Source organism: Fulvimarina uroteuthidis (assembly GCF_034321785.1).
Classification (GTDB): domain Bacteria; phylum Pseudomonadota; class Alphaproteobacteria; order Rhizobiales; family Rhizobiaceae; genus Fulvimarina; species Fulvimarina uroteuthidis.
The window spans coordinates 1-55,461 of sequence record NZ_JAXLPB010000008.1 but is presented as its reverse complement, the minus strand read 5'-3'; the positions used below and the strand labels follow the sequence as shown (position 1 = coordinate 55,461).

55 protein-coding genes, 1 tRNA gene and 2 pseudogenes (1 of these 58 only partly in view) are annotated in these 55,461 nt (G+C 66.0%); 30 read left to right on the top strand and 28 right to left on the bottom strand.

Annotated elements, in window-relative coordinates:
- From thiP to U0C82_RS17905, 3 genes are all read left to right on the top strand, one after another.
- Positions 1-1,236: the 3' portion of a thiamine/thiamine pyrophosphate ABC transporter permease gene (gene thiP / locus U0C82_RS17915; RefSeq protein ID WP_322189085.1), read on the top strand. It extends 384 nt beyond the left edge of the window; only the last 1,236 of its 1,620 coding nucleotides appear in the window; the start codon falls outside the window, past its left edge; its stop codon occupies positions 1,234-1,236.
- A complete protein-coding gene (locus U0C82_RS17910) occupies positions 1,233-2,000 on the top strand; it encodes a thiamine ABC transporter ATP-binding protein (RefSeq protein WP_322189083.1) in 768 nt (255 codons plus the stop codon). Before thiP ends, U0C82_RS17910 begins: the two co-directional genes overlap by 4 nt.
- A 263-nt stretch (positions 2,001-2,263) precedes the next feature.
- The gene (locus U0C82_RS17905) at positions 2,264-3,781 is read left to right on the top strand and encodes a M48 family metalloprotease (RefSeq protein ID WP_322189081.1); all 1,518 of its coding nucleotides are present in this window, start codon (positions 2,264-2,266) and stop codon (positions 3,779-3,781) included.
- A 28-nt stretch (positions 3,782-3,809) separates the two neighbouring features.
- Here the strand turns inward: U0C82_RS17905 and ruvB are convergent, their stop codons facing one another.
- Positions 3,810-4,856 (bottom strand): Holliday junction branch migration DNA helicase RuvB, encoded by a 1,047-nt coding sequence (ruvB, locus tag U0C82_RS17900; protein WP_322189079.1) that lies wholly within the window; start codon positions 4,854-4,856, stop codon positions 3,810-3,812.
- Between the two features lie 258 nt (positions 4,857-5,114).
- Between ruvB and U0C82_RS17895 the strand changes: the two genes are divergently transcribed.
- Positions 5,115-5,324: a hypothetical protein gene (locus tag U0C82_RS17895; protein WP_322189077.1), complete on the top strand. Its 210-nt coding sequence runs from the start codon at positions 5,115-5,117 to the stop codon at positions 5,322-5,324.
- A 40-nt stretch (positions 5,325-5,364) separates the two neighbouring features.
- Here U0C82_RS17895 and U0C82_RS17890 read toward each other — a convergent pair whose 3' ends face one another.
- Positions 5,365-5,961 (bottom strand): LysE family translocator, encoded by a 597-nt coding sequence (locus U0C82_RS17890; RefSeq protein WP_416186718.1) that lies wholly within the window; start codon positions 5,959-5,961, stop codon positions 5,365-5,367.
- A 107-nt stretch (positions 5,962-6,068) separates the two neighbouring features.
- Between U0C82_RS17890 and U0C82_RS17885 the strand changes: the two genes are divergently transcribed.
- Positions 6,069-6,524, top strand: a complete 456-nt coding sequence (locus tag U0C82_RS17885) for an Lrp/AsnC family transcriptional regulator (RefSeq protein ID WP_322189076.1) — start codon at positions 6,069-6,071, stop codon at positions 6,522-6,524.
- A gap of 207 nt (positions 6,525-6,731) precedes the next feature.
- Positions 6,732-8,168: an alpha/beta hydrolase gene (locus U0C82_RS17880; protein ID WP_322189074.1), complete on the top strand. Its 1,437-nt coding sequence runs from the start codon at positions 6,732-6,734 to the stop codon at positions 8,166-8,168.
- Between the two features lie 34 nt (positions 8,169-8,202).
- Here the strand turns inward: U0C82_RS17880 and U0C82_RS17875 are convergent, their stop codons facing one another.
- Genes U0C82_RS17875 through U0C82_RS17865 form a run of 3 tightly spaced genes read right to left on the bottom strand, consistent with a single transcriptional unit; the run spans position 8,203 to position 10,568 of the window.
- Positions 8,203-9,735: a UdgX family uracil-DNA binding protein gene (locus U0C82_RS17875; RefSeq protein ID WP_322189073.1), complete on the bottom strand. Its 1,533-nt coding sequence runs from the start codon at positions 9,733-9,735 to the stop codon at positions 8,203-8,205.
- Positions 9,736-9,738: 3 nt separating this feature from the next.
- Positions 9,739-10,236, bottom strand: a complete 498-nt coding sequence (locus U0C82_RS17870; RefSeq protein WP_322189072.1) for a nucleoside deaminase — start codon at positions 10,234-10,236, stop codon at positions 9,739-9,741.
- 11 nt (positions 10,237-10,247) lie between these two features.
- Complete coding sequence (locus U0C82_RS17865; protein WP_322189071.1) at positions 10,248-10,568, bottom strand: hypothetical protein; 321 nt, start codon at positions 10,566-10,568, stop codon at positions 10,248-10,250.
- Positions 10,569-10,793: 225 nt separating this feature from the next.
- On the opposite strand from U0C82_RS17865, the gene pabB reads away from it, so the two are divergent.
- The 3 genes from pabB to U0C82_RS17850 are packed head-to-tail and all read left to right on the top strand — an operon-like array spanning position 10,794 to position 13,668.
- Positions 10,794-12,188 carry an aminodeoxychorismate synthase component I gene (gene pabB / locus U0C82_RS17860; RefSeq protein WP_322189069.1) on the top strand — a complete coding sequence of 465 codons (1,395 nt, stop codon included), beginning with the start codon at positions 10,794-10,796 and terminating at the stop codon, positions 12,186-12,188.
- Entirely contained in the window at positions 12,185-12,781 is a 597-nt protein-coding gene (locus tag U0C82_RS17855; protein ID WP_322189067.1) for an anthranilate synthase component II, read from the top strand. The genes pabB and U0C82_RS17855 overlap by 4 nt, the downstream gene beginning before the upstream one ends.
- Positions 12,778-13,668 (top strand): aminotransferase class IV, encoded by an 891-nt coding sequence (locus tag U0C82_RS17850; protein WP_322189065.1) that lies wholly within the window; start codon positions 12,778-12,780, stop codon positions 13,666-13,668. Before U0C82_RS17855 ends, U0C82_RS17850 begins: the two co-directional genes overlap by 4 nt.
- Here U0C82_RS17850 and U0C82_RS17845 read toward each other — a convergent pair.
- Positions 13,665-14,078, bottom strand: a complete 414-nt coding sequence (locus U0C82_RS17845; protein WP_322189063.1) for a dihydrofolate reductase — start codon at positions 14,076-14,078, stop codon at positions 13,665-13,667. The genes U0C82_RS17850 and U0C82_RS17845 overlap by 4 nt on opposite strands.
- A 131-nt stretch (positions 14,079-14,209) precedes the next feature.
- Between U0C82_RS17845 and U0C82_RS17840 the strand changes: the two genes are divergently transcribed.
- From U0C82_RS17840 to U0C82_RS17815, 6 genes are all read left to right on the top strand, one after another.
- Entirely contained in the window at positions 14,210-14,692 is a 483-nt protein-coding gene (locus U0C82_RS17840) for a MarR family winged helix-turn-helix transcriptional regulator (protein ID WP_322189062.1), read from the top strand.
- Between the two features lie 368 nt (positions 14,693-15,060).
- Positions 15,061-16,596, top strand: coding sequence for an OpgD/OpgG family glucan biosynthesis protein (locus tag U0C82_RS17835; RefSeq protein WP_322189061.1), 1,536 nt, complete (start codon positions 15,061-15,063; stop codon positions 16,594-16,596).
- Entirely contained in the window at positions 16,593-16,919 is a 327-nt protein-coding gene (locus U0C82_RS17830) for a hypothetical protein (RefSeq protein ID WP_322189060.1), read from the top strand. Before U0C82_RS17835 ends, U0C82_RS17830 begins: the two co-directional genes overlap by 4 nt.
- A 180-nt stretch (positions 16,920-17,099) precedes the next feature.
- Positions 17,100-18,932: a glucans biosynthesis glucosyltransferase MdoH gene (gene mdoH / locus U0C82_RS17825; protein WP_322189058.1), complete on the top strand. Its 1,833-nt coding sequence runs from the start codon at positions 17,100-17,102 to the stop codon at positions 18,930-18,932.
- Positions 18,929-20,176 carry an OpgC family protein gene (locus U0C82_RS17820; protein WP_322189057.1) on the top strand — a complete coding sequence of 416 codons (1,248 nt, stop codon included), beginning with the start codon at positions 18,929-18,931 and terminating at the stop codon, positions 20,174-20,176. The genes mdoH and U0C82_RS17820 overlap by 4 nt, the downstream gene beginning before the upstream one ends.
- Before the next feature lie 91 nt (positions 20,177-20,267).
- A tRNA-Ile gene (locus U0C82_RS17815) sits at positions 20,268-20,344 on the top strand.
- A gap of 4 nt (positions 20,345-20,348) precedes the next feature.
- Here the strand turns inward: U0C82_RS17815 and U0C82_RS17810 are convergent.
- Positions 20,349-20,858, bottom strand: coding sequence for a DUF2244 domain-containing protein (locus tag U0C82_RS17810; RefSeq protein ID WP_322189056.1), 510 nt, complete (start codon positions 20,856-20,858; stop codon positions 20,349-20,351).
- A 23-nt stretch (positions 20,859-20,881) separates the two neighbouring features.
- Here U0C82_RS17810 and nth point away from each other — a divergent pair, with 23 nt between their 5' ends.
- Positions 20,882-21,748, top strand: a complete 867-nt coding sequence (nth, locus tag U0C82_RS17805) for an endonuclease III (RefSeq protein ID WP_322189055.1) — start codon at positions 20,882-20,884, stop codon at positions 21,746-21,748.
- Positions 21,749-21,796: 48 nt separating this feature from the next.
- Here nth and U0C82_RS17800 read toward each other — a convergent pair.
- Positions 21,797-22,501 (bottom strand): annotated as a pseudogene (locus U0C82_RS17800) (sulfate transporter family protein); the annotation flags it as partial.
- Between the two features lie 129 nt (positions 22,502-22,630).
- Between U0C82_RS17800 and U0C82_RS17795 the strand changes: the two are divergent.
- The gene (locus U0C82_RS17795; RefSeq protein WP_416186720.1) at positions 22,631-22,810 is read left to right on the top strand and encodes a DUF2256 domain-containing protein; all 180 of its coding nucleotides are present in this window, start codon (positions 22,631-22,633) and stop codon (positions 22,808-22,810) included.
- Positions 22,811-22,973: 163 nt separating this feature from the next.
- The gene (locus tag U0C82_RS17790; RefSeq protein WP_322189054.1) at positions 22,974-23,543 is read left to right on the top strand and encodes a carboxymuconolactone decarboxylase family protein; all 570 of its coding nucleotides are present in this window, start codon (positions 22,974-22,976) and stop codon (positions 23,541-23,543) included.
- A 73-nt stretch (positions 23,544-23,616) separates the two neighbouring features.
- Here the strand turns inward: U0C82_RS17790 and U0C82_RS17785 are convergent, their stop codons facing one another.
- Together U0C82_RS17785 and U0C82_RS17780 are read right to left on the bottom strand one after the other, a co-directional pair.
- On the bottom strand, positions 23,617-24,102 hold the full coding sequence (locus U0C82_RS17785) for a thermonuclease family protein (protein WP_322189052.1): 486 nt from the start codon (positions 24,100-24,102) through the stop codon (positions 23,617-23,619).
- A 348-nt stretch (positions 24,103-24,450) separates the two neighbouring features.
- The gene (locus U0C82_RS17780; protein ID WP_416186717.1) at positions 24,451-24,693 is read right to left on the bottom strand and encodes a DUF1674 domain-containing protein; all 243 of its coding nucleotides are present in this window, start codon (positions 24,691-24,693) and stop codon (positions 24,451-24,453) included.
- Between the two features lie 219 nt (positions 24,694-24,912).
- On the opposite strand from U0C82_RS17780, the gene htpX reads away from it, so the two are divergent.
- The 5 genes from htpX to purH all read left to right on the top strand — a co-directional run bounded on the left by htpX (position 24,913) and on the right by purH (position 30,103).
- Positions 24,913-25,869, top strand: coding sequence for a zinc metalloprotease HtpX (gene htpX, locus U0C82_RS17775; protein WP_322189050.1), 957 nt, complete (start codon positions 24,913-24,915; stop codon positions 25,867-25,869).
- Positions 25,870-25,988: 119 nt separating this feature from the next.
- Positions 25,989-27,311 carry an RsmB/NOP family class I SAM-dependent RNA methyltransferase gene (locus tag U0C82_RS17770; RefSeq protein ID WP_416186719.1) on the top strand — a complete coding sequence of 441 codons (1,323 nt, stop codon included), beginning with the start codon at positions 25,989-25,991 and terminating at the stop codon, positions 27,309-27,311.
- 152 nt (positions 27,312-27,463) lie between these two features.
- Positions 27,464-28,054 carry a tyrosine-protein phosphatase gene (locus U0C82_RS17765; RefSeq protein WP_322189046.1) on the top strand — a complete coding sequence of 197 codons (591 nt, stop codon included), beginning with the start codon at positions 27,464-27,466 and terminating at the stop codon, positions 28,052-28,054.
- 111 nt (positions 28,055-28,165) lie between these two features.
- A complete protein-coding gene (locus tag U0C82_RS17760; RefSeq protein ID WP_322189045.1) occupies positions 28,166-28,363 on the top strand; it encodes a hypothetical protein in 198 nt (65 codons plus the stop codon).
- Positions 28,364-28,486: 123 nt separating this feature from the next.
- Entirely contained in the window at positions 28,487-30,103 is a 1,617-nt protein-coding gene (purH, locus tag U0C82_RS17755; RefSeq protein ID WP_322189044.1) for a bifunctional phosphoribosylaminoimidazolecarboxamide formyltransferase/IMP cyclohydrolase, read from the top strand.
- Between the two features lie 310 nt (positions 30,104-30,413).
- Here the strand turns inward: purH and thrS are convergent, their stop codons facing one another.
- Both thrS and U0C82_RS17745 read right to left on the bottom strand, forming a co-directional pair.
- On the bottom strand, positions 30,414-32,426 hold the full coding sequence (thrS, locus tag U0C82_RS17750; protein ID WP_322189042.1) for a threonine--tRNA ligase: 2,013 nt from the start codon (positions 32,424-32,426) through the stop codon (positions 30,414-30,416).
- A 205-nt stretch (positions 32,427-32,631) separates the two neighbouring features.
- Entirely contained in the window at positions 32,632-32,808 is a 177-nt protein-coding gene (locus tag U0C82_RS17745) for a YegP family protein (protein WP_322189041.1), read from the bottom strand.
- Positions 32,809-33,003: 195 nt separating this feature from the next.
- Here U0C82_RS17745 and U0C82_RS17740 point away from each other — a divergent pair, with 195 nt between their 5' ends.
- Positions 33,004-33,495, top strand: coding sequence for a LysM peptidoglycan-binding domain-containing protein (locus U0C82_RS17740; protein ID WP_322189039.1), 492 nt, complete (start codon positions 33,004-33,006; stop codon positions 33,493-33,495).
- A gap of 18 nt (positions 33,496-33,513) precedes the next feature.
- Here the strand turns inward: U0C82_RS17740 and yidD are convergent.
- The 4 genes and pseudogenes from yidD to U0C82_RS17720 all read right to left on the bottom strand — a co-directional run.
- A pseudogene (gene yidD / locus U0C82_RS17735) lies at positions 33,514-33,786 on the bottom strand (membrane protein insertion efficiency factor YidD); the annotation flags it as partial.
- The gene (locus U0C82_RS17730; protein ID WP_322189038.1) at positions 33,749-34,120 is read right to left on the bottom strand and encodes a HepT-like ribonuclease domain-containing protein; all 372 of its coding nucleotides are present in this window, start codon (positions 34,118-34,120) and stop codon (positions 33,749-33,751) included. The pseudogene yidD and the gene U0C82_RS17730, both read right to left, overlap by 38 nt.
- Positions 34,117-34,425: a nucleotidyltransferase family protein gene (locus tag U0C82_RS17725; RefSeq protein ID WP_322189037.1), complete on the bottom strand. Its 309-nt coding sequence runs from the start codon at positions 34,423-34,425 to the stop codon at positions 34,117-34,119. Before U0C82_RS17725 ends, U0C82_RS17730 begins: the two co-directional genes overlap by 4 nt.
- Before the next feature lie 68 nt (positions 34,426-34,493).
- The gene (locus U0C82_RS17720; RefSeq protein ID WP_322189035.1) at positions 34,494-34,946 is read right to left on the bottom strand and encodes an iron-sulfur cluster assembly scaffold protein; all 453 of its coding nucleotides are present in this window, start codon (positions 34,944-34,946) and stop codon (positions 34,494-34,496) included.
- Positions 34,947-35,273: 327 nt separating this feature from the next.
- Here U0C82_RS17720 and folE point away from each other — a divergent pair, with 327 nt between their 5' ends.
- The 3 genes from folE to U0C82_RS17705 all read left to right on the top strand — a co-directional run bounded on the left by folE (position 35,274) and on the right by U0C82_RS17705 (position 37,396).
- Positions 35,274-35,897, top strand: a complete 624-nt coding sequence (folE, locus tag U0C82_RS17715; RefSeq protein WP_322189096.1) for a GTP cyclohydrolase I FolE — start codon at positions 35,274-35,276, stop codon at positions 35,895-35,897.
- 10 nt (positions 35,898-35,907) lie between these two features.
- Positions 35,908-36,312, top strand: coding sequence for a phosphoribosyl-AMP cyclohydrolase (gene hisI / locus U0C82_RS17710; RefSeq protein WP_322189034.1), 405 nt, complete (start codon positions 35,908-35,910; stop codon positions 36,310-36,312).
- Between the two features lie 70 nt (positions 36,313-36,382).
- The gene (locus U0C82_RS17705) at positions 36,383-37,396 is read left to right on the top strand and encodes a patatin-like phospholipase family protein (RefSeq protein WP_322189033.1); all 1,014 of its coding nucleotides are present in this window, start codon (positions 36,383-36,385) and stop codon (positions 37,394-37,396) included.
- Positions 37,397-37,547: 151 nt separating this feature from the next.
- Here the strand turns inward: U0C82_RS17705 and U0C82_RS17700 are convergent, their stop codons facing one another.
- The 3 genes from U0C82_RS17700 to U0C82_RS17690 form a co-directional block, all read right to left on the bottom strand.
- Positions 37,548-37,982: a CBS domain-containing protein gene (locus U0C82_RS17700; RefSeq protein WP_322189032.1), complete on the bottom strand. Its 435-nt coding sequence runs from the start codon at positions 37,980-37,982 to the stop codon at positions 37,548-37,550.
- A gap of 85 nt (positions 37,983-38,067) precedes the next feature.
- The gene (locus tag U0C82_RS17695) at positions 38,068-38,811 is read right to left on the bottom strand and encodes a rhomboid family intramembrane serine protease (protein ID WP_322189094.1); all 744 of its coding nucleotides are present in this window, start codon (positions 38,809-38,811) and stop codon (positions 38,068-38,070) included.
- A 427-nt stretch (positions 38,812-39,238) separates the two neighbouring features.
- Positions 39,239-40,900, bottom strand: coding sequence for a BCCT family transporter (locus U0C82_RS17690; RefSeq protein WP_322189030.1), 1,662 nt, complete (start codon positions 40,898-40,900; stop codon positions 39,239-39,241).
- A gap of 428 nt (positions 40,901-41,328) precedes the next feature.
- Between U0C82_RS17690 and U0C82_RS17685 the strand changes: the two genes are divergently transcribed.
- From U0C82_RS17685 to U0C82_RS17675, 3 genes are all read left to right on the top strand, one after another.
- On the top strand, positions 41,329-41,766 hold the full coding sequence (locus U0C82_RS17685) for a DUF4174 domain-containing protein (RefSeq protein ID WP_322189029.1): 438 nt from the start codon (positions 41,329-41,331) through the stop codon (positions 41,764-41,766).
- 218 nt (positions 41,767-41,984) lie between these two features.
- Positions 41,985-43,016 (top strand): aspartate-semialdehyde dehydrogenase, encoded by a 1,032-nt coding sequence (locus tag U0C82_RS17680; protein ID WP_322189027.1) that lies wholly within the window; start codon positions 41,985-41,987, stop codon positions 43,014-43,016.
- Between the two features lie 319 nt (positions 43,017-43,335).
- Complete coding sequence (locus U0C82_RS17675; protein WP_322189026.1) at positions 43,336-44,001, top strand: SDR family NAD(P)-dependent oxidoreductase; 666 nt, start codon at positions 43,336-43,338, stop codon at positions 43,999-44,001.
- Positions 44,002-44,050: 49 nt separating this feature from the next.
- Here U0C82_RS17675 and glmM read toward each other — a convergent pair whose 3' ends face one another.
- The 9 genes from glmM to tolQ all read right to left on the bottom strand — a co-directional run bounded on the left by glmM (position 44,051) and on the right by tolQ (position 55,024).
- Positions 44,051-45,397, bottom strand: coding sequence for a phosphoglucosamine mutase (gene glmM / locus U0C82_RS17670; RefSeq protein ID WP_322189092.1), 1,347 nt, complete (start codon positions 45,395-45,397; stop codon positions 44,051-44,053).
- 303 nt (positions 45,398-45,700) lie between these two features.
- Positions 45,701-47,632, bottom strand: a complete 1,932-nt coding sequence (gene ftsH / locus U0C82_RS17665; protein ID WP_322189025.1) for an ATP-dependent zinc metalloprotease FtsH — start codon at positions 47,630-47,632, stop codon at positions 45,701-45,703.
- Positions 47,633-47,725: 93 nt separating this feature from the next.
- Positions 47,726-49,198 carry a tRNA lysidine(34) synthetase TilS gene (gene tilS, locus U0C82_RS17660; protein WP_322189023.1) on the bottom strand — a complete coding sequence of 491 codons (1,473 nt, stop codon included), beginning with the start codon at positions 49,196-49,198 and terminating at the stop codon, positions 47,726-47,728.
- Positions 49,199-49,214: 16 nt separating this feature from the next.
- Complete coding sequence (ybgF, locus tag U0C82_RS17655) at positions 49,215-50,120, bottom strand: tol-pal system protein YbgF (RefSeq protein WP_322189022.1); 906 nt, start codon at positions 50,118-50,120, stop codon at positions 49,215-49,217.
- A gap of 223 nt (positions 50,121-50,343) precedes the next feature.
- Entirely contained in the window at positions 50,344-50,886 is a 543-nt protein-coding gene (gene pal, locus U0C82_RS17650; protein ID WP_322189021.1) for a peptidoglycan-associated lipoprotein Pal, read from the bottom strand.
- A 270-nt stretch (positions 50,887-51,156) separates the two neighbouring features.
- The gene (gene tolB, locus U0C82_RS17645; RefSeq protein WP_322189090.1) at positions 51,157-52,458 is read right to left on the bottom strand and encodes a Tol-Pal system beta propeller repeat protein TolB; all 1,302 of its coding nucleotides are present in this window, start codon (positions 52,456-52,458) and stop codon (positions 51,157-51,159) included.
- 190 nt (positions 52,459-52,648) lie between these two features.
- Positions 52,649-53,740: a hypothetical protein gene (locus U0C82_RS17640; RefSeq protein WP_322189020.1), complete on the bottom strand. Its 1,092-nt coding sequence runs from the start codon at positions 53,738-53,740 to the stop codon at positions 52,649-52,651.
- Between the two features lie 9 nt (positions 53,741-53,749).
- Complete coding sequence (gene tolR / locus U0C82_RS17635; protein ID WP_322189018.1) at positions 53,750-54,205, bottom strand: protein TolR; 456 nt, start codon at positions 54,203-54,205, stop codon at positions 53,750-53,752.
- A gap of 93 nt (positions 54,206-54,298) precedes the next feature.
- Positions 54,299-55,024, bottom strand: a complete 726-nt coding sequence (gene tolQ, locus U0C82_RS17630) for a protein TolQ (protein ID WP_322189016.1) — start codon at positions 55,022-55,024, stop codon at positions 54,299-54,301.
- Positions 55,025-55,461: the final 437 nt, after the last annotated feature.

Below are 55,461 nucleotides of genomic sequence, written 5' to 3'. Positions count from 1 at the left end.
CGCTTCTCGATCTACGGCCTGCCCGGCATCCTGATCGCCCATGTCTTCTTCAACCTGCCGCTCGCCGCACGCCTGATGATCGCCGCGCTCGACGAGGTGCCGAAGGAGAGCTGGAAGCTGGCGGGACAACTGGCGTTCTCGCCGTGGACGAATTTCCGGCTCGTCGAATGGCCCGCCATCCGCCGGGTGGTTCCGGCCGCCGCGAGCCTCGTCTTCATGCTGTGCGCGACGAGCTTCACCATCGTTCTGATCCTCGGCGGCGGCCCCGGCGCGACGACGCTGGAGGTCGCGATCTACCAGACCCTGCGCTACGACTTCGAACCCGGACGGGCCGTCGCCCTGTCGTTCGTGCAGATCGCTCTCACGGCCCTCATCCTCATGCTGGCCAACCGGCTCGGCGGATCGGACCAGGGCGCGTTCGGGCTCGGCGGCAAGGCGGTTCGCTTCGACCGGTCGAACGGCCTGCGAAGGACGGCGGACGGGCTCGTGATCGGGCTCGGGCTGGCCTTCGTTCTGTCGCCCTTCGTCGCCATCGTGCTGGCCGGCATCACGGCCGACCTGGGCACGCTTCTGACCGAGCCCGCCGTCGTGGACGCCCTGGTCACCAGCCTCTGGGTTGCGGTGACATCGGGCGCGCTCGCGCTCCTCGTCTCCGCCCTCGTCCTGCTCGGCGTCGAGGCGCTGGCGAGCGCCGAGCGGCGCGCCGTCATCGGGACGGCCGTGCCGCGGCGAACGCTGGAGATCGCCGCAAGTCTCGTCCTCGTCGTTCCCCCCGTCGTCGTCGGCGCCGGCTGGTTCCTCGGCCTGCGGCAGGTGACGAACGTCTTTGCGGCGGCCCCCGCCATCGTGGTGCTGACCAATATGGCGATGGCGGTGCCGTTTGCGGTGCGCATTCTGGGGCCCAGCCTTGCCAGCGCGCACCTGCGCGGCGAAAAACTGGCCGACAGTCTCGGCATGAAGGGGCTCCGGCGTTTCCGTCTGATCGACTGGCCGGCGCTGTGGCGACCGGCGGGACTGGCCTTCGCGCTCGCCGCCGCGATCTCGCTCGGCGATCTCGGCGCGATCGCTCTGTTCGGCAATCGGGAGTTCACCACCCTGCCCTATCTCCTCTACCAGCGCATGGGCAGCTACCGGACGGACGATGCGGCAGGGCTCGCCCTCATTCTCGGCGCCGTCTGCCTTGCGCTCATCTGGATCGCAGAGCGCTCCGGCGCGCGAAAGGCAGACCTGACATGACCCGCGACCATGCCGCGCTCGTCCTCGAACGGGCGGTCTTCGCGCGCGCGACCTGGTCGATGACCATCGACCTCACGGTCCGGACCGGCGACTGGATGGCGCTGATCGGCCCGAGCGGGGCCGGAAAATCGACATTGATGGACATGGTGGCCGGCTTCCTGCCGATCGAATCGGGCAGTGTCCGCATGGCCGGCCGGGACGTGACGAACGCCGCCCCGTGGGAGCGGCCGCTCTCGATCATGTTCCAGGACAACAATCTCTTTCCCCATCTCAGCGTCTTCCAGAACGTCGCGCTCGGCATCGCGCCGAACCGGTCCGTCAGGAAGGACGAGCGCGCGCTGATCGAGGGCGGGCTGGAAGCGGTCGGCCTTGCCGCGATGGGGGCCCGCAAGCCCCACGAACTGTCGGGCGGAGAGCGCCAGCGCGCGGCGCTTGCCCGTGCATTCCTCAGGCGCAAGCCTCTGCTTCTTCTCGACGAGCCCTTCGCCTCCCTCGGCCCGGCGCTGCGCCGGGAGATGCTGGAGACGTTGAACGCCTTGCGCGAAAAATTCATCGCCGTGCCGCTGACCATCCTCATGGTCACGCACCATCCGGGGGACGCGGCGGACTTTGCGGGCGCGGTCGCGTTTCTCGACGAAGGGCTGGTCGCCCATGTGGGCACGGCCCGCGAGATGCTCGGACCCGACGCACCGGCACGGGTTCGCCGCTATCTCGGATCGGCGGCGAACGCGAAGCGCCAAGCTCCGCCGGCCGGTTCATCTTGATGTGACGACGGTCGAGCAAGGCGGAATCCGGGATGTCCGGCGCGGACCATCCCGCAGCCGGCGCCCCATTGATACCTCAATCCGGCCCTAACGGAATCAGATGGCCGCCTCGTGGGGACGATCGCGGTTTGGGAACCGTTCTGTTGCGCGTTCACTCTATGGGGGACTGCCGCAAGCGCGTAAGGATGGGTGTCGCCCCGTCGTCTGGCGACCGATCCTTCGATGCGTGTTGTGGCGAGACATTGGGGCGAATTTCGAAAAGCATGACTGTAAACGCGTTCAGCGCTGGCAACACGATTCTGCGTCGGCTCGGCCTTTTGGGCTCGGCCGCGCTCCTGCTCGCCACGGCATCCTGCACCACGCTCGAAGAGGGTTTCGGCCTGTCCGACGCCGACCTGACCACGGGCTATTCCGCGACCCGTCCGCCGGTGACCTTCGAAACCGCCCAGGCCCAGGACCCGCAGTCGCGGATCGGCCGTTCGCAGCATCCCAAGATCCTCGCGGCCTATGGTGGCGCCTATTCCGACCCCAAGGTCGAGCGCATGCTCGCCGGCGTCGTCGGCAAGCTGCAGGCGGCAAGCCAGGACCCGAACCGCGCCTACAACATCACCGTTCTCAATTCGCCGAACGTCAACGCGTTCGCCCTGCCCGGCGGCTATGTCTACATCACCCGCGGCCTTCTGGCGCTCGCCAACGATTCGGCGGAAGTCGCCGCCGTCATCGGCCACGAGATGGCGCACGTGTCGGCCAATCACGGCATCGAGCGCCAGCAGCGCGAGCGCGAGGCGGAGATCGCCAGCCGCGTCGTGTCCGAGGTTCTGGCCAGCGACAAGGCCGGGCGTATCGCGGTGGCCCGCAACAAGCTGAGCGTTGCGCAGTTCTCGCGCCAGCAGGAGCTCGAAGCCGACGTGCTCGGCATCAAGCATATCGGCCGTGCCGGCTTCGACCCCTACGCCGCCAGTCGGTTCCTGGCCGCGATGGACGCCTATACGAGTTTCCGCAACGCCTTCCAGGTGGAAAATCCGAGCCTCGACTTTCTCGCCTCCCACCCGTCCGCACCCCAGCGGATCGAGCTTGCGCGCCGCCATGCCCGCGAACAGGGCCCGCCGGGCGTCGGTTCGGCCGACCGGGACCGCTATCTGGCGGGCATCGACGGCATCCTGTTCGGGGATTCGGCATCGGAAGGCTATGTGCGGGGCCGCAAGTTCTATCATCCCGGCCTCGGGATCGCCTTCGACGTGCCGGAGAACTTCGTCATCGACAACACCTCCGAAGCGGTGCTGGCGACCGGTCCCGGCGACGTGGCGATCCGCTTCGACGGGGTCGCCCTCGCGCCGTCCGCGAGGCTCGAAGACTATATCGCGAGCGGCTGGGTCGGCGGTCTCGACAGGTCGACCATCCGCCGCCGGCAGCTCGGCGGCCTCGAAGCGGTATCGGCGCGGGCCACGGGCGGCGACTACGCCTTCGACGTCACCGTCGTGCGCGTCGGCAAGCAGGTCTACCGCTTCCTGACGGCGGTGCCGGCGGACAATGCGGGCCGGGTCGCCGGCATTGCCGAATCCGTCTCCTCCTCCTTCCGGATGCTGAGTGCGGCCGAGCGCAATTCGCTGAAGCCCTTGCGCATCCGCGTCGTCACCGCGGCGAGCGGCGACAGCGTCGACAGCATTGCGAGCCGCATGGTCGGCGTCGATCGGCCGGCCGGCCTCTTCCGCCTTCTCAACGGCCTCGACGCCGCCGGCACGGTGCAGCCGGGCGCGCGCTACAAGATCGTCGCCGAATAGCAACGCCGGCCGCCGCGTCCCGCCGGCGTCAGTCCTCGCCGGGCGCCTCGAACAGGGCGCCCTGGACGCCCTGATAGCTCGAGGGAACGGCGAGCCCCAGATGGCGAAACGCGTTCTGGGTCATCAGCCGGCCGCGCGGCGTTCTCTGAATGAAACCCTGCTGCAGGAGATAGGGCTCGACGATGTCCTCGATCGCATCACGCGGCTCGGACAGGGCGGCGGCGATGGTCTCGATCCCGACGGGCCCGCCCCCGAAACTCACCGCGATGAGATCGAGATAGCGACGATCGAGCTGGTCGAGGCCGAGACTGTCGACCTCGAGGCGCGAAAGCGCCTCGTCCGCGATCCGGCGCGTCACCGTTCCGGCATCGGCGAACTCGGCGAAATCGCGCACGCGCCGCAGCAATCGTCCCGCGATGCGCGGGGTGCCGCGCGAGCGCCTGGCGATTTCCTGCGCGCCCGCCTCGTCCATGGACAGGCCCATCAGGCGCGCGCCGCGCTTTACGATATGTTCGAGTTCGGCGACGGTATAGAAATTGAGGCGCACCGGAATGCCGAAGCGGTCGCGCAGCGGCGTCGTCAAAAGCCCGATGCGGGTTGTCGCCGCAACCAGGGTGAACTTCGACAGGTCGATCTTGACCGAGCGCGCGGCCGGCCCCTCGCCGATGATGAGGTCGAGCTGGAAATCCTCCATCGCCGGATAGAGGATCTCCTCCACCGCAGGGCTCAGGCGGTGGATCTCGTCGATGAAGAGCACGTCGCGCTCTTCGAGATTTGTCAGAAGCGCGGCGAGATCCCCCGCCTTGGCGATCACCGGGCCGGAGGTCGCGCGGAAATTGACGCCGAGTTCCTTCGCCATGATCTGGGCGAGCGTCGTCTTGCCGAGACCGGGGGGGCCGACGAACAGCACATGGTCGAGCGCCTCGCCGCGCGCCTTGGCGGCGCCGATGAAGACCTTGAGATTGGCCCGTGCCTGCGCCTGGCCGACGAAATCGTCGAGCGCCTGGGGCCGAAGCGTCGTATCGAGGTCTTCGCCGCGTTTGTCCGGCGCGATCAGGCGGGAGGCATCGCTCATGGGGTCCTCGTCCGGGTGGAGGTGATGCAGGTGACGGGCGACACCATTCGGTTCGCCCGCCCCGATATGCATCGCATAGCGCTCGAAACCGATCGCGACAACCGAACGTTCGCTTTTCGTTCGGAACGGGTCGTTTCCGCGGGCCCGCCGCCCGCGCGATCGCATGGGCTCGCAAGGCCTTTCGTGCGGCCCTGTCACCGCGCCCGCCTGCGCCTTATCTAAGAGGCAAGAACAATTCCAACACGAGGCGGCCACATCATGGGCATCGACAACACGCACAACAACACCGGCGGATTCGGCAGCGCCATCAAGCGCACCGACAAGCGCTACAATGGGGAAGAGGTCGGCGAGGAACTGATCGGCAAGGACATTCCCCAAGAGGTCCAGGACTGGGAAGCCATGAGCGAGGACGAGCGCGCCGCCGCCATCAAGGATGGCAAGACGCCGCCGAAGGGCGCGCAGGTCTAGAGGAGCAACGGCCAAAGCCGGCAGGCGGCTACACCGCCTGTCAGCGCGGCATCAGCACCGGATAGAGCGATGCCACGAGCAGCAACGCCATCGAGACGTTGAACGCCGTCAACCGACGGCGGTTCGACAAGGATCTGCGCAGCACCGTGCCGATCCAGGCCCATAGCGAGATGGCCGGCAGGCAGGTGACGGCGAAGGCGAGGACGACCAGCACGACGGAGGGCAGCGTGCGCTCCGGCGCATAGAGCGTGATGGCGGACAGCGCCATCGCCCACGCCTTCGGATTGACCCACTGAAAGAGCGCGGCCGCGATGAACGACATCGGCCGCGCATCGGCCTCGGCGTGTTCGGGCGGAGCGGCGCTCGCCACCTTCCAGGCCAGCCACAGGAGATAGAGGACGGAGGCGATCCGGAGCCCGGTTTCCAGCAGGGGCACGGCGTCGAACACTGCCATCAGCCCCATCCCGACGAGAAGGATCATCGCCGAAAAGCCGATGAGAATGCCGAACATGTGCGGCACCGTCCGGCGGAAACCGAAATTCGCGCCCGATGCCAACAGCATCAGATTGTTCGGACCCGGCGTCACGGTAGCGACAAATGCGAAGCCCATAAGGGCGGCGGCGATGGCGAGATCCAAGACGAGGTTCCTTTCCGCATCGGATATGGCGGGTCGATGCCTGCAAGATTATGCGGAGCCGAACGCAATGAATTGACTTTTTACGTCAAAATTTCGCAATCTGGGCAATGACCAAGCAAATCGACGAGATGGACCGCAGAATATTGCGCGCCCTCAAGGCGGACGGCCGGATCACCAATCTCAAGCTTGCCGAGAGCGTCAACCTTTCCGCGTCGGCCTGCCTGCGGCGGGTTCAGGATCTCGAGGCTGCCGGCGTCATCAAGGGCTATCGCGCCCGCGTCGATCCATGTCGCGACGGCCGATCCTTCGTCGCCTATGTCACGGTCGGCCTTTCCTCCCACACCAAGGCGGCGCAGGAGGGGTTCGAGCGGGCGATGGCGATCGCGCACGACGTGGTGGAATGCCACAACGTCGCCGGGGCCTTCGAATATCTCCTGCGTGTCGAGACGGAGGACCTTGCAAGCTACAAGCGGTTTCACACCGATACCCTCGGCACGCTGACGCATGTCGCCTCGATCACGTCCTACATCGTCATGGGATCGTCGAAGGACGAACGGGGTTGAGGGCGCGCGCCACTTGCCGGGTGGCGCCCCTTCGAAGAAAGAAGATCCGGTCGGTTTTTCCGCGCGGGTGCGCCCCCGTCGCCTTTACGCAGCCGATCGCGCCATGTGAACTGTCTTCGGGCGATCGGGCGGCGATCGCGGCAAGAGGCGCGAACGGACGATGAGACTGCAATCCCGGCAAACGACGAGGACAGGGCGGCGCGCGGCATGAGGACGGTGATCGCGCTCGTCCTCGTCATCGTCTCAGTCCTCGTTCTCGAACTGTCGCGCAGCGGCGTCGCCTATCGCGAGATCCTGGTGGGCGAAACGCCGGTGACCGCCTATGCGACGGACGATGCCGACGGCCCGCGTGTCGTCATCGCCCACGGCTTTGCCGGCTCGAGCCAGATGATGCAGGGCTATGCGCTGCCGCTCGCCAAGGCCGGCTATCGCGTCTTCTCGTTCGATTTTCTCGGCCATGGCCGAAACCCGGTGCCGATGTCCGGCGATGTCACCGCGATCACCGGTACGACTCGGCTTCTCGTCGACCAGACGAGCGCCGTCATCGACGCGGTGAAGACCGGCGAAGAGCCGGTCGCCCTGATCGGCCATTCCATGGCGACGGACATTCTCGCCCGCGTCGCGGCCGAGCGGCCGGACATCGGCCCGGTCGTCCTGATCTCCGCCTTCTCGCAGGCGATCGATGCGACCCATCCTCAGACGCTGCTGCTCGTGCCCGGCGCTTGGGAGCCGGGGCTGCGCGCGTTCGCGCTGGATGCTGCCCGGATGGTCGATCCCGCTGCCGCCGAGGACGAGACCGTCGCAGCCGGTGCTGTCATCCGCCGCGCCCAGATCGCGCCGCTTTCCGAACATGTCTCCGTGCTGCACAGCCGGGTCGGCCGCGCCGCCGCGGTCGAATGGCTCGACGATGCCTATGGCCGGACGTCCGATGTGAGGGTGCTGCCGACGGGCCTTGCGATTCTCGGGCTTTTCGGTGGGCTCGTCCTGTTGTTCTCGAGCCTTGCGCGGTGGCTGCCGGACAATGCCATGCCGTCCCCGGCGCTCAGCCGCATGCGGATCGCCGTCGCCGCGCTCCTGCCCGCCATTGCGGCACCGCTGATCGCGGTGCCGCTCGACCCGCAGCTTCTGCCGGTTCTGGTCGCGGACTATCTCGCTTTGCATCTGGCGATCTTCGGGGTGATCCAGCTCGGTCTCATCAAGGCGTGGAAGCTGCCGTTCGGCCGTTTCTCGCCTGCCTCGATGGGGTTGCTCATCGTCTGGTGCGCGCTTTTCGGCTTCGCGTTCAACCGCTATGCGGCGAATTTCTGGCCGACGGCCGGCCGCCTGTGGATCATCCTGGCGATCGCGCTGGGCGCTGTCCCCTACATGCTGGCCGATGCCGTTCTCACCCACAGAGCGGGCTTCCTCAGGCGGCTCGCCCTGCGCGGCGGCTTCGTCGCCTCGCTGGGACTGGCCGTGGCGCTCGATTTCGAGGGCCTGTTCTTCCTCATCATGATCGCGCCGGTGGTGATCCTGTTCTACCTGATCTTCGGCACGATGGGCCGGGCTGCCGGAACGCGGGCCGGCGCCCCGGCGTCGGGGCTCGCCCTCGGCCTCGTGCTCGCCTGGGCGCTCGGCGTCAGCTTTCCATTGTTTCAATCGTGAGGACGCCTCCGGCGCGCGGATGTCGCCGAGCCGCCTAACCTGCCAGCGCGAGTTCGGGCACCGTCCGCAGGACCAGCGCCATGTCCGCCTGGAAGGCGCCGCGTTCGCGCTCCTGCGCCGCCTTGTCGGGCAGGCGCAGGATGTAGGAGGGATGGACGGTCACGAGCAGGCGCGTCTCGGCGGTGAGATCGATCAGCCTCGACCGCGTGTCGCGGATCGTCACGGACTTGCCGAGCACGGCCTGCGCCGCGCTGGCTCCCAGCGCGACGATCAGCTTGGGCTTGATCAGATCGCGCTCCAGATCGAGCCACCAGCGGCAGGCGCGGATTTCGCCGACATTGGGCTTGGCGTGGATGCGCCGCTTGCCGCGCGGAGTGAACTTGAAGTGCTTCACCGCATTCGTGACATAGGCCTGCGATCGGTCGACCCCGGCGGCCAGAAGCGCCTCGTCGAACACCTTGCCGGCCGGGCCGATGAACGGTTCGCCGGCAATGTCCTCCTGGTCGCCCGGCTGCTCGCCGACGAAGATCACCGGCGCATCGTCCGGCCCCTTGCCGAAGACCGTCTGGGTCGCAGGCTCCCAGAGCGGGCAGGCCCGGCAATCGGTGGCCGCCCGGCGGGCCGCCTCGATCGTATCGGGCGCGTTCGAGCCGGTCTCCCGAATGCCCGCCCGCCCGGTGCCGTCTGCGTCCGGACCATCCAGGCCCAGCATCGGCTCCTCAGCCGTTTCGCGCGCCATCTCCGCCTCCCGTCGCTCGCTCATCTTCTCGTGGCGTAAACCGGGAAGGGTCGGCACGGTTTCGATCATGCGTCGGTGTGCCGCTTCCGCGCCCGCGATCATCGATTTGACGAGGACGGTCTCCGGCATGTTCGCCCAGTATTTCTTCGGCATCTCGGCCGTCATCGCCTTCACCTTGAGGCGTGCCGGGTTGAAGATCGAGGCGTAATAGGTGAGCCACAGATCCTCCATGTCGTCGCCGGCCGGCCGCATGTCGCGGCTCGCACCGGGAAGGAAGCTGAGTTCGGCGCCGTCCCAGTGCGCCGTGCGCTCGGGCGTCAGGATCGTCCACACCATGCCCGTGAACCGGCGCGCGAAGAACGGCGCGGTGCGCTCGACGATATGATGGAACGGCTCGAACCAGGCAATGTAGTGCTTGCCGCTGTCCGGCGTCTCGACCTCGCGGAAACGGACGAACGCCTTCATCTTGTGGGCGTCGCGGCGCACCGCCTTTTCCATTTCCATGGCCCTGATCACATCCTTGTCGGACGCGATGGCGAGAAGCTGCTTCTCGCTCTGGAGCCGGCAGAGAAGTCGGTAGGCGAAGACGAAACGGTCCGCATCGAGATGACAGATGAGGCGGTGCGCAAGATCGACGAAGGCTTTCGGCACACTCGGCTGCGGCCCGTTCGGATCGTGCGGGGGCAGCGGTTCGGCAAAAAGCGACCCGCCCTCTCCCGCGACCGTGAAGGCGATGTCCTCGGGACTCACGCGATTGGAATAGGCCGCTCGCGCCGCCTGCCGCCAGCCGTCGAAATCGGCGGGAAAGGCGAGATCGGCGTTCAGCACCGGTCAGGCTCCAGCGCCATGCGCCCGCGCGTGCAGCGCGCGGATCTCGTCGGCATAGTCAGGATCGGGGCCGGCCACCGAAGCGGCCGGCAGCATCTCCCGCAGGGTGAAGGGATGATAGGGAAGCGGGGATGCGCCGAACTCCTTGAGCCACGCGACGAGCTGCCGGGTCGACGTCGCGAACACGATTCGCCCGAGGCCGCACCAGCCATGGGCGGCGGCACACATGGGGCAATGCTCGCCGGAGGTGTAGAGCGTCGCGCGCGCCCGCTCGTCCTGCGTCAGGTTCAGCGCGGCCCATCGTGCGAGCGCGAGTTCGGGATGGGCGGTGGGATCGCCGTCGCCGGTCCGGTTGTGATCCTCCTTCAAGATGACGCCCTCGCCCGACACGAGAACGGAGCCGAACGGCTTGTGCCCCGCCTCCACGGCCTCCCGGGCAAGCGCGACGCAGCGGTCGAGATAGCGGCGATCGTCGGGCCCGACCTGAGTGGGTTCGCTCATGAAAAACGCTCCTAGCGACGGTCGAGGCAGCGCTGATAGGCGCGTGCCCCGTCCCGGCGTGCCTGCTGCTCGGTGAGTTGCCGGATGCCGAACCCGTCCTCCGACCGGTCGATCCGGGCCTCGTATTCGTTGGCGGCCGTCTGGCGCGCATATTGGGCGCAGAATTCGGGCGTTCCGCGCGGGAACGGATTGGCCGAGATCCGCGCGCCCTCGATGGGGGTGCCCGACGGATAAGGCGTCGAGGTGTTGCAGCCGGCCAGAAGCATTATGCCGATGGGGGCTGCAAGAGCCAGGCGCCGCGCCGCGCCCGATGTCGAGGAGATGATGGTCATGGGTGTGCCTTCCCTGAAGACTTGCGTCACGGCAATCGTCGCGAACGCCCGGACGATGGTGCACGCGCTTCGCTGTAATACGGTTTTAGGCGGGATTTCGATCCGCAGGACGACGTTTTGCCGCTCGATGGTCTGTCGCCGCCATCGGCGGAACGTGCTTTTTCCTGCGATGCGCCGTAGCATCGGCGTTTGACGAAACGCCCGCCAGGAGGCATTTGCGGCCCCATGAACGCGACCTTGCCCCTTGTGACCGAAATCGACTGGCAGGAGCCCTTCGAGGCCGCGCAGCGACTGGCGACGCTCGGCAAGCTGGCGTTTCTCGACAGCGCGATGGCGCACGACAGGCTGGGGCGCTACTCCTTCGTGGCCGCCGACCCGTTCGCAGTCTTTACCGTCGACGGCCACGGGCCGGCGCTGGACGGCGAACGGATCGAGGCCGAACCGCTCGCCGCGCTGAAGAGCCTCCTTTCGCGCTACGCCATGCCGACGATCGAGGGGCTGCCGCCCTTTCAAGGCGGAGCGCTCGGCTATATCGCCTATGAATTCGCCCACCATCTGGAGAGCCTCGACAAGCCGGCCGACTACGACCCCGGCAAGCCCTCGATGGTGCTTGCGCTTCACGACGTGGTTCTCGCCTTCGACCATCAGGCGCGGCGCGCGGTGGTGTTTTCGAGCGGCCATCCGGAAAAGGGCGCCCGGCGCCCGGGCCGCGCCGAAGCCCGGCGCGACGCGGTTCTGAAGCAGCTCGCGGAGCCGCTCGAACGCCGCGAGGGGCTGACGCCCGGATATGACTGGCGCTCGAACTTCTTTGCGAAGGACTACGAGGCCGCCATCGAGAGGACGCGGAACTATATTCTGGCCGGCGACATCTTCCAGGCCAACATCGCCCAGACCTTCCGGACCGCCCTGCCCGAGGGGTTCGATCCGCTCGCCCTCTACGCGCGCCTTCGCCGCACGAACGCGGCCCCCTTCGGCGCCTATCTCGATTGCGGCGGGACGATCGTCGCGAGCTCGTCGCCCGAGCGCTTTCTCAGCCTCGATCCGGACGGCCGGGTGGAGACGCGGCCGATCAAGGGTACGGCGAAACGCTCGCCCGATGCCGCCGAGGACCGCGCTTTGTCCGAGGCGCTTCTCGCCTCCGACAAGGACCGCGCCGAAAACGTCATGATCGTCGATCTGATGCGCAACGATCTGTCGCGCGTGTGCGAGCCGGCCTCGGTCGACGTTCCGGTCCTGTGCGGCCTGGAAACCTACGCCGCCGTGCATCATCTGGTCTCGGTGGTGACGGGCCGGTTGAGGCCCGGCTTTGGAGCTGCCGACCTGATCGGCGCGACCTTTCCCGGCGGATCGATCACCGGCGCGCCGAAGATCCGGGCCATGGACATCATCACCGAAATCGAGAGGACGGCGCGCGGGCCCTATTGCGGGTCGATCGGCTATATCGGCTTCGACGGCGCGATGGACCTCAACATCGCCATCCGCACGGTGACGTTCGAGAAGGGCGAGGCGCAGCTCTCGGCCGGCGGCGGCATCACCGTGCTTTCCGACCCGAAGGCGGAGTACGAGGAAACCTTCACCAAGGCGATGCGCGTCTTCGCCGCCTTCGAGGCCGGGACATGAAGGTTCTGGTTCTCGACAATTACGACAGCTTCGTCTTCAATGTCGGACGCTATCTCGAGCGTCTCGGCGCCGAAATTGTCGTCCGGCGCAACGACAGGGTGGGCCTCGGCGAGATCGACGCGATGGGCCTCGATGCGATCGTCGTGTCGCCGGGACCCTGCAGTCCGCAGGAAGCCGGCATTTCCGGCGACCTGGTGCGCAGCTTTTCGGGACGAATGCCGATCTTCGGCGTGTGTCTCGGCCATCAGGTCATCGGCGATGTGTTCGGCGGGCATGTCACGCGGGCGCTGCGCCCCATGCACGGCCGCGCCTCGCCCATGCTTCACGAAGGCCGCAACCTGTTCGCGGGCCTTGAGGCCGGCACACGCGCCGGACGCTACCATTCGCTGATCGTGGAGGAGACGCCGGCGATGCGCGCGCAACTGACGGTCGACGCCATCTCGCCCGACGGCGAGATCATGGCGCTCAGCCACAAGAGCCATCCGACGTTCGGCGTGCAGTTCCACCCCGAATCGATCCTCACCGAAAAGGGCGAGACGATCTTCGACAATTTCCTGTCCCGCGCGACCTCGTTCCGGGGCAGACCCCGGTGAACGCCCGCGCCTGGGTGAACGACCGGCTCGTTTCCGCTGACGAGGCCCGGATCGATCCGGCGGACCGGGGCTTCACCCTCGCCGACGGATGCTTCGACACCGCCCTGGCGCTGAACGGCATCGTCTTTCGCGCCGACCGCCATCTCGACCGGCTCGCCGCGACCTGCGGGGCCCTGTCCCTGCCGATGCCGCGCGAACGGCTCGCCCGGGCTCAGGCTGCGCTCGCGGGCGAGATCGGGCACGGATCGATCCGCCTGACGGTGACGCGCGGCACCGGCGCGCGCGGGCTCGCTTTGCCCGCGGACCCGCAGCCGACGCTTCTCGGGATCGCAACGCCCCTTGCGCCGCACCTGATGTTCCGGCCGATGCGCCTCGCCTTCGCCGAGGCCCGGCGCAACGATCGCTCGCCCCTGTCCCGCCTGAAGACGCTGTCCTATCTCGACGCGATCCTGGAAACCCGCCGTGCCGTCGGGATCGGCGCCGACGAGCCGGTTTTCCTGAACACCAGAGGGCGCGTCGCCTGCAGCGCGCTCGCCAACATCTTCCTGGTCGACGATCACGAATTCGTGACACCACCTCTCGACGAAGGCGTTCTCGACGGCGTGATGCGCGGCGAGCTCATCGAGACGATCGGGTGCTTGGGCGCAACGGCGCGGATCGCGCCGATCCCGTTCGACAAGGCGCGCTCGGGACGGTTTCTGCTCACCAATTCGCTTCGGATCATCGCCCCGGCGCGCCTCGTCGATGGCCCGGCCTTCGACCGCACGCAGGGCGCGTTCATCCTCGAGCTGATGGGCCAGGCCGCCGACGCGATAGCCCGGACCTGCGGCGCCGACCCGCGCGATCTCGGCGCCGCCTTCCCCACCCTCGATCGTCTGGTCGCCTAGCTTCTCGAATGGTCTCCGCCGGCCAGAAGCCAGGCCGGATCGAACCAGGTATCGGCCGCGCCATCATAGGGTAAGGTATTGATGTCCCAATGCCGGACGAATTTCGCATAGACGTCCCAGACCGCCGGGCCGCCGCCCACATAGACGACCCGATCGGAAAACCGGGCGAGAACGTCCTGCGGCCTGTCCGATGAACGGATGGTCACGATCGTCCGGTCCGCATGGGCAAAGTCGGGAAAGGAGGCGACGGTCTTCGGACCACAGATGAGGACGTGTCCACGCGTGATCTCGAAGAAGCGCTCGACGTCTTCGGTATAGGCGCGCTCCGGGCGGCCCTCCCACGGCATGCCGCCATGAAGGCCCAGCTGCCCGCTTCGCCCGATTGCGCAGATCACCCGTATATCCGCCATTGGCTCGTCCCTTTTCTCGTCGAAATGCCGACCGTTTCGCATGGCGCCGGGAATGGTTCCACCCGAAACCTCATGCGGGAAACATAACGAAGTTTAATGCACGCGGGAACGGAATCGGTTAAGCTCGCGTCATGGACATGAACACCGACCCCATGCTCGCGCGCACCGACAGCCTCCCATCGGACATTGACACGGTGACCTCGCTGCTCGCGATCGCCAAATCGACCCGTGCGTTCATTGCCCTGCTTCTCGCCGATATCGACCTGCATCCCGGCCAGGATCAGTTGCTCGTTCGCCTTCAGCCGAACGAGCCGGTCAGCGTGTCGGTCCTTGCCGAAGATCTGAGCGTGCGACCATCGACGATCTCGAAGATGCTGGATCGCCTCATCGAGAAGGGCCTCGTCGAACGCGGCGCGCACAAGGTCGACCTTCGGCGCACCATGGTGCAGCTGACGCCGACCGGCGAACATGTGCGCGACAAGGTCTACGAAGTCTGGCGCAAGCTGGATATCGACCTGATCGGCGCCCTCGACCTGGAGGAGCGCAAGGTCCTCGGCGAATCCCTGGGCAAGATCGAGCAGCTCCTCAGCCAGCGACTGCGCCGCCTGCGATAGGCCGGGACACGCGCCCGCCGGAGCGCGCCGCGCTATCGGGGCGACGGACATCGCTCACCGGAGCGGCGCCGGCGTCTTTCGGCCGCGATGCCGATCGGCGACACGGCAGCGGGCGCCGGGCAGCGGGCAGAAGGCGCCGGGCAGCATCGGAGCTTTCCCGGCATCAGGATGAAAGCGCGAAGAAATGCGAGGGATGCACGCCAGTTATGCCGGCGGCCACTTCCCACCCGCCCGATCAATGCGTATCTTCATGGCGCAGCTTTTCCATCAGACCGTGGGTCGTCGTGCGTAAACCAATGAACCTGACGCGCCGCAGGGCGCTAGGCGGTGGCTTTGCCGCCATCCTGTTTCCATTCTCGTCGAGTTTCATGTCAGGCCCTGCGGGCGCGCAGGAGGCCGCAGAGGACGCCGCTCCGGCGGCAGCTCCGGCCGCGCCCGAACCGCTGACCTTCGATCGCCTCAGCCAGCTGATGGCCGAGAAGGCGAACTCCGCCTATACGGAGTCCGAGAACACGCTGCCGGAGATCGTGCGCAATCTGGATTATGACGCCCATCGGGCGATCGCCTTCCGGCCGGACCACGCGCTCTGGCGCGCCGAGCCGGTCAACTTCCACCTGCAGGCCTTCTATCCGGGCTGGGTCTTCGTCGACACGGCGACGGTCGCGATCGGGCGCGATGGCTTCTATCAGCCCCACATCTTCCAGGCGACGGATTTCGAATACAGGCCGCCGCTCAATCCCGAGGACTTCAAGGGGATCACCTTCCCCGGCGTCGCGGGGTTCCGCATCCATGCGCCGATGGAGCGTCCGGATTATTTCGACGAGCTCGTCACCTTCCTCGGGGCAAGCTACTTCCGGGCCCTCGGCAGCGGTACGCGGTACGGGCTGAGCGCGCGTGGGCTCGCCATCAACACCGCGACGGAGGACGAGACGGAGGAGTTCCCCCGGTTCAACGCCTTCTACATCGATGCGCCGCGGCCCGGCGAGAACACGATCCGCCTGATGGCCGAACTCGACAGCCCGAGCGTTGCCGGTGCCTACGAATTCGTCATCGCGCCCGGCCCCAAGACCGTGATGACCTGCCGCGCGCGGCTTTATTTCCGCCAGTCCGTGTCCCGACTCGGCATCGCGCCTTTGACCTCAATGTATACGTTCGGCGAGAACGACCGGGCCGATCACGACGATTTCCGCCCCGAGGTTCACGACAGCGACGGCCTTTTCATCGAGCGTCCCGACGGCGAGCAGTTCTGGCGCCCGCTGCAGAACCCGGCCAATCTCGCCCTCTCCTTCATCGGCGAGACGAACCCCAAATATTTCGGCCTGTTGCAGCGCGACCGGTCGTTCGAGAACTATCAGGACACCGAAGCCCACTACGAACTGCGTCCGTCCCTCCTGATCGAACCGATCGGCGAATGGGGCCGCGGGGCGATCGAACTGGTCGAGATCCCCTCGGCCGCCGAATATAACGACAATATCGTCGCGTTCTGGATTCCGGAGCAGAAGGCGGAAGCCGGAACCGCGATGGAATTCAGCTACCGCATGCATTGGGGGCTGAACGTGCAGCCGGAGCAGGATCGGGCCCGCGTCAGCGCGACCCTGACCGGCATCGGCGGCAATGCGGCGGCGACCGATGTCGAGCAGACGACACGGCGCATCGCGGTGAACTTCACCGGTGGGCCGGCAGCCGAACTGCCGGCCGATGCCGAAGTCGAACCGATGATCGAGGTGACGTCCGCGGGACGCCTGCTGAACAGCGCGGTGTCGCGCCTGCCCGGCGGCGGTTGGCGGGTATCACTCGAACTTGAACGGCTTGAGGAACGTCCTGTCGAATTGCGCGTTGCACTGACTATGTTGCGACGCAATATTAGTGAGACATGGATCTATCAATGGACCACCGAAGCTTGAACATTCTATCGTGGAATCCCGACGAAAGCCCGGTTTCGGTCGTGGACATGGTTCTCAACCAGCATCCCGTGGACGATATCACCGTCCATCGCGCGATCGGTCGCCGGATGATGGAAGCGGGCGTCAGCCAGCCGGTGGACAAGGTGGTGGCGGACGCGCGGCGTGGCCAGGACTGGGCGCTCGACCTCATCCGGACGATGGAGTTGCCGGCGCCGAACGCGAAACTGGCCATGCCGGTCCAGGATTTCGGCACACATCGCCCGTCCCGCTGGCTGGACGGGTTCTTTTCCAGATTTTCCTCGGCTCCCAAGCGCCACGCGTAAGGGCGCCTCGGACCGTGCCTTGCCGCGGGGCGATCGGCCGGGTGTGCCGCGGCTTTGCTCAGGGCGTGCCGCGGCGCGCACACCGGCGAAGAACTTTCAAGGTTGCTCTTTTTCGCCCGGATTGATGCTGATAATCGATATCCGTAGGGACACGGACGTCAGCCGGGAATGGATGACCACTTGATCGCATTTCTTCGCTTCGTCTTCGTCACGAGCGCTGCGCTTCTGTCTCTCGTCGCCGCGACCTTGTTTTTCACGATCATCACCGCGAACGGGATCACGAATTTCCATCTCGTTCAGACGGTGCTGCTGCTGGTTTGCTGCGGCTGGCTGGCCTGGGGTTTCATGACCGCCTCGTTCGGCATGGTGTCCGCGGCGAACTCCCGGCGACGCCCGTTGAGGGCCGAGCATCGTCCCAGGGGCATCACCGCCATTCTGGTGCCGGTCTACAACGAGGACGCGCGTTCGGTTTACGCACGCATCGCCGCGATGGCCGAGGGCCTTCGCGGCATCGGCCGTCTCGATCATTTCCACTTTTACGTCCTCAGCGATTCGACGAAGCCCGAGAGCGTTGCGGCCGAAGAGCGCGGCTACCGCATCCTCTTGAAGGAGCTGCGGCTCGCCGGGCGGATCTACTATCGCAACCGCAAGCAGAACACGGGCCGGAAAGCCGGCAACATCGCCGATTTCGTCACCAATCATGGCGGTGCCTATCCGTACATGCTGGTGCTGGACGCCGACAGCCTGATGGCGCCGGAAACGATCGTCGAAATGGTCGCGCGGATGGACGATCAGGAGGATCTGGCACTTCTCCAGTCCCAGCCGCTGATCATCAACAGGCGCACGATCTTCGGCCGTGCCCTGCAGTTCTCCGCGGCGATCTTCTCGCCGGTGTTCTCGCGCGGTCTGGCCGCCCTCCAGGGCCGCGAAGGTCCGTTCTGGGGCCACAATGCGATGATCCGGACGCGCGTCTTCGCCGCCCATTGCGGCCTGCCGGGCCTGTCCGGCAAACCGCCCTTCGGCGGCCATATCCTCAGCCACGATTATGTGGAAGCCGCCCTCCTCGCCCGCGCCGGCTATGCCGTGCGCGTCGATCCGGACCTGCCCGGCTCGTTCGAGGAGGCGCCCGCCAACGTCATCGAATATGCCAAGCGCGACCGCCGCTGGTGCCAGGGCAACCTGCAGCACGGCCGCCTGCTCAATGTCGGCGGCCTGAAGCGGTGGAACCGGGTGCAGCTAATGGCCGGCATCATGGCCTATCTCGCCTCGCCGATCTGGCTGATGTTCCTGATCGTCAGCCTGATCGCCCCCATCGTCGCGCCCGAGCCGAACTATTTTCCGGCCGATTCCCTGTTTCCGGTGTTTCCGAAACCCGAAACCCAGAAGGCGCTCGGCCTTCTCTTCGGCATCTTCGTCCTTCTGCTCCTGCCCAAGACCGTCATCACCTTCACCTCGGCCTTCTCCCGGCGCCGGCATGCCTTCGGCGGCACCTTCTGCGTCATCGCGAGCGCCACGGCGGAGCTGATCCTCACTTCGCTCCTCGCGCCGATCACCATGATGATGCAGTCGAAGGCGATCGGCGAGATCCTGATCGGCGCCGATTCCGGCTGGCCCGCGACCGACCGCGAGGATCAGGGGCTGTCCCTCAAGACCGCCTTCTCGGCGAGCTGGTGGATGGTGGCCGCGGGCGCCGCCGTGCTTTACGCCGCCTATGCCTATGCGCCGGAGGTGCTTTTGTGGACGCTGCCGATCGCGGTGCCGCTGCTCATCGCCCCGCTGCTCATCTCCTTCACGTCGCATCCCGGCGTCGGCGATCTCGTGCGCCGGATCGGCCTGTTCCGAACGCCGTTCGAGATCGATCCCCATCCGGTGATCGTGGCGGCCGACGGCTGGCGCGAGAGGCTCGGCGACATCGAACATCCGAACGCTCCGAAAAAAGCCTTGATTGATGCGGCAAGCGATGGGAACGCCCATCCCGTGGCAGGCAGCTCGGACGTACCGAAGTCCCGATGACCATCATTGCACCGAATCCTGCCACGTCCCGCGACAACCGGGTCGATTTCTGGCGCGGCGTCGCGCTCGTGATGATTTTCGTCAATCACGTGCCGGGCACCCTGTGGGAACATTTCACCTCCCGCAATTTCGGGTTTTCCGACGCGGCCGAACTTTTCGTCTTCCTCGCCGGCTTTGCGGCGGCCTTCGCCTATGGCCGCCCGTTCCTCGGCGGGCAGAGGCTCGTCGCCACGGTCAAGGCGATGCGGCGGGCGGGCACGCTGTTCCTCGTCCAGATGACCCTCAACATGCTGGCGATCGGCTTGTTCGCCTGGGCGGCGCTGGTGTTCGGCGAGGGCGAGCTGATGCGGCGCATGAACCTTCCCGCTCTATCGGACAAGCCGCTCGAAGCCTTTTACGGGCTGGCCTCCCTCGGCCATCAGTTCGGCTATCTCAACATCCTGCCGATGTATATCGTGCTTCTGTTGATGCTGCCGATGCTTCTGTGGCTCGCCTCGGTCAGCCGTGAGCTGATGCTCGGCGCCTCGCTCCTCCTGTGGGCGGCCGCCTCCGGCTTCAACCTCAACATTCCCGCCTTTCCCAATCCGGGCGGCTGGTTCTTCAATCCGATCGCCTGGCAGCTGATCTTCGCAGTCGGGCTCTATGCGGGCCTGCGCAAGAGCGCGGGGCTCGCCTCGGTTCCCTACAGGCCCTGGCTTCTCGCGCTGGCGCTCGGCTATCTGCTGTTCGCCTTCGTCACGGTCCGCTACGCTCTCTGGTTTTTGGTCTTCGGGCTCGGCGACGTCCTGCCCCGCGCCATTGCCGGCCTCGACAAGACCTTCGCCGCCGTGCCGCGTGTGCTGCACGTCCTCGCCCTCGCCTACGTCTTCGCGAATGCGGCGCGGCACTCGTTCTTCGCCAATATCACGCGCGAGAACCCGCTGGCGGCGATGGGCCGCCATTCCCTGCCGGTCTTCGCCTTCGGCACCATGCTTTCGCTGATCTGCCAGGTGATCAAGTTCGGCGACGAGACGAATGCGATCTTCGACACGAGCCTTCTCGCCGCCGGCCTCGGCCTGCAGTTCGCCCTTGTCTGGTGGCTCGAATGGTGGGCAAATTACCAAAAGCGGATCGCACGCCGGACAGACGCACAGACCGCCTCGACCAGCCACCCGCCGGCCGCCGTCGACGACAGCGCGACCCCGTCCGGACCGCTGGCCGGCCCGGCGACCGCCCCGACCACCGGCACGCGCCCTGCCCCGTGATACCACCGCGCGCCCCCCCCCTTGCTCCCGGGCGCGCAGATCATTCCGGCTCTTGTCGCCCACACGATATTGGTTTACCCGGTCACCCGTCGGGCCCGTAGCTCAATTGGTTAGAGCCGGCGGCTCATAACCGCTTGGTTGGGGGTTCGAGTCCCTCCGGGCCTACCAGGTCTCACCCGCGCTTCGCCTCGCCCAGCGCCTCGTTGAAGGCCTTGGCGAAGGTTTCGCGGTCGTCGAGATTGAGGAAGGCGCCGATTTCGGTGGATCGGCCTTGCGAGGCGACGTCCATCTTCATGATGCCGACCTCGTCCATCCGCTTGATGCGAAAACGGGTCCAGGCGGGCGGGTAGTGCGCCTCGCGCACGCGGCCCTCGGGCGAGATCTTGCGGATGGAGACGTCGGTGCGCGAGACCGACACCTCTTCGCTGGCCTTGCCCGCCTTGTAGCTGAGCTTGAAGGCGACGAAGAGGATCAGGACGTCGAGGCCGAGGAAGCCGAACACCGGCCAGGCGCCCTTGGCGACGAACATCAGGCCCGCGCCGAAGCAGACCGAGCCGAACAGCACCATCATCACCGCGAAGCCGCGCGGCCCGAGCGAGCGATAGGGGGTCAGAAGCGCCTCGAAGATCGGCCTGTCGGCGTCGAACGGGCGGTTTTCGGCGTCCGGCGAATTGTCATCCATGATGTCGGCTCTTAAAATCGGACATGACCAGGAAAATCATCTCTTCGCCCGGCAGAATCAAGGCGGCAAAAGCGCCGGGGGACCCAGAGCCCGCATCCGGCGCGACCGCAGCGCCCCCGACCCCTTCGGCGACCGCTCCCGCGCGCGCGCCGGCCGGAGCCAGGCCGAAGCCGGGACCGGCGAGGCGCGGACCCCGCATTCCCTATACGAAGCTGGAGATCGCCGAGATCTTCCGGCGCTTTGCCGTGCAGCGTCCCGAACCGCAACCCGAACTCGAGCATTCCAACCCGTTCACCCTGCTCGTCGCCGTCGTCCTGTCGGCGCAGGCGACGGATGCCGGCGTCAACAAGGCGACGCGGGGCCTGTTTGCCGCAGCCAGCGACGCGGGCGCGATGGCCGCCCTCGGCGAGGACGCGATCCGCGAGCATGTCCGCACCATCGGCCTGTTTCGCAACAAGGCCAGGAACGTCCATGCCCTTTCCCTCGCCTTGGTCGAGCGGCACGGCGGCGAGGTGCCGAGCGATCGCGCCTCGCTGGAGGCCCTGCCCGGCGTCGGGCGCAAGACCGCCAACGTCGTCCTGAACACCGCGTTCGGCGAGGAGACGCTCGCCGTCGACACGCATATCTTCCGGATCGGCAACCGGCTGAAGCTTGCGCCGGGCAAGAGCGTGGACGAGGTGGAACAGGGGTTCCTGACCATCATCCCGCCGCAGTTTCGCCGCCATGCCCACCACTGGCTGATCCTGCACGGGCGCTATGTCTGCAAGGCGCGAAAACCCGAATGCGCGCTTTGCGTGATCGCCGATCTGTGCCGGGCCGACGTCAAGACGACCGACGTTCCGGCCGAACTGAGGGAGCTTGGCGCGGGGCTTCTGCCGGCATCGGCCTGAGCTTCGCAAGGCCGTCGCGGCATCATCGAAGCTGACGCGCGGATCGGGCAGATCGCCGTGCCGCGCGGACAGGCGCTGGTGCAGGTGAACCATGAAGGCTGCGGCGAACAGCGGCGTCAGAATGTTGAGAAACGGCACGCTGAGAAACGCGGCGATGACGAGGCCGGCGAAGAACACGGCGCCGCGATGGCGCTCGCGCAGGCGCTTCACATCACCGCTGCGCCGATAGCGCAGGGCCGCGAACTCGAAATATTCGCGCCCCAGAAGATAGCCGTTGACGACGAAGAAGGCGACGAGGTTGACGCCCGGCACGAGGAGGAGCGCGAAGGCGAGCGCGTTGCCGAGCAGCACGACCCCGAAGAACTTCAGCGACAGGACGATGCTGGGAAACAGCGGCATTTCGCGCCCGTTCGGCGCGTCCGGATAGGAGCGATCCTCCACGACCTCCGCCACGTCGTCGAGAAAGAGCCCGGCGATGATGGCACTGATCGGACCGATGAGAAAGGCGAGCGCGATGGCGAGAAACAGGCCGAGCAGCCAGGTCGCGACACTCCCCACCTGATCGACCCAGGCCGGAAATTCGGGAAAGAACGAGGCGAGGAACGGCAGCATGACGCTTTCGAACGTCAGGCTGATCGCGAACCACAGGGCGACGAGCACGACGGCGGACAGGCCGAGCATCTTCCACAGCGCCGCGCGGAACGGCTCGGACAACATGTCGGCAAAGGCAAGCCGCGCGCTCGTGAAGATCATCCGGGAACCCTTGAGAGACCAGTCGGTGGGCGAGGACATATGAACGCGCACCCGAGCGGGCAAGTTCGCTTCGCAATTGCGCGGCACCTGCGCCTATGCGGGCTGCACGGATTGCGCCATATCAACCCCATGACCAACAAATCCGAACTCCCCGTCAAGATCTGCGTCCAGTGCGGCAAGCCCATGGTGTGGCGCAAGAAGTGGGAGAAGAATTGGGACGAGGTGAAGTTCTGCTCCCAGCGTTGCCGACGCGACGCCAAGGCCGGGGTGCCACCGCGCTTCGCACCGCAGCCGATCACCAAGGATTAGCGCCGAACGCAAGCCGAACGCCCGCCATCGAGCGGGCGCGCGACGCACTGATCGATCGCCGCTGCATGACGCTGCGGACACGAATGCTGCGCTGCACGCATCCTTGCGGAGGCGGGGTCGTTCCCCCCTTGAAGCCCACGCAAACAGGAAAGGCGAGCGCCCCATGCGTATTCCCCTGATCGACCCAAAGGATCTCACGGACGAGCAGAAGCCGCTTTACGACGACATGAAAGCCGGCATCGCGTCGAACTTCAACGCCTTCACGGCCATGCGCGAGGACGGTGCGCTGATGGGCCCGTGGAACCCATGGCTGACCGAGCCCAGGATCGGCAAGGCGATCTGGGATCTGACCAAGGTCATGTCCATGGAGGCGCGGCTGCCGCCAAAGGCGCGCGAGATCGCCATTCTCGTCACCGGTGCGCATTTCAATTCGGCTTACGAGATCTACGCTCATGTGGCGGTGGCCGAAGCCAAGGGCATATCCGAACAGCAGCTCGCCACCCTGGTCGCCGGCGTGAAGCCGACGGGGCTTCAGGGCGAGGAGGAAGCGGCCTACGACGTCGCCCACGCCCTGGTGACGGGTTCGGTGCTGCCGCGCCCGACTTATGACATGGCGGTGCGGACCTTCGGAAAGGACGGCGCAGCCGAACTGATCTACCTCGTCGGCCTCTACTGCATGGTGTCGATGACGCTCAACGGCTTCAACGTACCGGTGCCGGAAGAAGAAGCCTGACGGAACCCGAGGCGAAGCGACCTCGACGCGCACAGCGTGGGGCGGCCTTCACCCGGCCATGCCGCAATGCGCCCTATCCGCGCGGAGCGGGGCTCGGAAACGGCGCGACCGACAGCTCGGTGCACCAGTCCCGGCGCGTCTTGCCGCCATAGGCGACGACGAGCCCGTCGCTCAGCATGCGGCGGGCGACGTCGACTTCGCCGTCGGTCGCCACATCGGCGAGGACGCGGCCGAAATATTTGTCGCCCGCGATCTCGGTCAGAACCACCTCTCCGGACGCCAGCAGTTCGCTCAGATGCGCGGTGGCGATATCCGCCGCCCGTTTTTCGGCGTCGCAGGAGCCGCGCTTTTCCGGCGCGTCGATCCCGCGAAGCCGCACGGCGACATGCACCGATTGCATGGGCCAGATGAAGGCCTCGACCTCGATCGTATCGCCGTCGCGAACCTTGACGACCTGCGCGGTGACGGGCCCGGCGATGGAGCGCGGCGGCTCCTGGGCATGCGCGCCCGCGGTCATGGCTAGGGCCTGGGCCGCAAGGGCGACAAGCCCGCGCACCATCCACACTCTGCAACCTTTCAGCGAAACACCCACCGGTTCGACTATCCTACCCTGCAACAGACACTGCTTATGAAGGGATATAATTCCTATCACCGGATTTGTTAAGATCGGGTTCACGGCAAAACCCCGAAATCGATGATCGAGGGTCAAGGCCAGATTGCGGGAAAAAGCAGTTTCGATACAGCGAGGACGTGCGAAAGCCGCCGGACGCCGCGGCATGATGCGTTGCGGTCACCGAGCCGAACGCATCATCTCCCTGAGGACAATTTGCTCACGCGCATTGCGCGAAACCTTTTCGGCGCGTCGCCCGTCCCATGGCGACCCTGCCCGCGTCCGGAGCGCCGACCGTCAGAAATCGCTGACGATCCCGTCCTTTTCCCAGTCGCCATAACGCACCGGCTCGATGCCGGACTTGCGGCCCTCGACTTCGGTGGGAAGGCTGTCCGGGTCGACCTTGAAGGCCTGGTTCGTCCTGCGCCGTTCCTCGGCTTCGGCCAGCGCCCGCTTGGCGGCCGGCGAAAGCTTGCGTATGTTCGCCTCGCTCGAAACCTTCATCGCGCTCAGAATGGCGTCCGCGCTGTCGTTCGTCATGTCATCGACCTGTCTTGATCCATTTCATTCGGCTCGAAATCGCATATGGCGCTTGCGGCGGCGAACGGAAAGACGACCGAAAACCGCACATTCTTGAACCGGGTGCCGCGCGCGACCATTTTTGCGCTATAGAGTTGTCGAGGCACGCGGTTCGCGCGCTCTCGACGTTGAGAGGCACGCGGTTCGCGCGTCTAGCCAGGACGGGAAGCATCGACTGTCATGAACATGATCAAGACGGCTGCTCTGATTGCAGCGATGACCGCGCTCTTCATGGGGCTGGGCCTCGTCATCGGCGGGCGCGGCGGCATGATGATCGCCTTCGTCGTCGCCGCGGCGATGAATCTCTTCGCCTACTGGAATGCCGACAAGATGGTCCTGAAGATGCACCGAGCGAAAGCGGTCGACGCGCGCTCGGCGCCGGACTTCTACCGCATCGTCGAGGAGCTGGCGCGCAGAGCCGAGCTGCCGATGCCGAAGGTCTACATCATCGACAATCCCCAGCCCAACGCGTTCGCGACCGGCCGCAACCCGCAGAACGCCGCCGTCGCCGCGACGAGCGGACTTTTAAACCGCCTCACCCACAAGGAAGTGGCGGGCGTGATGGCCCATGAACTTGCCCATGTCCAGAACCGCGACACGCTGATCATGACCGTCACCGCGACGATCGCCGGCGCAATCTCGATGCTCGCCAATTTCGGCATGTTCTTCGGCGGCAATCGCGGCAACGGCGCCGGCATCCTCGGCACGCTGGCCGCGGTCATCGTCGCGCCGCTGGCGGCCCTGCTGGTCCAGACCGCCGTGTCGCGCACGCGGGAATATTCGGCCGACCGGCGCGGCGCCGAGATCTGCGGACGGCCCGACTGGCTCGCATCCGCCCTCGGCAAGATCGCGAAGGATGCCGGCCGCATTCCCAACGAGCACGCCGAGCGCAACCCGGCGACGGCGCACATGTTCATCATCAACCCCTTGTCGGGACGCAAGATGGCCGGCCTGTTCTCCACCCATCCGAACGTCGTGGACCGGATCGCGGCCCTGCGCGAGATGCGCTTCGATGCGGCCGCTCCGGCCATCGACGGGTCTCGTCGGGCCGGGCGCGGTCATCCGGCCGCACGAAGCCGGATACCCGATACCGGTCATCGAACGACGCCCACCCAAACCCGGGGACCATGGGGTTGAGCGGGCCGGCGACGGGCCCGACGTCCCCCAGGCAGCGCAAGGAAGAAGCCCGCCGGAAGCGCGAGGCCGGCACGCCTTTTGCCAAGCCTCGGCCCGGGCCGGGCGCCCGGCCCGACGAGATGGACGAAGGCGCCCACAAGCCGGGGCTGCGCGCGCGCCAGGTCGCGGCCAAGCTTCTGGCCGCCGTCGTGGAGCAGCAGACCTCCCTCGACGGCCTGATGGATCCCGAGCACGGCCACCCGCATCTGCGCCAGCTGGCGCCGCGTGACCAGGCGCTCGTCAAGGCGATCCTGATCACGGCGCTGCGCTATCGCGGCACGATCGCGCAGGAACTCTCCGAGCGGCTCGACCGGCCCCTGCCCGGCAATGCGACGACGCTGAACCACCATCTGCACGTGGCGGCCGCGCAGATCCGCTTTCTCGACGTGCCGGATTCGGCCGCTGTCGATCTGGCGGTGACCGCCGCCGAGGCCGACCCGCGCACGCGCCGGTTCAAGGGCGTCGTCAACGCGCTTCTCCGCCGTCTGACGCGGGAGCTGGCCGGCGCCGAGGTCACCACCGTGCCGGCGACCGATTGCCCGTTCTGGCTTTTCGACCGGCTGGTCGCCACCTATGGCAAGGAGCGGGCGACCGCCATCGCCGAAGCCCATCGCAGGCCAGCGCCGATCGACCTGACGGTGAAATCCGACCCGCAAGGCTGGGCCGACAGGCTGGGCGGCGCGGTCGTGGCGGCCAACACCGTGCGCCTCGATGCGCAGACGCAAGGCTCGATCGCCTCGCTCGAAGGGTTCGATGCCGGCGAATGGTGGGTCCAGGATGCCTCGGCAAGCCTTCCCGTGCGCCTGTTCGGCGATCTTTCGGGCAAGACCGCGGCCGATCTGTGCGCGGCCCCCGGCGGCAAGAGCGCACAGCTCGTGTCGAGCGGCGCCAGGGTTACCGCCTGCGAGGCCTCGAAATCGCGCGCCCGGCGCCTTGCCTCGAACATCGCGCGGCTGAAGCTCGACGCCGAGGTGCTGACAGGCCCGTTCGCCGAGACCCTCGAGGATCGACAGTTCGAGGCGGTTCTCCTCGATGCGCCCTGCTCGTCCACCGGAACGCTGCGGCGCCACCCGGACGTCGGCTACACCAAGACGGCGGACGATATCACGCGGCTTGCCGAGGTGCAGCGCAGGCTTCTCGACCAGGCGACGAACCATGTCGCGCCCGGCGGGACGCTGGTCTTTTCCAACTGCTCGATCGACCGCGAAGAGGGCGAGGACCTGATCGCGGCGTTCCTTGCCGAGCACGCCGCATTCACCCGCAAACCCATCACCCGGAGCGAGGTGCCCGGCTTCGAGAACGCGGTGACGGTCGAAGGGGACCTGCGCACCACGCCGGATATGCTTTCGGAGATCGGCGGCGTCGACGGCTTCTTCGCGGCCCGGCTGGTGAAAGCTGCCTGACCCGGGAAAACCGTCCGGTCTTCACGCCCCTGTCATCCTGCTCTGCGAGGGATCGCTCGAACCGAAACGATCCGTTGCCTTCCGAGGCTGATGGCGGTCCGCGGACCGGGGGCCGAGCCTTGAGAGGCGCGCCTTTGTGAGGAAGGCCGCTGATGATGACGCAAAACAGGGCCCGGCTCGTTGCGGCCGCATCCGCCATCGGCGTCGTTCTCATCCTGGCGTTCGGCTGGATCGGCCTGTCCCTGATCAGCGGGAATATCCACGAGGTCGTTCCGGGACGGCTCTACCGCTCGGCGACACTCGATCCGCAGCAGCTGACGCGACTGATCGACCGACAATCCATCCGCACCATCATCAATCTGCGCGGTCCACATCCCGGAACGCCCTGGTGGGACGCGCAAAAGCGGGTCGCCGTGCAGGCCGGCATCCGCATGTACGACCGTTCCTGGTCCGCCCGCCGGCAACTTTCCGACGACGAACTTACCGATTTCCTGGCGCTCATCGCCCATGCCGAGGAGCCGGTCCTCGTCCACTGCATGTCCGGAGCCGACCGGACGGGCCTTGCTGCAGCGCTCTATCTGGCGGCCAAGGTGGATACGAGCGAGGCGGCGGCGGCGGCTCAGCTTTCGATCCTCTACAGCCATATCGGACTGCCCATCGCACCGGCTTTTGCGATGGATCGGAGCTTCGAGCGTGCCAAGCTGCAACTGGCCTTCGACGAGCCGTCCGCAACGCCCCCTTGACGGGCCGAAACGCGCTGAAGCGGCGACCCGAAAATCGGGATTCCCGGATCGGCATCGGAGGATCGGAAAATCGCTGTCCCCTTTCGGCTGCGATGCGCTATTGTCTCCCGCATGGAAAAGCACCGCCTGATCATCGGTCTCCTCGCGCTCACCCCGCTTCTCGCCTCGTGCGGGGGAATGACGCGTGCCGTCTCCGTTCTGCCCAACACGCTGGACGATCTCGAGGCCAGGAGCGCGTCGGCGCGCGGTGAAGACCCGCTACCCGAGGGCTGCCTGGAAAGGCCCTGCGCTTCGGACCGGGCGCCGTAGCGGAAATTTTTTCCGACGAGTGGTTCGAAGCCGCCTGCATGCGCGCTGCGGCATTGCAGCATGCCGGATTCGATCCTATCACGGCGGCAACCCCACGCCCCCAACGATCGATGAGTGCTTCCCATGTCCGTCAAAGCCAACGCCACCCCCATGCCAGACCGGGTCAAGGTCGCCCGTGCCCTGATTTCCGTGTCGGACAAGACGGGACTTCTGGCGTTTGCGACCGCCTTGAGCGAGATGGGCGTCGAACTCGTTTCCACCGGCGGCACGCGCAAGGCGCTGAGCGAGGCGGGTCTTGCGGTGCGCGACGTGTCCGAACTCACAGGATTTCCCGAAGTGATGGATGGCCGGGTGAAGACGCTTCATCCGGGCGTTCACGGCGGACTGCTGGCGATCCGCGACGACGCGGACCATGCAAGGGCCATGCAAGCGCACGACATCCGGCCGATCGACCTTCTCGTCGTCAATCTCTATCCCTTCGAGGACACGCTGAAGAGCGGCGCCGATGCCGCGACCCAGATCGAGAACATCGATATTGGCGGGCCGGCGATGATCCGCGCGGGTGCCAAGAACCACGGCTACGTCACGACGGTCGTCGATCCGGCCGACTATGACCGCGTGATCGACGAGTTGACGCGGCACGACGGCGCGACATCGCTCGCCTTCCGCCGCGCCCTTGCCGGCGAAGCCTTTGCGCGCACGGCCGCCTACGATGCCGCCGTCTCGGGATGGTTCGCGGCAGAGGCCGGCGTCGACGTTCCGCGCCGCGTCTCCATTGCCGGCACCCTTGCCGAGCCCTTGCGCTACGGCGAAAATCCGCACCAGAGCGCCGGCTTCTATCGCACGGGCGAGGACCGGCCCGGCGTCTCGACCGCCCGGCAGGTGCAGGGCAAGGCGCTTTCCTACAACAATATCAACGATACGGACGCCGCCTTCGAACTCGTCGGCGAGTTCGATCCGGCGCGCGCGAGCGCCGTCGCGATCATCAAGCACGCCAATCCGTGCGGCGTCGCCGAAGGCGCGACTTTGATCGAGGCCTACGAGAAGGCCCTCGCCTGCGATCCGGTATCGGCCTTCGGCGGCATCGTCGCCCTCAACGGACGGCTCGATGCGGCGACCGCGCGACACATCGTCGAGGTCTTCACCGAGGTGATCATCGCGCCGGACGCCGACGAGGAGGCGATCGCGATCGTCGCCGCCAAGAAGAACCTGCGCCTGCTCCTCGCCGGCGGTTTGCCGGACCCGCGCGCCAGGGGCCGCTTCGTCAAGTCGGTCGCCGGCGGGCTTCTCGTCCAGACCCGCGATGCCGGCGTCGTCGACGATCTCGACCTCAGGGTCGTCACGAAGCGTGCGCCGTCGGAGAGGGAACTTGCCGACCTGACATTCGCCTACCGGGTCGCCAAGCACGTGAAATCCAACACCATCATCTATGCCAGGGACCTTGCGACCGTCGGCATCGGCGCAGGCCAGATGAGCCGCATCGATTCGGCCCGCATCGCGGCGCGGAAGGCCGAGGATGCGGCACGGGCGGCCGGGCTGTCCGAACCGCTGACGCGCGGCTGCGTGGTCGCCTCCGACGCGTTCTTCCCGTTTGCCGACGGCCTCCTGTCGGCCGTCGAAGCCGGAGCCACGGCCGTCATCCAGCCGGGCGGCTCGATGCGCGACGAGGAGGTGATCCGGGCCGCCGACGACCACGACGTGGCCATGGTGATGACCGGCATGCGCCATTTCCGGCACTGATGAAGGCCGGACGGCCGGACGGGCGCCCGTGACAAGCTCCAACGCGGCTGGCGGGCAGGCCGGCGGGGGCCCGCGCCGGGCGATGAAGTGGAAACCGGTGTTTCGATCGACCCGGCCCGCCAAGCAATGAACCTACGGTCTCGGGCGATGCCGATGTGTCGCCCGAGACTGTCAGGGCACCCGCGATCTGCGGCACAGCCACGAGCCTAGAACCGCCGGCGCCCCGTCGACGAAAAAGGGCCGGCACCATGTGCCGACCCTTACTTCGGGTTCGTCGTTGGTCGCCGCGGCTTCGGCAGAAGACCCGGCCTCAGCCCTTCCGGTCGAAGCCCCGCGCCATCGCGGCGCGCTCGAGATCGAGCGGGATGGCTTCTGCAGCCAGCGTCTGGACGGCTTCCTCGAGGCCCATGGCGGTCTGGTCCTTGGAGCCGAGACGGCGGATATTGACCGTCCGCTCCTCGGCTTCGCGCTTGCCGCAGACCACGATGACCGGCACCTTCGCCAGCGAATGCTCGCGGACCTTGTAATTGATCTTCTCGTTGCGCAGATCGAGATCGACCTTCAGCCCCGCCTCGCGCAGGATCTCCATGACCTCGCGCGCATAATCGTCGGCGTCCGAGGTGATGGTGGTGACGACCGCCTGCATGGGCGCGAACCAAAGCGGCATGTGGCCGGCATGGTTCTCGAGAAGAATGCCGAGGAAACGCTCCATCGACCCGCAGATGGCGCGGTGGATCATCACCGGACGCTTCTTCTCCGAATGCTCGTCGATATAGAAGGCGCCGAAGCGCTCCGGCAGGTTGAAGTCGACCTGCGTGGTGCCGCACTGCCATTCGCGGCCGATCGCGTCCCGGAGCGTATATTCGAACTTCGGCCCGTAGAACGCGCCCTCGCCTTCCAGGATGCCTGTCTTGATCTTGCCGCCCGACCGCGCCTCGATCTCCTTCAGCACGTCGGTCATGATGGTTTCGGCGTGATCCCAGTTCTCGTCCGAACCGACGCGCTTTTCGGGCCGCGTCGACAGCTTGACGACGATCTCCTCGAAGCCGAAATCGGCATAGGTCGACAGGATCAGATCGTTGATCCGCAGGCATTCGTCGGCCAACTGCTCCTCGGTGCAGAAGACGTGCGCATCGTCCTGGGTGAAGCCTCTGACGCGCATCAGCCCGTGCAGGGCACCCGACGGCTCGTAGCGATGCACATTGCCGAACTCGGCATAGCGGATCGGCAGTTCGCGGTAGCTTTTCAGCCCGTGCTTGAAGATCTGCACATGGCCGGGGCAGTTCATCGGCTTGATGGCGAAGACCCGGTGATCGGCGTCCTCGTCATCCGGGTGGGTGAAGGCATGGGCGGATTTCACCGCGAACATGTTCTCCTGGTACCAGCCCCAGTGACCGGAGGTCTCCCACAGCGCCTTGTCGAGGATCTGCGGCGCGTTCACCTCCTCATAGGTGTTTTCGAGGCGTCGGCGCATGTAGGAGACGAGGGTCTGGAACATGCGCCAGCCTTTGGAATGCCAGAAGACGACACCCGGCCCTTCCTCCTGGAAATGGAACAGGTCCATCTCGCGGCCGAGCTTGCGGTGGTCGCGCTTCTCGGCCTCCTCCAGCATGTGAAGATAGTTCTTCAGCTGGTCCTTCGAGGCCCATGCCGTGCCGTAGATGCGGCTCAGCATGGGCCGGGTGGAATCGCCGCGCCAATAGGCGCCGGCGGTCTTCATCAGCTTGAAGGCGTCGCCGATCTGGCCGGTCGAGGCCATGTGCGGCCCCCGGCAAAGGTCGAACCAGTCGCCCTGGGCATAGATCTTGAGGTCTTGGTCCTCGGGGATCATGTCCACGAGCTCGACCTTGTAGGCCTCGCCCTTCTCGGCGAACACGGCCTTGGCCTTCTCGCGCGACCAGACTTCCTTGGTGAAGCTCTTGCCGCGCTGGATGATCTCCGACATCTTCTTCTCGATGACCGGCAGATCCTCCGGCGTGAACGGCGTGTCGCGGGCGAAATCGTAATAAAAGCCGTTCTCGATCACCGGGCCGATGGTCACCTGGGTGCCGGGCCAGAGCTCCTGCACCGCTTCGGCGAGCACATGCGCGCAATCATGGCGGATGAGTTCGAGCGCGCGCGGATCGTCCCGGGTGAGGATTTCGAGCCGGCCTTCGCCGGCGACGGGATCTGCAAGATCGCGCACCTCGCCGTTCAGGGCATAGGCGACGGCTTTCTTGCCCAGCGATTTGGAAATTCCCGAGGCGATCTCGGCGCCAGTGCTCTCGGGCGCGTAATCCCTGATCGAGCCATCGGGAAAGGTGAGGGACACGGTGTCGGCCATGGGCATTCTCCTGTGGTCCAGTCCCGCCTACGAGCGCGGGTGGGTGATGTGGTCAAAGATTCTACTATCACGAAGCGACATAAGCCGAACGGCGCGATCGCTCAAGCACCAGGCGACCGCAAGGCTTGCGCCAAACGCGAAAAGGCCGGATCGATCGCGCGACCCGGCCCTTTTGCGTTCGATGTAAAACCAGGCGAAAAGCCCGTCAGGAATTGTCGTCGGTCTCCGCATCCGGGCCATTCTTCTTGACCGAAGCGATCGCATTTTTCGCATTCTGCTTCGAGGTGTAGCCCTCGGTCACGAAAACGATTTCCGATTTATATTTGAAGCGAACACGATATTCGTCGGCTTGGTCTTTGATGATTTCAAACTTGTAAGCCATTGGGGCCCTCCCTGTTTACGATGGTTGGGAGGTGGGCCGGGCTCAGCTGAATTTCAACCTATACGAGAAGTATTTTCACGATGCACGCAAAACATACCTGATGCGCCCGATATGGCTTTAGGTAATATATTTGGATTTTCGATCGGGACGTCATAGGCTTACCGGAGGGACGCGCCTTCGAAAGGAGCAAGACCGATGAAGATCGAGCTTTTGCAGCCCAAGCCGTTCGACCTCGTATCCGACACAATCCTTCTCGCGGGCAATGCGGTCGCCTTCGAGGGAACGCTGAGTATTTCGGTGACCGAAGGCCATGACGAGATCACCAGCTTCACGATGGTCGGCGGCACCTCGATCCAGCAGTTTCAGGGCCGGATCGAAATCCCCACCGACGCCGCCTTTCAGCTCAACCGCCTGTTCGTGACGGTCTCGGACGATACAGCCGGCGGCGGCGAGTCGCCGCCCCCGATGGTCACAGTCCCGGTCTTCTACGGCCCCGGCATCCTTCCCGACTATCTCGGCTACCGCGAATATGACGTGCGGCGCGGCGACACCCTTGCAGCCCTTGCACAGCGCTTCTACGGCGATGGCGGACAGTTCGGCGTCATTCAGGCGGCGAACGCTCACATCATCGAGGATCCGAACCGGATCTTCCCCGGCCAGCTGCTGCGCATTCCCGTCGCGGGCTGAGCCGAGCGGCCGTTACTCCGGCACATTATCGATGCCGCCCTTACCGAAGGGTCCGCACCGGAGAACGCGCCGGGCCGACAGCCAGCCACCGCGCATCAGGCCGTGGCGGGCGATCGCCTCATAGGCATATTCGGAACAGGTGGGCAGATGCCTGCAATGGCCGCCCACAAGGGGCGAGAACGAAAGCTGATAGGCCCGTACCAGCGCAACGCCGAACAGGCGTCCGGGCGTCTTGCGCCAGGGGCCTTGATAATTACGGGACATCTTCGCCGGCGTCTTGAAGGATGGCATCGACCGCTTTCTTGAGAACGGGGATATCCCGGCGTCCAGTCGCAATGACGACGCTTATCACCACGTCGTCATAGCCATGCACCAAGCGGTTTCGCATGGCACTTGCCGGGCGCAATTCGAGTTCGGGGTGGAGATCTGCGAACTCGGGGTGTTTACGCAGGAGCCGCCCGCAAAATTCGCCAACCTGTTCGATGGATTTGGAAAGTGCCAGTTCGTGCACTCTGCTTTCTTGGAAAAGGGCATCTCGTTCGCCATCGAGAAGCGCTTCCACATCATCGCACCATCGTCGGATGGCGATCAACAGATCGACAATGTCATCGGGCAGAGCGCTCAAAGCGGCACGGTTCTTACCATAAGACGATTGCGCATCCGGGCCGAGAACCCATCCTCGAGCCGTATATCCACTTTCACGCCGATGATCTCCTGCAGCTTGAACTCCATCCTGGCGAGATCGAACAGGGTCAATGGCTTGGCCTCGTCCATATCAGGCCCAAGCTTGACCAGAATATCGAGATCGCTGGCCTCGGTATCCTCGCCGCGAGCCACCGATCCGAAAACACGCGGATTTATGACGGGATAGGTCGCAAGAACCGATCGGATCGTCTCCCGGTGCTTCTCCAGTGCTTCGGACGGTTTCATGGTGACGGCCCCTCACATGGTCCCGGGCAATGGGCTGGGTTCGCAGGCTGCAGACGGTTGCCCGCATCTCAAGCTGCGGCGGTTTCCTTCGCCGCGCCCTTCTCGATCTGGTCGAGGGCATCGACGACGGCGTCGAATGTCAGGAGCGTCGAGGCGTGGCGAGCCTTGTACTCGCGCACGGGCTCCAGATATTTCAGGTCCGAAAAACGCCCCTCGGGCGCCGGCCCGTTCTCCTTCAACATGGCGCGCATCGTCTCGCGAACGGCTCGAAGCTCGTCCGGCGTCGCACCGATGATGTTGCGGGCCATGACGGAGGACGAGGCCTGCCCGAGCGCGCAGGCCTTCACCTCATGGGCAAAATCCGACACCGCGCCGTCCGACAGCGTCAGATCGACGATCACCGTCGAGCCGCACAGCTTGGAGTGAGCGGTGGCGCTCGCATCCGGGGCCTCGAGCCGTCCGGTGCGCGGAATATTGCCGGCCAGGTCGAGGATGCGGGCATTGTAGACGTCGTCGATCATGATGCGAACCTGCTTGTCGTTCTCGCCCGCCGCCGGCGCGTTTGCACGGCAACCTTCAGCCGCGCACGTTTCTTCTCTATCAATCGGCGATCCGGACAATTATATAGGCGCGATGATGAAGGGTCGAAAGGTGTCGATCCGTTTCCGCTCGGGGGAGGCTGAAACGCCGCGCCCGAGCGGACCGAACACCAGGCAGACACTGGCGGAACTGGAGGCGGCGTGGCCAAGGACGACAAGACGAAGCTGCTGGTCCCGACCCACGAGGCGCCCGACGTGCACTCCGTCTGGGTCGCCGCCAGGATTCCGCATTTCAGGGAGAAGACCGCGATGGAAGCCGTGGTGAAGCAGTTTCCCGAGCGCTCGGGCATCGAGGCCGACGATCGTCCCGATCGGGCGGAGGCCGAAGCCGCCGTGCGCACGCTGCTGCGCTGGATGGGCGAGGATCCGACCCGCGAGGGACTGCTCGAAACCCCGGCCCGCGTCGTCAAGGCCTATGGCGAGCTGTTCGGCGGCTATGCGCAGGACGCCGCCGACGTGCTCGGGCGTACCTTCGAGGACGTGTCCGGCTACGAGGACATGGTTCTCGTGAAGGACATCGACTTTCACTCCCATTGCGAGCACCACATGGTGCCGATCATCGGCAAGGCGCACGTCGCCTACGTGCCGAACGGCAGGGTCCTCGGCCTGTCGAAAATCGCGCGTCTCGTCGATATCTACGGTCGAAGGCTGCAGACGCAGGAATCCATGACGGCGCAGATCGCCGATGCCATGCAACGCCTGCTCCAGCCGGCCGGAGTCGCCGTGATGATCGAAGCCGAGCATCTCTGCATGTCCATGCGCGGCATCCGCTCGCGCGATGCGACGACCATAACGACGGCGTTCAACGGCCAGTTCAAGACCGACAAGGAACTGACCCGGCGCTTCATGAAGCTGTCCGGCCAGTCGAGCTGATCGAAGCCCCATGGTCGTTCTCTTCGAAAGCCCCGCCGGCCCCAGTGAACAGGAAGAAGGCGAGACCTTCCGCCCGCGCTTCGACGCGAGCGGTCTCGTCACCGCGGTGGTGACCGATCACGCGACCGGCGGTCCGTTGATGGTCGCGCACATGAACGCCGAAGCGCTCGACCGGACCCTCGAGACCGGCATCGCCCATTACTGGTCGCGCTCGCGCCAAAGCTTGTGGAAGAAGGGCGAAACCTCCGGCGCGCTGCAGAGCGTCCGGGCGATCCACGTCGATTGCGACCAGGACGCGGTCTGGCTGAGCGTCACCTGCGCCAAGCCGGACGATACGTGCCACACCGGTCGCACGACCTGTTTCTACCGCAAACTCGATTTACAGAATCGAAAGCTCATTCCTTCAATTTCGTGAAAGTTCCCTTTGCTAGGCTCGGGATCCGGCACCTTTCGTCGGGCGAACCAACGAGGTTGCAAGCGAAACGATGCTGCCGAAAGTCTTGAGCTGGCGCGAACAGGCCGAACCGCTTCCCGTCGAGGATGGCCGCCCGGATGGCAAGGTTTCGGACCTTGAGCCGCCGGTCGACACGCCGAAGCGGCGCAAGGACGACCGCAGGGGCATCGCCCTCGCGCTCGGCGGCGGCGCGGCGCGGGGCTGGGCGCATATCGGCGTCATCCGCGCCCTCGACGAGGCGAACGTTCCGATCTCCATGATCGCCGGAACCTCCATCGGCGCGTTGGTGGGCGGATGCTACCTGGCCGGCAAGCTCGACGAACTGGAACATTTCGCCAGATCCCTGACGCGGCGCGGCATGTTCCGTTTTCTCGACTTCCAGATGGGCGGAAGCGGGCTCATTCGCGGTATGCGGCTGTCGAACCGCCTCACCCAGTCGCTGGAAGGCTTCAAGGTCGAGAGCCTTTCCAAGCCGTTCATCGCGGTCGCGACCGACGCCCGCTCCGGTCACGAGATATGGATCGACAGCGGCCCGCTGGTCCTGGCCATGCGCGCCTCCTACGCTCTGCCCGGCGTGTTCGAACCGGTCGATTGCGCTGGCCGGCGGCTGCTCGACGGCGCGCTCGTCAATCCCGTGCCCGCCAATGTCTGCCGCACCATGGAGGAGCGCCTCGTCGTCGCCGTCAATCTCCACCACGATCTCTATGGCCGCGCCGCGGTCGTGCGCCTGGCTGCGTGCGAGGACCGGGACGACGCGCCGTCCGAACAGGTCGACCGACGCAATCGCGAGATGGCGGCGAGACGCGAGAATTTCGGTGTCATCCGTTCCATGGTCGATGCCTTCAACATCATCCAGGACCGGATCTCGCGCTCGCGCCTTGCGGGCGATCCGCCGGACCTCACGGTCAGCCCGCGCGTGCGGGATATCGGACTGTCGGAATTCCACCGCGCCGGCGAAGCCATCGAGATCGGCTACGAGGCCGCGACCGCGCGCATCAGCGAAATCCGGCAGATCGCCGAGGAAGTCGCTTCCCTGCGCGGCTGAGGCCACGGCTTCGCCGCCCCGCACCACGTGCCGTCCGGGATCGAGGGGGGGAGTCATCAAGGCCGGGTCCGGGGTCGATTCCGGCGACGGACCGTCCCGTCGTCATCCGGCGCCCCGGAACGCACCCGAAGAGCCGCCATGATCGATCCGATCAGGTCGTGTGGATGTAATCCCGCATCTGGCTGGCTTCGGCCTCGGCATCGGAAATCTTGCGTTTGACGACGTCGCCGATCGAGATGAAACCGCACAGGCTGCCGTTTTCGTCGGTCACCGGCAAATGGCGGAAGCGGCGCTCGGTCATCAGCATCAAAGCCTGATCGACGGTCAGATCCTCGCTGCAGGTCACCACCTTCGGCGTCATGGCGTCCTTCACCGACTGCTTCAGGCTGTCGGGTCCGCTGCGACCGACGACGCGAACGATATCGCGCTCCGAGACGATGCCCGCGATGCTGCCGTCATTCTCTAGGAGAACGATCGCGCCGATCCGCTTTTCCGAAAGAATCTCGGCCACCTGCGCCAGCGTGACATCGGACCCGAGGGTCGTCACATCGCGGCCCTTTTCCTCCAGAATGCGTTTGATCGTCATGCCATCCCTCCTCGGCTGCATCGCTCCTGCGTGCGCTATCGTGCGATGGGTTGGCCGTGGCCGCAAGTGGGCATTTGAAGCAAGGTCAAAGTTGGCTCGTCCGGCCGTTGCGCCGGTCGAAGAGGGCAAAGCCCAGGAAGCCGAAGACGAAGCCGCCGAGATGGGCTTCCCATGCCACGTTGCCGGGGCCGAACGCGCCGCCGAGACCGGTCGAGAACAGGAGGTTCGTCGCGAAGAACACGGCGACGAAGACCAGCACCGTCCGGTTGGTCAGGCAGGAGCGGATCGGTTCCAGCGGCAAATCGGTGCGCGCCCGCATGAAACCGGCGCCGCCCGAGCGCGGCAGGGCGAAGCGGCTCGCGCCGCCCATCAGGGCGGAGACCGCCCCGGAGGCGCCGATCACCGGCGCGACGAGCGACGGATTGGCCAGAAAGAACAGGAGCGCACCGGCAACCGATCCGGCGACCGAGAAAGCCATGAATCGTTGCGCGCCCAGACGCCGCGCGACAGGCGTGCCGAAGACGAGCAGCCAAAGACTGTTCAAGCCGACATGCAGGGCGTCGCCATGCAGCAGCATGTAGCTTGCCGGCGTCCACAGATCGGCGCCGGGCGAGCGGATCGTGCAGACCTCGTCCAGAAGGCCGTAGCAGCCCGGGATGAAGCTGAGATTCAGGATGAGCCAGTTCGCGGTCGCGGGACTTGAGAGATAGACGCGGAAGAGATGCACCACGACGAGCAGCGCGATCAGCGCCAGGACGACCCCCGGCGCGTTGATGGCGGGCGGGCGGGTGCGGCGGATCGGCTGATAGGGGTCGGGTTGCGGCGTCACTTGGATCAATCCAGCTCTTGTCGGTGAGACACGAAGTTAGTGCGCCGGGCTGAAAGTGGCATCCGGCATTTCGTCCATCTGCGCTTGTCTTCGAAGACAGCGGAACACGAAAAAAAGGCCGCCCTCGCGATCTTTGACGCGCTGGCGGCCTGCAAGTTTTCCGTCGAGGTCGAGGTCAGTCTCCCCGGCAGTGCGATCCGTGCTGCAGATCCAGAACCGTCTTGTCCCGAACGACTGATAGCCTGCCGCCCGCGCTGCCGCAAAGCGTTTCCTAATCTATTGTTAACGCGCCTTGTGTCGCAGGCGGGGGACCCGCTTCACGGGCAGACCGACCGCGCGGCGGAACGGGTCGCAAGTCGGCTTTCTCGTGCCGGAACGCCGGGCGATCGCCTCGCCCGGCGCGACCTCTGCTTCTCGGGCTGCATGATCATTCCGCCGGCTGCTCACCCTTCGACAGGAGCCGGGGCGGACCCTTGAGGAGCTTTTCGTCGACGAAGGGGCTCGGCGTCGCCGCCTCCGACTCGGCCTCGGTCCGGTACCAGGCCTCGTTGCGGTAGATCGCCAGCTTGTCCCGGCCGAGCGCCCGCACAAGACCCCACATCATGAGGACGACCACGAAGGCGAACGGGAAGCCGGCGATCACCGCGGCGGCCTGAAGCGCCGTCAGTCCGCCGGCGGCCAAGAGGATTGCGGCGACCGCACCCTCGGACGAGGCCCAGAACAGGCGCTGGGACTTCGGCGGATCGTCGTGCCCCCCGGCGGTCAGCATGTCGATGACGAAGCTCCCAGAATCCGACGAGGTGACGAACCAGACGACGATCATGATCAAGATCAGTCCGTGGACGATCGAGGTCATCGGATAGGACTCCATCAGAACGAAGATGGCGTTGCCGTAGCTGTCCTTCGCCGCCTCGATGAGACCGGGATTGCCCTGAAGCTCCATCTCCACCGCCACGCCGCCGAACGCGGTGAACCAGAAGAACAGGATCGAGGTGGGCACGAAGAGAACGCCGAGGATGAACTCGCGAATGGTGCGGCCGCGCGAGATGCGCGCGATGAAGATGCCGACGAAGGGCGACCAGGAAATCCACCATGCCCAATAGAACATGGTCCAGTTCACCTGCCAGTCGAGTTCGGTATAGGCTTCCGTCCAAGTGCTGAAATAGATCAGGTCCTGGGCATAGTTGCCGACGTTCTGAAGGAAGCTGTCCAGTATGAACAAGGTCGGCCCGAAGACCACCACGAAGAGGAGCAGGCCGAAGGTGAGCCAGATGTTGAAGGCGGACAGGCGCCGGATGCCGTCGTCCAGCCCCATCATCACCGAAAGGGCGGCAAGCGCCGTGACGCCGGCGATGATGACGATCTGCACGAACGCGGTGTTCGGAATGCCGAAAAGGGTCGCCATTCCGTCATTCAGCTGGATCACGCCCAGCCCGAGCGTGGTGACGATGCCGAACATGGTGCCGAACACGGCGAGCGTATCGACCACATGGCCGATCGGCCCGTAGATCCGCCGCCCGATCAGCGGATAGAAGGCCGAACGGATCGAGAGCGGCAGACCGTGGCGATAGTGGAAGTAGGCAAGGGACAGGCCGACGACGCCGTAGATCGCCCAGCCGTGCAGGCCCCAGTGCAGGAAGGACAGGACCATCGCCTCCTTGGCTGCGGCCACGGATTCGGCGGCCTCCAGCGGCGGATTGTAGAAATGGGTCAGCGGCTCGGCCGTTCCCCAGTACAGGAGCCCGACGCCGATGCCGGCCGAAAACAGCATCGCCATCCAGGAGAAGAAGTCGTACTCGGCCCGGTCGGTCTGGGCGCCGAGACGGATATCGCCGAACCGGCTGAACGCCAGGTAGAACATCAGGATCAACGCGGCGTTCGTGACGAGGACGAACATCCAGCCGAACCTGTTGACGATCTCCTTCTGCAGCCAGGGAAACACCGATTCCGCAAGGTCGGTGAAGAACGCGCCGAAGATGATGAAGCCGACGATCAGAACCGCGGAAGCGACGAACACGGGGACGCTCACATGGGGAAACGGCCCGAGCCTTTGTGTCTTCACGCTGAGGCGCGGTTCTTTATCGGCCATGAATGAGGGCTCCTTTGATCATCGCGGAAAGGCTGCACCGTCAGATAGACGGTTTCGCGAGGTTTCAAACGGCGCGCCCGCTTTTGTTCCGACCCGGCCCCATGCAACCGTTTGACGGTCTTGCGCATTGTTCGATCAAAGCAAATGTGTTCGACACATCGATACGAGGATAGACCGATGATCCGCAGCATTCTGAAAGCGCTCTTCATGGGCTGGGTGACGAAGAAGATCACCGGACGCGGTTCGAGCCGCCGTGGCCCGCGCCGCTACTGAGCGCCCGCCGCAACACCGCAAGAGACAAACGGGTCGGCGCCATGCCGGCCCGTTTTTGCGTTGAGCGGCGTTGCGATGGTCCCGCCTGTCCACCCCATGTACCCGAGCGTCGCCGCGACTGGAACCGATCGCCGCTCGCCCCACCTTGTCACCGCATGAAACAGGTTTTGCTATCGGCCGTGTTCCTCGCAGCCACCCTCGCCCCTGCCCTTGCAGGACCGCTCGAGCCCTATCGCTGGAATGCGCGGCCGCTTCTGGTCTTCGCGCCGGATCTCGCCGGCCGCGATGTCACGCGCCAGCTCGCAACTTTTGACGCGGCGATGGCAGGCCTCGAGACCCGGGACATGGCCGTCCTCCTTGTTCTGGCGTCGCGGACACGTCCCTCGATGCTATCGGGGCAGCCAAAACCCGGCGCCGGGAACGCGGCCTTGCGCGCCGCCTATGGTATAGATCCGGGCGCGTTCGCCGTGATCCTCGTCGGCAAGGACGGCGACGAGAAGAACCGGTGGACGCACGCGATCGATCCGGCCGAAATCTTCGATCAGGTCGACGGCATGCCCATGCGGATGCGCGAAATGCGGACCGGCGGCTGAGAAGGCCCCGGCGGCCGCGCGAGACACGTGATGCCCCGCGCCGTGCGGAGCGTGGCAATTGACATTTTCGACGCCCCATCCCATACCTCCCGCCATCATGACCATACGCTCCAAGACAAAATCGTCGATTAGCTGACGCCCCACCCCGCTCGTCTCCCCCGGGGTGGTGGAGAAGCGTATTCGATCCGTGTCGGGGAGAGCGAAAAGGTCGAAACCCCATGGGTTACAAAATCGCGATCGCAGGCGCCACCGGCAATGTCGGGCGCGAAATGCTGTCGATTCTCGCCGAACGCAACTTCCCGGCCGATTCCGTCGTGGCGCTCGCCTCGCGTCGGTCGGTGAACCAGGAAGTCTCCTTCGGCGACAAGACGCTGAAGGTGAAGCACCTCGACGGCTACGACTTCTCCGATACCGATCTCTGCCTGATGAGCGCCGGCGGCACCGTCTCCAAGGAGATGAGCCCGAAGATCGCCGCGCAAGGCTGCATCGTCATCGACAATTCCTCGGCCTGGCGCTACGATCAGGACGTGCCGCTCATCGTTCCCGAGGTGAACCCGGACGCGATCGCCGGCTACTCCAAGAAGAACATCATCGCCAACCCGAACTGCTCGACCGCGCAGCTCGTCGTCGCGCTGAAGCCGCTGCACGATTTCGCCAAGATCAAGCGCGTCGTCGTCTCGACCTACCAGTCGGTGTCGGGCGCCGGCAAGGACGGCATGGACGAGCTGTTCAAGCAGTCGCGCGCCGTCTTCGTCGCCGATCCCGTCGAGGCTCAGCGCTTCACCAAGCGCATCGCCTTCAACGTCATCCCGCACATCGACGACTTCATGGAAGACGGCTCGACCAAGGAAGAGTGGAAGGTGATGGCCGAGACCAAGAAGATGCTCGACCCGAAGATCAAGGTCACCTGCACCGCGGTTCGCGTGCCGGTGTTCGTCGGCCATTCGGAAGCCGTCAACATCGAGTTCGAGAACCCGATCACCGCGGACGAAGCCCGCGACATCCTGCGCGAGGCGCCGGGCTGCCTCGTCGTCGACAAGCGCGAGGATGGCGGCTACGTCACCCCGATCGAGTGCGCCGGCGACGACGCCACCTTCATCTCCCGAATCCGCGAGGACCAGACCCTCGACAACGGCCTCAACATCTGGGTGGTCTCGGACAATCTGCGCAAGGGCGCGGCGCTCAACACGATCCAGATCGCCGAACTCCTCATCGAACGCGGCTACCTCAACAACCGCGCGGCGGCCTGACGGCGAAAGTCGGACCCTGCGGATCGAACGAAGCCCGGCGGGTTGAACGCGCCGGGCGATCTTTCTCGCGCGGACGAGAGCTGCTCGTCAGGTTCGTCAGGCGCTGCCGCGGCGATCGAACGTCTTTCACGGGCCGGCCCTTTTGAGCCCGACCCGCCCCGCCTGACCCGTCGGCGCCATGGTTCCGTCTCTGGCGCATCGTGCATCCATTCAGGCGCACGATGCGCCAGTCGGCCTCTCGATTTCACGCCCTGGGCTTTCCCGAAAGTCGAGTCCGATTTGGGCCGATGCGGAAGCCCACCGATCGGAGACATGCGCCATGGCGTTCAGAACCCTCATCATCGGCGCGTCCGGCGGCATCGGTCAGGCGCTCGCGGAGCGCTGCGCGAAGGATGGCGAGGTCGTTCAGCTGTCGCGCCGGGCCGATGGTCTGGACGTGAGCGACGAGGCGAGCATCGTGCGCGCGATCTCGCGCCTCGACGGGGCGTTCGACCGGGTGTTCGTCGCGACCGGCGTTCTGACCGCGCACCGTGACAGGCCGGAGAAGAAGCTCGGCGACTGCGATCCGGCGGAGCTTGCGGCTCTGTTCGCGATCAATGCGGCCGGGCCGCTTCTCGTCCTGAAACATCTCGTGCCGACGCTCGCACGCGAACGCGCGGTGCGGATCGGGGTGCTGTCGGCGCGCATCGGGTCGATAGGCGACAATGGCCTGGGCGGCTGGTACGCCTACCGGGCGTCGAAGGCGGCGCTGAACCAGTTGATCCGGACGGCGGCGATCGAGCTGAGACGAACCCACGCCCGCGCGACGCTTCTCGCGCTTCATCCCGGCACGGTCGAAACGCCGTTCACGGCGGACTTCCAGGACCACCATGCGACCGTCGATGCCGCCACAGCGGCGGACAATCTCGTCAGGACGCTGATGGCGCACGGGCCCGAAGACAGCGGCTCGTTCTGGGACCAGAACGGCAAGCCGATCGCCTGGTGAGGATCGGCGGCGCCGGTCTCCAGGGCCGTCTTCCGTCTCATGCGCGGTCTCAGGCGGCGACGGCCTTCAGCGCGCCGACAATGTCGTCGACCACGTCTTCCACCATGCGCGGGTCGTCGCCCTCGGCCATGACCCGGATGAGCGGCTCGGTGCCGGAGGGGCGGATGACGAGGCGGCCCGAATTGCCGAGACGGTTGCGGCCGGTCTCGATCACGGACTTCACCTCGTCCCGGTCGAGGGGCGTGCCCCCGCCGAAGCGGACATTCTTCAGGAATTGCGGCACGGGCTCGAAGCGGCGGCAGACCTCGGAGACCTTGCCGCCCTTCTGCTTGACCACCGCCAGCACCTGCAACGCCGAAATCAGCCCGTCGCCGGTCGTTCCGAAATCCGACAGGACGATATGGCCGGACTGCTCGCCGCCGACATTGTAGCCATGTTCACGCATGTGCTCGACGACGTAGCGATCCCCGACCTTGGTGCGGGCGAGAAGCAGGTTCTGGGTTTCGAGGAACCGCTCCAGCCCGAGATTGGACATGATGGTGGCGACGATGCCGCCGGCCGCAAGGCGCCCGTCCTCGTTCCAGCTTTCCGCGATCACCGCCATCAGCTGGTCGCCGTCGACGATCTCGCCGCGCTCGTCGACGATCAGCACCCGGTCGGCGTCGCCGTCGAGCGCGATGCCGATATCGGCGCGCACTTCGCGCACCTTGGCGCTGAGCGCGGCGGGCGAGGTCGATCCGCAATCCCGGTTGATGTTGGTGCCATCGGGGTTGGTGCCGATGGCGACGACGTCGCCGCCGAGCTCCCAGAGAACCTTGGGCGCGACGTCGTAGCCGGCGCCGTTGGCGCAATCGATGACGATGCGCATGCCGTCGAACGAGATTTCCCGGGGCAAAGTCCGCTTGGCGAATTCGATATAGCGGTCGTGGACGCCGTCGATGCGCGTCGCGCGGCCCATGTCCGCGCCCGTCGGCATGCGATGGGTCATATCCTCTTCGAGCAGCGCCTCGATCTGCATCTCGATCCCGTCGGACAGCTTGTACCCGTCCGGTCCGAACAGCTTGATGCCGTTGTCCTCGAACGGATTATGCGATGCCGAGATCATCACGCCGATATCGGCGCGCAGCGAGCGCGTCAGCATGGCGACGGCCGGCGTCGGCATCGGCCCGAGAAGATAGACATCCATGCCGGCCGACGTGAAGCCGGCGACCATCGCGTTTTCCAGCATGTAGGAGGAGCGGCGCGTATCCTTGCCGATCACGACGCGGTGCCGGTGCTTGCCGCGATGGAAGACGAGGCCTGCGGCCATGCCGACCTTCAACGCCACTTCCGGCGTCATCGGGAACCTGTTCGCCCTGCCCCGAATGCCGTCCGTTCCGAAATAGCGTCGCGCCATCATGTGTCTCCAAACTGTCGTCCGCGTGCGGGCCGTGGCCGCAATCGCGCGGCATATCTTCGATCGCGCCGACAACGCGGCGCCGAATGCGCCCTTTCATGGGCGGAACACCGCGAAGGCCTGACTTTCGCGCGCAATGTGGGATATCTAACACGGATGGCGTGAGCTCGCAGGAGATCCGTGCGGCTTGGTGAACGGGGCGCGGGATCGCTTCCGGCCGGCGCACGATCATACGAAAAAGGCGGCCCCGAAGGACCGCCTTTCGAAAAGTTCGATGAACAGTTCATCCGATCGCACTGGCGATCAGGTGGGCTGCGGCTCCAGGCCGCCGCCGGTCTCGCCGCTATTGGTCGGGCGCGAGGTGCCGGCCTTCGGGAAGGACGACCCCCGGCTCGGCGGCGTGTCGTCGCCCATGTCGCGGGAAAGCGTGCGCCCGTGCAGAAGGTCGTCGACCTCCTTGCCCGAGAGCGTCTCATATTCGAGAAGCGCCTTCGCGATCAGGTGCAGCTGGTCGATATGGTCGTTGAGGATCTGACGCGCCCGGTTCTCGGCCACCTCGATGATGCCGCGCACTTCCGAATCGATCAGCTTGGCCGTGTCCTCGGACATGTTCTGCTGCTGGGCGACGGAATGGCCGAGGAAGACCTCGTCCTGGTTCTGCTTGTAGCGCAAGCGCCCGAGCTTGTCGCTCATGCCGTATTCCATGACCATCGCACGCGCCATGTTGGTCGCCTGCTGAATGTCGTTGGACGCGCCGGTGGTCACATTATCGAGCCCGTAAATGATCTCCTCGGCCGCGCGGCCACCGAAGATCATGGCGAGCCGGGCTTCCATCTCGTTCTTGCGCATGCCGTAGCGATCGCGCTCCGGCAGGTTCATGGTGACGCCGAGCGCGCGGCCGCGCGGTATGATCGTCACCTTGTGCAGCGGGTCGTTGCCCGGAACATGGATGCCGACGAGCGCGTGGCCGGCCTCATGATATGCCGTCAGCATCTTCTCGTCCTCGGTCATCGCCATCGACCGGCGCTCGGCGCCCATCATGACCTTGTCCTTGGCGTCTTCCAGCTCGAGCATGGTGACGAGGCGCTTGGAGCGGCGCGCCGCCATCAGCGCGGCTTCGTTGACGAGATTGGCGAGATCGGCACCGGAAAAGCCCGGCGTGCCGCGCGCGATGGTCTTCAGGTCGACATTGGGTGCCAGCGGCACGTTGCGCACATGAACCTTGAGGATCTTCTCGCGGCCCGTCACGTCCGGGTTCGGCACGACGACTTGGCGATCGAAACGGCCGGGACGCAGGAGCGCCGGATCGAGAACGTCGGGGCGGTTGGTGGCGGCGATGAGGATGACGCCCTCGTTCGCCTCGAAACCGTCCATCTCGACGAGAAGCTGGTTGAGCGTCTGCTCGCGCTCGTCATTGCCGCCCCCGAGGCCCGCACCGCGATGACGACCGACGGCGTCGATCTCATCGATGAAGATGATGCAGGGCGCGTTCTTCTTGGCCTGTTCGAACATGTCGCGCACGCGGCTTGCGCCCACGCCGACGAACATCTCGACGAAGTCGGAACCGGAGATGGTGAAGAAGGGCACGCCCGCCTCGCCGGCGACCGCACGCGCCGTCAGTGTCTTGCCGGTGCCCGGAGGGCCCACGAGAAGCACGCCGCGCGGGATCTTGCCGCCCAGACGCTGGAACTTCTGCGGCTCGCGCAGGAACTCGACGATCTCTTCCAGATCCTGCTTGGCCTCGTCGACGCCGGCGACATCGGCGAAGGTGACGCGGCCATGGGCCTCGGTGAGGAGCTTGGCCTTGGACTTGCCGAAACCCATCGCCTTGCCGCCGGCGCCGCCCTGCATCTGGCGCATCAGGAAGATCCAGACGGCGAGAATGAGCAGGATCGGTCCGAACGACAGGAGCATCGACCAGATCGGATTGGTGTCGTCCCCGGGAGGCGCCGCACTGATGCGCACGTCCTTGGCTTCGAGGCGCGGGACGAGGGCCGCATCTTCGGGGGCGTAGGTCTGGAACGACTGGCCGCCATCGCTGTAATTGCCGGTGATCTTCTGACCCTGGATGGTGACCGAGGTCACGCGGCCGGAATCGACTTCGGACAGGAACTGGGAATACGGCACTTCCCGCGCGTTCGCGTTCTGCGATCCATTGGAAAACAGCTGGAACAGCGCGATGAGAAGCAGGGCGATGATCGCCCATAGCGCGAAGTTACGGAAGTTCTGATTCATCAGTCGTCCTGGCTTTGCCTCACGGGAGGGACCCCGTGCATTTGTCCGCAAGGTAAGTATTCCCTCTCCTCTTGCCAATGGCAAGCGGCGGTTTTACGGCGCTTTGGTCGCATGGTCGCCGAGGCGGGGCAACCGTCCGGGGGAAGAGAACGTCTTCGCGTCCTTAACGCGTCCGTCCGCGGTCCCCGACGGCCCGACGGACAGGTCTCGAAGATCGGCGAGACAGCGCCAGCGCACCCGGCACTCGATCCGGCTGAAGGCCGCCGGCCCGCCGACCGGACGGTCTGCGCGAAGCAGGCCGGGATGGGCGACCAGGACCCTTCCGTCCTCAGCGATGAGGCAAGGCAACGTCCTGGCCTTCGCACCGCCGCGCGCCGTCGCTCCGAAGCCCGCCAGAACGGCGCCTCCGCCGCGGGCGAGCGCCCGTTCCGCGTCGGTGAGGAAGAGATCGAAGCGGTTGTCAAAGACGATATGGCGACGGGTCCAGGGCTCGGCGATCGCGGCTGGTCCGGCACGTCCATATTCGCGCGAGATTTCGATCGTGCTCCCGATGCGGGCGATGCGGGCGCCGGAAAGGGTTCGGTCAGGGCCGCGGCAAGCCGACGGCAGGTCGTCCGCAAGCCGTGCGACCCGGTCGCGCCGCGGCGGATGCGCCGCCCCGCCCGCCGCCGTCAGCATGCGGGAGAGCAATCGCTCCCGCAAAGGCGCGTCGCCATTCTGGAACGCCGCCGCATCGAGCGTGATCGTGCCGTCGTCGCGGAAACAAAGCCGTTTCGCGGCCAGCAGGCCGTCGACAAAAGCGCCCAGTGCCGCGTCCGTTCGCGTTCGCGCGCGCTCGGCCTCTCGCTGGAGGGCACGCAGGGCGCCAACCGCCATTTCGTTCATCCCCGCAATGGCCCGCCGGTGACGGACCCGCGCGAAAACGGCGTCTTCGTTCGTGGGGTCGCGGACCGCCTCGATGCCGTGGCTTGCGAGAACGGCGTGAAGCCGGGCCGGCTCGTCGCCGAGAAAGGGGCGAAGGAGATCGGTCCATGGATCGAGTGCCCGCACAGGCCGCATGCCGGCCAGCCGTGACGGCGCGTCGCCGCGCTCGTGTGCGTGGAGAATGGTTTCGAGTTGATCGCGCGCGTGATGCGCGGTCAGGATCAACCCGGCACCATCAATGCGCGCGCATCGGGTGAGAAGCGCATAGCGCGCAGTGCGGGCCTTCGCCTGCAGATTGCCCCGCCCGTCCCATCCGCGCCATTCGAGAACCCGGTGGGGCACGTCGAACTGTCGGCAGATCCGCGCAACGTAAGCGGCCTCGCGCGCGGATTCGGGACGCAGGCCGTGATCGACCGTCGCGGCGAGAACGTGGAAACGCTCGCGCGGGAGCAAGCTTGCAAGACAGAGAAGGGCGAGAGAATCGGCTCCGCCGGAAACGGCGCACAGCAGCCGAAGCCGCGATTCCGAGCCATGGCGGACATCGGCGAAACGAATTTTCGGGCAAGCGGCCTGAAGCCGGTCTTCCAGATCACCGGCGCAGAAAGCGGTGATGGTCGGCGCAACCGCCGGAGTCTGGAGCATCACGGCGCGCGGCCAATCAGCAATTGGCGCTCTTGCGCTCCTGGTCGAGCTTGGTGCGCAGGGTTTCGTTCATCTGCGGATAGCGACTTTCGACTTCGCGATAGGTGATGCATGCCGTTTCCGCGTTGCCGAGCGCTGCGAGAGACATGCCGAGCTTCAGCATCATGTCCGGCGCCTTGGTGGCTTCCGGCGTCGCCTTCTGGGCATTCAGGAAGACTTCGGCGGCATCGGCGTAGCGCTGCTGCTGGAAAAGGCTCTCGCCCAGCCAGTATTGGGCATCGGGGGCATTGGGGGAACCCGGATAGGTCTGGACGTACTGGCGGAACGACTGCTCGGCGCTCTGATAGTCGCCGGCCAGAAGCTGGTCGTAGGCCGATTCGTAGACGGCGGTCGCGGCCCCGGACGGCAGCGTGACCGGCTGGTCGGACGGCGGCACGGGTGCCGTTGCCGCTACGTCCGGCGAGGCCGCCGGAAGATCGGTGTCGCCGATGATGGCGGCAATGTCGGCATCCGGCGTCCCGCCTGCTTGTCCCCCCGTGGTGCCGGTGTCCAGATCGCCGCGCTGCTGGGGCAGGCCGTCACCGGTGCCGCCGGCCCCGGCCCCCTGTTCGAGATCCTGGAACCGCAGTTCGTTGTTCTCCTGCGCCTTGCGCATGTCTTCCTGGGCCTGAAGCAGCTGGAAGCTCAACTCTTCCACACGCCCGTTGAGGCGCCGGACCTCGTCCTCGAGGCGCTGGATACGCGAGAGCGTGTCGCCGGCCTGGGCAAGCAGAACGGGAGCGCCTGCGGTGTCGCCTTGCCGGGCTTGCGCCGGCGCGGCCTGAAACGTCGTTGCCGCGGGCGCGAAAGCCCATGCGGGAAGCGGCGCGGACAGAAACGCTGCCGAAGCGAGAACCGCAAAAAGGTTCGGGCGGCGGATCATGGACGAACTCCTCGGTTGATGACTATGTTCCGCCAGCCGGACGGTCGCGCAAGGCGCGCCGCGGCCGCGGGTTTGCGATGGTTCTTAACACCTCGCGGAAAGTTTTGGCCAAATTTCGGGCAATCAAGGGTTTGGCGTGCCGTGCGGGCGCGATTTTCCATAAAAAACGGGCGCCTCGCCAAGGAAGCGCCCGCAACGGGTTCGACGTGACGGGATCGGCGCCTCAGCTGCCGGCCCCGCCGAGGACGGTGACCGCACGCCGGTTCTGGGACCAGCAGGAAATGTCGTCGCAGACCGCGACCGGACGTTCCTTGCCGAACGACAGGGTGCGCACGCGACCTGCATTGACGCCGAGCTGGGCGAGATAGTCACGGGTCGCGGCGGCACGGCGGGCCCCCAGCGCCAGATTGTATTCGCGGGTTCCGCGCTCGTCCGAGTGTCCCTCGACGGTCACCTGGTACTGCGGATACTGGTTCAGCCACTGGGCCTGACGCTGCAGCGTCTGCTGCGCCTGTGCGGTGATGGCGGAGGAATCGGTCTCGAAGAAGATCCGGTCGCCGACATTCACGGTGAAGTCCTGCGAGGACCCCGGGGCACCGCCGGCACCGCCGAGGCCGTTGGCCCCGTTCATGCCGCCCGCGCCGGACAGGCCGAGACCGGCCGCATTGTCCGGCAGGGCGCCCTGCTTGTTGGCGCAGCCTGCCACCATCAGACCGGCGAAGAGCATGACCGCAAAGCGGATATTCAAAATGCGCGAGAGGCTCATCGCCAACTCCTTAAAACGCTGTCGTTTCTCATAACCGGAGGTTTACCGCGTTTCTGCTTAACGCCCCCTTAAGGCCGACGGTTTGTCGGCCCCTATTGTTCGCCGTCGCGCCGCTTGCAGATCCCTGCCGGACGCGCCTGCCGCGATGGCGGTTCCGCGGCCCCGGCGGGCTCGCCGGAAGCCATCTTCGAGACATTTCAGGGTCGGCTAAAGCGCGTGCGCCGCCGCGGCGGACGCCCGCGCCTTCGCGACGGGCTCGGCGCCTCGCCCCTATCCCAGGACCGGCGACCAGGCCGGGTCCGACGCAAAGCCCGACGTCGGCACCTTCTGTTCGTTGCGTCCGGAAAGATCGATCGAGTACAGCTGGGGTCCGCCCGCGCCCTTCTGGTCGCGGAAGAACATCAGCACGCGGCCGTTCGGAGCCCAGGTCGGACCTTCATTGTGGTAGCCCGAGGTCAGGATGCGCTCGCCCGAACCGTCGGGACGCATCACGCCGATCTGGAACTGCCCCCCCGACTGTTTGGTGAAGGCGACGAGATCGCCGCGCGGCGACCAGACCGGCGTCGAATAGGCGCCGTCGCCGAACGAGATGCGCTGCTGGTTCGAGCCGTCCGCATTCATCGTATAGAGCTGCTGGCGGCCGCCACGGTCGGATTCGAAGACGATCCGTCCGCCGTCCGGCGAATAGGAGGGCGATGTATCGATCGCCGCCGTGTTGGTCAGACGCTGGGTCGCGCGCGAGCGCAGGTCCATCGCGTAGATGTTGGCGTTGCCGTCCTGCTGGAGGCTCATCACCACCTTCTGTCCGTCGGGCGAGAAGCGCGGCGAGAAGGTCATGCCGGGGAAATTGCCGACGATCTCGCGCTGTCCGGTCTCGAGCTGGAGGAGGTAGACGCGGGGCTCGCCATTGCCGAACGACATGTAGGTGATTTCCTGCCGGCTCGGCGAGAAGCGCGGCGTGAGGACGAGATCCTGGCCCTCGGTCAGATAGCGCAGATTGGCGCCGTCCTGATCCATGATCGCAAGACGCTTGACCCGGTCGGCCTTGCCGCCGCTCTCGGACACGAACACGACGCGGCTGTCGAAATAGCCGCTTTCGCCGGTGATCTGCTTGTAGATCGCATCGGCGATGATGTGCGCGATCCGGCGCCAGTCGTTCGGATTGGCATAGAACTGCTGCCCGTCCATCTGCTGGCCGGCGAACGTGTCCCACAGACGGAACTCGACGCGAAGACGCCCGTCGGCTTCCGGTGCGACGCGCCCGACGACGAGCGCCTGGGCGTTGATCACCGTCCAGTCCTGGAACGCGGGCGACGTGTCGGGGGTCAGCCCGGTCTGGATGAAAGCCGCCTTGTCGATCGGCGCGAACAGGCCCGATCGCTGCAGGTCGGCCGCGATGACGCTCGAAATCTGCGCGCCGAGACCGTCCTGCGACTGGAAATCGGTGATCGCGATCGGCATCGGCTTGGCGGTACCGCCGGTGATGTCGATCGTGACGCGCGCCTGGGCGGGCGCAAGCGCTGCGAAAGCGGCAAGTGCGAGTGCGAGAAGGGCCCCGGAAAGGACCCGCATGATGTTCGTCCGGGAGAAGTCCATTCTGTCCTGTCCCTTGAGGGTTGTTCGGCGCGCCAGGTCGCCGGCGCCCCAAGTGCGAGTTGATCGGCATCGTCCCGATCTTCGATCGGTCGCGACGCTCGAAAGCTTTCGAATGCGCATTGCGTGTCCCGAAACCCCGGCGTTCAGCCGTTCGGTCCGACGCGTTTCAGTAGGTAACGTCCGGGCGGAAGTTGAAGGTCAGCTCCGACCAGGCGTCATAAGACTCTGCGGACAGCCGATAACGGCCTTGTTGGGCACAAATGCGAACGGCACGCGAGGCACTGCCTTCATAAGCTCTGCGTGTTGCAGGATCGCCACCCGTCGCCGTGGCCCGGGGCGGCGAGCTCAAGGATCCGTCCGGCTCGAGTTCGAACGAGAGCTCGACGACGATGCCCTCGGCGCCGAAGGAGCCGCTCGGCTCGTTCCAGCATTCCTTGGTCGCACGCCGCAACGCATCGATCTCGCTGGCCGCAAGGGTCGCACCGGTCGTCTGGCGTCCGCCGAGCGCCGCCGTCTCGGTTTCGCGCTTGGCGCCGCCGCCCGCCGACTGCTCCCTGTTCAGAAGCGCGGCGATCTGGTCGGCGTCGAACGTCTTTTCCTCCGCAGCCTCCTGTTTCGGCTGTTCGGGCTTTTCGGTTTGCTCGGGCTCGGTGGGCGGCGGCTCCCGGCGTGCCTCGGCAACCTCGACGCGCTCGGGCGGCCTCGGCTTGGTGCTCGGCACGGGAACGTTCCGGGGCGGCGAGGGAACCGGATCGGGTTCCGGCTCGGCCACCGCCTGTTCGATCGCCTCGGACACGGGATCGGGCTCGGGCTGGGGCGCAGGTTCGGCTTCGGCTTCCGCGGGCTCGGGTTCGGGTGCGGGGACCGGCTCGGGCTCCGCCGCCGGTTCGGGCTCGGGCGCGGGGACCGGGTCGGGCATCACGGGTTCGGGAGACGGTTCGGCGGCTGCGGTCTGGACCGTCTCGCGCGGCGCGGGCCGGGGCGCGGGCGCCGCATCGAGATCGACACTGTTCTCGCCGGCGTTCTCGGCATCGGGCACCGGTTCGGAGCGGTCCTCGGTGGGTTCCGGCGCGCTCGTCTCGGCGATCGGCGCATCCTGCGCACCGCGCATCGATTGCGAGAACTCCTCGATCGACACCAGTTCGACGGGGAGGCTGTCGTCCACGATCGTCATGGGTTCGGGTGCGCCCAGGGCCCAGAGGCCCCAGGTCAGCAAGACCCCATGCGCGAGGGAGGAAACGACGACCCCGGTCTTCATGGAAGCGCCTTACGCGTTCTGTTCTTGTTCGGTCACGAGACCGATATTGCGGAAACCGGCCGCGGAAATGCGGGCCATGACTTTCATCACCGTGCCGTAATCGGCGGACTGGTCGCCGCGCACGAAGATTCGCTCCTCATAGCCGGCACTTGCGATGGCCTGGAGCTTCGCGACGACTTCGTCCACCGGGATCTGCGTATCGTTGAGGAAGATCGTGCCGGCCTGATCCACCGAGATCGTAATCGGCTGGGTCTCGGAATTGATCGCCTTGGCCTGGGTTTCCGGAAGGTTGATCGGCACGCCCACCGTCAACATGGGGGCGGCCACCATGAAGATGATGAGAAGCACGAGCATGACGTCGACCATCGGCGTCACGTTGATCTCGCTGATCGGCGCGCGGCGGCGTCCGCCCCGGCCTCTGCGCCGGCCCGATCCCCCGCCTCCTGCTCCTGTCGACATGCCCATGGTTCGTTGCTTTCAAGGTGTCGGTATCGTCATTGTCCGGATCCGGCGGTGCTGCGCGCCGTGCGGAAATCCGGTGCGAGGCCGCCGGCGCGATCAGGCGGCCGGGCGCTGGGCCTGCCGCTCGTCGATCTGCCGCGACAGGATCGAGGAAAATTCGTCGGCGAACGATTCCAGGCGAAGGCCTATCTTGCCGGCGTCGGCCGACAGCTTGTTGTAGGCGATGACGGCGGGGATCGCCGCGACGAGACCGATGGCGGTGGCCAGCAGCGCCTCGGCGATGCCCGGTGCGACGACGGCAAGCGATGTCTGCTGGGATCCGGCGATCGCCTGGAAGGACGTCATGATACCGATGACGGTTCCGAACAGGCCGACGAACGGTGCGGCCGAGCCGATCGTCGCCAGAAAGCCGAGCCGCGATTCCAGCGTTTCCATTTCGCGGGCGAGCGTCACATCCATGGCCTTCTCGATGCGCTGCTGCAGCCCGATCGGCGAGCGCGCCCCCTTCTCGAAACTCTTTTTCCATTCCCGCATGGCCGCGACGAACACCGCGCTCATGCCGGAGGTCTTGCGGTCGGAGAGCGACTGGTAGAGCTCCTCGAGGGACTGGCCGGACCAGAACCGGTTTTCGAAATTGTTCAACTGCCGGCGGACCGCGGCAAAGCGCAGGGTCTTGTCGACGATGATCGCCCAGGTCCAGACCGAGGCGACCATCAAGCCGACCATCACCATCTTGACGATGAAGCCGGCCTGCCAGAACAGGTCCCAGAGAGACACGCTTCCAGCCGCGTGCAGTCCCTCCGTGATAACGCCTTCGCCCATGATCCGTCTGCCCCTCGTCGTCGGCCCCGATAAGAGCTCGACCGTTTCAAAGTCCCGTCGTCCGCCCACCGCCGCCGGGTCGTCCCTGAGAGCCGGCGAACGGCCCGGATCGCGTGCGATCGTCCGTCCCGCCCGATATCGTGGCGGCGATCGCCGGACCCTGCGTGATCCCGACGCCCGCCCTTCCCCTTATCCGTTCGAATCCGGTGAAAGCATGGCGGCGTGCCCAGGCGCGACGTCGATCGCATTATGGTCCCGGTAGGGTTAATGCTTCGTTAGCGCGCATGGCGGGTCGTGAGGGGTCGCCCCGCGTCACGCCCGCGTCATGCCCGCAGACAGACGCATACGCACGCACGCCCTCATACGCACGCACGCGTACAGACGCACGCGTGCGCCCGCGGGCGTGTTTTGTGGGCGCGCATGCGTGGGTGTGTGTG

Excerpts from the sequence above, each read along its gene's own strand:
- U0C82_RS17910 (WP_322189083.1), top strand. The coding sequence starts at position 1,233 with ATGACCCGCGACCATGCCGCGCTCGTCCTCGAACGGGCGGTCTTCGCG.
- U0C82_RS17905 (WP_322189081.1), top strand. The coding sequence starts at position 2,264 with ATGACTGTAAACGCGTTCAGCGCTGGCAACACGATTCTGCGTCGGCTC.
- ruvB (WP_322189079.1), bottom strand. The coding sequence starts at position 4,856 with ATGAGCGATGCCTCCCGCCTGATCGCGCCGGACAAACGCGGCGAAGAC.
- U0C82_RS17895 (WP_322189077.1), top strand. The coding sequence starts at position 5,115 with ATGGGCATCGACAACACGCACAACAACACCGGCGGATTCGGCAGCGCC.
- U0C82_RS17885 (WP_322189076.1), top strand. The coding sequence starts at position 6,069 with ATGACCAAGCAAATCGACGAGATGGACCGCAGAATATTGCGCGCCCTC.
- U0C82_RS17880 (WP_322189074.1), top strand. The coding sequence starts at position 6,732 with ATGAGGACGGTGATCGCGCTCGTCCTCGTCATCGTCTCAGTCCTCGTT.
- U0C82_RS17870 (WP_322189072.1), bottom strand. The coding sequence starts at position 10,236 with ATGAGCGAACCCACTCAGGTCGGGCCCGACGATCGCCGCTATCTCGAC.
- U0C82_RS17865 (WP_322189071.1), bottom strand. The coding sequence starts at position 10,568 with ATGACCATCATCTCCTCGACATCGGGCGCGGCGCGGCGCCTGGCTCTT.
- pabB (WP_322189069.1), top strand. The coding sequence starts at position 10,794 with ATGAACGCGACCTTGCCCCTTGTGACCGAAATCGACTGGCAGGAGCCC.
- U0C82_RS17855 (WP_322189067.1), top strand. The coding sequence starts at position 12,185 with ATGAAGGTTCTGGTTCTCGACAATTACGACAGCTTCGTCTTCAATGTC.
- U0C82_RS17845 (WP_322189063.1), bottom strand. The coding sequence starts at position 14,078 with ATGGCGGATATACGGGTGATCTGCGCAATCGGGCGAAGCGGGCAGCTG.
- U0C82_RS17840 (WP_322189062.1), top strand. The coding sequence starts at position 14,210 with ATGGACATGAACACCGACCCCATGCTCGCGCGCACCGACAGCCTCCCA.
- U0C82_RS17835 (WP_322189061.1), top strand. The coding sequence starts at position 15,061 with ATGTCAGGCCCTGCGGGCGCGCAGGAGGCCGCAGAGGACGCCGCTCCG.
- U0C82_RS17820 (WP_322189057.1), top strand. The coding sequence starts at position 18,929 with ATGACCATCATTGCACCGAATCCTGCCACGTCCCGCGACAACCGGGTC.
- U0C82_RS17810 (WP_322189056.1), bottom strand. The coding sequence starts at position 20,858 with ATGGATGACAATTCGCCGGACGCCGAAAACCGCCCGTTCGACGCCGAC.
- nth (WP_322189055.1), top strand. The coding sequence starts at position 20,882 with ATGACCAGGAAAATCATCTCTTCGCCCGGCAGAATCAAGGCGGCAAAA.
- U0C82_RS17795 (WP_416186720.1), top strand. The coding sequence starts at position 22,631 with ATGACCAACAAATCCGAACTCCCCGTCAAGATCTGCGTCCAGTGCGGC.
- U0C82_RS17790 (WP_322189054.1), top strand. The coding sequence starts at position 22,974 with ATGCGTATTCCCCTGATCGACCCAAAGGATCTCACGGACGAGCAGAAG.
- U0C82_RS17785 (WP_322189052.1), bottom strand. The coding sequence starts at position 24,102 with ATGGTGCGCGGGCTTGTCGCCCTTGCGGCCCAGGCCCTAGCCATGACC.
- U0C82_RS17780 (WP_416186717.1), bottom strand. The coding sequence starts at position 24,693 with ATGACGAACGACAGCGCGGACGCCATTCTGAGCGCGATGAAGGTTTCG.
- htpX (WP_322189050.1), top strand. The coding sequence starts at position 24,913 with ATGAACATGATCAAGACGGCTGCTCTGATTGCAGCGATGACCGCGCTC.
- U0C82_RS17770 (WP_416186719.1), top strand. The coding sequence starts at position 25,989 with ATGGACGAAGGCGCCCACAAGCCGGGGCTGCGCGCGCGCCAGGTCGCG.
- U0C82_RS17765 (WP_322189046.1), top strand. The coding sequence starts at position 27,464 with ATGATGACGCAAAACAGGGCCCGGCTCGTTGCGGCCGCATCCGCCATC.
- U0C82_RS17760 (WP_322189045.1), top strand. The coding sequence starts at position 28,166 with ATGGAAAAGCACCGCCTGATCATCGGTCTCCTCGCGCTCACCCCGCTT.
- purH (WP_322189044.1), top strand. The coding sequence starts at position 28,487 with ATGTCCGTCAAAGCCAACGCCACCCCCATGCCAGACCGGGTCAAGGTC.
- thrS (WP_322189042.1), bottom strand. The coding sequence starts at position 32,426 with ATGGCCGACACCGTGTCCCTCACCTTTCCCGATGGCTCGATCAGGGAT.
- U0C82_RS17745 (WP_322189041.1), bottom strand. The coding sequence starts at position 32,808 with ATGGCTTACAAGTTTGAAATCATCAAAGACCAAGCCGACGAATATCGT.
- U0C82_RS17740 (WP_322189039.1), top strand. The coding sequence starts at position 33,004 with ATGAAGATCGAGCTTTTGCAGCCCAAGCCGTTCGACCTCGTATCCGAC.
- U0C82_RS17725 (WP_322189037.1), bottom strand. The coding sequence starts at position 34,425 with ATGAAACCGTCCGAAGCACTGGAGAAGCACCGGGAGACGATCCGATCG.
- U0C82_RS17720 (WP_322189035.1), bottom strand. The coding sequence starts at position 34,946 with ATGATCGACGACGTCTACAATGCCCGCATCCTCGACCTGGCCGGCAAT.
- folE (WP_322189096.1), top strand. The coding sequence starts at position 35,274 with ATGGAAGCCGTGGTGAAGCAGTTTCCCGAGCGCTCGGGCATCGAGGCC.
- hisI (WP_322189034.1), top strand. The coding sequence starts at position 35,908 with ATGGTCGTTCTCTTCGAAAGCCCCGCCGGCCCCAGTGAACAGGAAGAA.
- U0C82_RS17705 (WP_322189033.1), top strand. The coding sequence starts at position 36,383 with ATGCTGCCGAAAGTCTTGAGCTGGCGCGAACAGGCCGAACCGCTTCCC.
- U0C82_RS17700 (WP_322189032.1), bottom strand. The coding sequence starts at position 37,982 with ATGACGATCAAACGCATTCTGGAGGAAAAGGGCCGCGATGTGACGACC.
- U0C82_RS17690 (WP_322189030.1), bottom strand. The coding sequence starts at position 40,900 with ATGGCCGATAAAGAACCGCGCCTCAGCGTGAAGACACAAAGGCTCGGG.
- U0C82_RS17685 (WP_322189029.1), top strand. The coding sequence starts at position 41,329 with ATGAAACAGGTTTTGCTATCGGCCGTGTTCCTCGCAGCCACCCTCGCC.
- U0C82_RS17680 (WP_322189027.1), top strand. The coding sequence starts at position 41,985 with ATGGGTTACAAAATCGCGATCGCAGGCGCCACCGGCAATGTCGGGCGC.
- U0C82_RS17675 (WP_322189026.1), top strand. The coding sequence starts at position 43,336 with ATGGCGTTCAGAACCCTCATCATCGGCGCGTCCGGCGGCATCGGTCAG.
- glmM (WP_322189092.1), bottom strand. The coding sequence starts at position 45,397 with ATGGCGCGACGCTATTTCGGAACGGACGGCATTCGGGGCAGGGCGAAC.
- ftsH (WP_322189025.1), bottom strand. The coding sequence starts at position 47,632 with ATGAATCAGAACTTCCGTAACTTCGCGCTATGGGCGATCATCGCCCTG.
- tilS (WP_322189023.1), bottom strand. The coding sequence starts at position 49,198 with ATGCTCCAGACTCCGGCGGTTGCGCCGACCATCACCGCTTTCTGCGCC.
- ybgF (WP_322189022.1), bottom strand. The coding sequence starts at position 50,120 with ATGATCCGCCGCCCGAACCTTTTTGCGGTTCTCGCTTCGGCAGCGTTT.
- pal (WP_322189021.1), bottom strand. The coding sequence starts at position 50,886 with ATGAGCCTCTCGCGCATTTTGAATATCCGCTTTGCGGTCATGCTCTTC.
- tolB (WP_322189090.1), bottom strand. The coding sequence starts at position 52,458 with ATGCGGGTCCTTTCCGGGGCCCTTCTCGCACTCGCACTTGCCGCTTTC.
- U0C82_RS17640 (WP_322189020.1), bottom strand. The coding sequence starts at position 53,740 with ATGAAGACCGGGGTCGTCGTTTCCTCCCTCGCGCATGGGGTCTTGCTG.
- tolR (WP_322189018.1), bottom strand. The coding sequence starts at position 54,205 with ATGGGCATGTCGACAGGAGCAGGAGGCGGGGGATCGGGCCGGCGCAGA.
- tolQ (WP_322189016.1), bottom strand. The coding sequence starts at position 55,024 with ATGGGCGAAGGCGTTATCACGGAGGGACTGCACGCGGCTGGAAGCGTG.